Genomic DNA, 48,767 nt, shown 5'->3' on the forward strand with positions numbered 1-48,767 from the left:
GGGTGGGCGGCGCCGCGGCGACCTCGCGGGTCCGGTCCGACGACTTGGCCGGGGCCTGTTCTTCGGCCGGAGTCTCGTAAGGGGTTGGTCCGCCCCCCTCGTCGCGGGCCTCTCCTTTGCGGTGCACCTCAGCGAGGTCCGGCGAAATTTCGAGTCCCGTCACTCCCGCCGGACGAGGGGGAGGGGGAGGAAGGAGGTTGTCTCCCTCACGGCTTTCCTTGCGACCGGGGCTCGTTTCCGGCTCGGGGGAGGGGCTCCGCTGGTCCATGGGCGCGGCGGTCTGGCTCCTCTCCACGGCGGGCTGGGGCGCCATGACCGTGGGCCGGCGAAGACCCTCGTCCGAAGTGAAGGAGGAGCGGAAGGAGCGGACGAGGGTGACCCCCCCCAGGAGCGCGAGCAGGAGAACGGCGGCCATCGGAGCCGCCCAGGCCGCGCGGCGCCAGAGTCGTCCGGCGGCGGGCCGCGCTGAAGCGGAGAGGATCCTGCCGTGGAGATCCCCGGGAGGCTCGACGTCCCGGAAGGCGGCCAGGCCCCTGCGGGCGGCCTCCTCCCGATCCGCCGCCAGGGCGCAGGCGGGGCAGGCGGACCGGTGGGCCTCGGCCTCCTCGGTGAAGGGGAGGTCCCCGTCCAGGAGGTCGAGGAACTCTTCGCACGTCATGGCCAAACGCCCTCCAAGGTCTCGCGAAGGGCGCGTCGCGCCCTTGCCAGACGGGATTTCACGGTCCCCTCCGGAACCCCCAGAAGGGAGGAGAGCTCGCCGTAGTCGAGCTGTTCAACCTCCCTGAGGACGAGGATCTCCCGGTGTTCGGCGGAGATCTTCGATAGGGCCGCCTGAAGAGCCGCGTAGAGTTCGCCTCCCAAGACCCGCTCCGCGGGGTCGGGGGACGGGTCCTTGACGATCCGCAGGGGCCGCCCTTCGGCCTCATCGCCCGTCCGGTCGAGGCTCTCGGCGGGGCTTCTCCTTGCCGCGGCCGACCCGCGGGTTCTGCAGACGTTGAGGGCGATTCCGTACAGCCACGTCCGAAAAGCCGCCTCCCCCCGAAAGGAGCGAAGTCCCCTGAACGTCCGAATGAAGATTTCCTGGGTCGCATCCATGGCGTCCTCGGGGTGGCGGAGCATGCGGAGCGCGAGGCGGTACACCGTTCTCTCATGCCGCCGGACCAGGGACTCGAAGGCGGCTTCCTCGCCGGCCTGAAAACGGGCCACGTCGCATTCGTCCTCGCTTGCCCCGCAGGCCGCGCCCGCCAGGGAGGAATCCAATCCGTCCATGGGAAGAGGATAAACCCATTCGATGGACACGCGCACCCTCCAGGAGGATGAGACCCCGGAGGTGGAGATTGGTTCCCCGTCACGGGGAGTTCTTTCCGGGCGGGGTAAACGTCCAGGCTCGGAGGCAAACGGGAGGGAAGGTCAGGTGAGGGCCATGGACACCCCGGGGCGCAGGGCGGTCACAGGGCGCACGCCCAGTCCGTCCAGGTGCCGGGCCAGAGCCGCCTGGGCCGATGGCTCGCCGTGGACCAGAAAGACTCCCTTCAGGCGGCTCAAGTCCTGGGCCAGAACCCATTCTCCGATTTCGCGATAGTCGGCGTGGGCGGAAAAGGCGTTGAGGATCTTCACGCGGGCGCGGACGGGATGGCGCTCTCCGAAGATCCTGACCTCCGGTTTCTTGTCGGCGAGCGCCCTTCCCAGTGTGTTCTGCGCCATGAATCCGACGATGAGCACAGTGTTCCTGGGGTCCGACAGGCCGTGAAGGAGGTGGTGGAGGATGCGCCCCGCCTCGCACATGCCGGAGGTGGCGATAATGACGCACGGGCCCTTGCGGGAGTTGAGCGCCTTCGAGGCTTCCGCGTCGGCGATGTACTGCAAGGCGCTGAAGGAAAAGGGGCTCTCGTTTCGGTTCAGGAACTCGTCCACGGTCTCCCGGTCGTAGCACTCCGGATGGGCGCGGAAGATGGCCGTGGCGGAGACGGCCATGGGGCTGTCCACGAAGACCGGAACGGGCGGGATGCGCCCGGCGTCGTGGAGCCTGTGAAGGCAGTAAATGAGCTCCTGCGTGCGCTCCACGGCGAAGGCCGGAATCAGCACCCGCCCGCCGGCCTCCACCGTGTTCCGGACCACCTGGGCCAGCTCCTCCTCGGCGAACGCGATCTCGTCGTGGAGGCGGTCGCCGTAGGTACTCTCGCACACGAGGTAGTCGAGAGGGGGAAGGCCCTCCGGGTCCCGCAGAATGGGCAGGCCCTTTCGCCCCAGGTCACCCGTGAAGCCCACCGAAAGGCTCTTTCCGTCCGAATGAACCTCCAGGTGAACCAGAGAGGAGCCCAGGATGTGGCCGGCGTCGTACAGTGTGGCCATGATTCCGGGCGCGAGGGGGTAGGGTCGATGGTGCGCCACGGTCACGTACTGTCTGAGGGCGGCCTTTACATCCTCCTCGTCGTACAGGGGGGGGAAAACCCTGCGCCACGGCTGGGGATTCCGGCTCTGCTGCTTGTCCAGGAATCGAGCGTCGTAGGCCTGAATGCGCGCCGAGTCCATCAGGACCAGGCTCGCGATGTCCCGGGTGGCGGGCGTCGAGAGAATGTCCCCCGAGAAGCCCTCCTTCACGAGCAGTGGATACGTCCCGCAGTGGTCGAGATGCCCGTGGGTGTTGACGGACGCGGCCAGGGAGGAGGGCCGGAAAGGAAACCGGCGGTTCTTCTCGTACGCCTCTTCCCGTCTGCCCTGAAAGAGCCCGCAGTCCACGAGCACCCTGACTTGCTCCGTTTCCAGGACGTGGCGGCTGCCGGTGACCTCTTCCGCGGCTCCGTACGACGTGAGCGTGACCATGGTGCCTCCCCGGCCAGGGTAGACCACGGGGGCCTGGCGTTCAAACCGGGGGCTCCGGAAGGCCCCCCGGCCGGGGGAAAAGGGCTCCTGGACGGGGCCGGTGGTACCATGGGGCCAAGGGGGTAGGGAAATGCGCCATCTCAAGAGCGGCATCGCCTTCGCCTGGGTCCTTCTCCTCTTCGGCGCTCTGGCCGGATTGGAGACCCGCGAGAGGCCCGCGCGGCTTCGCATCTTGCATTTCAACGACTTCCACGGGCAGGTGGAACCGGTCGTCTCCAGAACGGGAGAGGAGTCCGGGGGACTCGCGCGGCTCATCGGTCTGGCGGACGCCCGCCGCGAGGCGGCCCGGGCGGAGGGGGTCGAAACCCGCCTGGTGTGCGCCGGCGACCTCTTCACGGGAACGGCCTTCTCGACGCTCTTCCAGGGGGATCCCGAATTCCAGGTTCTGCAGAAGGCGGGGCTGTCCGCCCTCACCTCCGGGAACCACGAGTGGGACTTCGGGGTGGGCACGCTGATGCGGCGCATCACCGGCTCGGGCATCCCCCTGCTCCTGTGCAATGTTTCCGCGGCCGAACCCTCCCACACCTTCTGGAAACCGTGGATGGTGGCCCGGGTGGGAGGGTTCGCCGTGGGTTTCACCGGAGTGACGACGCCCGAGACGCCGACGACGACGGCCCCCGGCAACACGGAGGGATTCGCGTTTTCGGACCCCGTTCCGGCCCTCTCGGCTCTCTGTGGTGAGAATCCCGGGCATTGGGATTTCCTGGTGGTTCTCTCTCACTGCGGGTTCGAGCAGGACAAGCGGATCGCCAAGGAGGTCAAAGGCGTGGGCCTGATCGTGGGGGGACACGACCACAAGGTCCTCGAGACCCCTCACGTGGAAAACGGGGTGCCCATCGTGCAGGCGGGGGACCGGGGACGGTTCCTCGGAGAGGTGGAAATCACCCTCTCGGGCGCGTCCGCGCCCGCCGTCACCGGCCGCCTTCTTCCGGTGACTTCCTCCACGGGGGAGAGCGGGGAGGCGGCGGCCCTCCTCCGGCCGTATCTCGAGAAGGAGGAGGCGGCCCTTGGGGCCGTCATCGGACGCCTGCCGGAGGCGCTCTCCGGGGACCGGGTCCTCCTGCGCACAGGGGAGGCGCCCCTCGGGGACTTCGTGGCGGACGCCATGAAGGAGGCGTCGAAAGCCGAGGCGGCCTTCATCAACGGAGGCGCCCTGCGGGCCGGGTTGCCCGCCGGCGGGGTGACCGGGCGGGACCTCTATGCGTGCCTGCCCTTCTTCGATTCGCTGACCACCGTTCTGCTCACGGGAGAGCAGATCCAGGCCCTTCTCGACCGGTGCGCGTCCATGCCCCGGGAAGACCCGCCGGGCGGTTTTCTCCAGGTCTCGGGCATCGAGGCCGTCTACGAGAAGGGCGGGGCGCGTTCCATCCGAATCGGAGGCGCGCCCCTTGACCCCGCAAGGGCGTACCGAGTGGCCTGCACCCAATTCCTCCTCTCCGGAGGGGACGGGCTCGCGGAGTTCAAGTCCGGCCTGGACGCGAGGGACTACGGCGTCAGCCTCCAGGAGATCCTTCGCAGGGAGCTGGCCCGCCCGGACCTCCGGATCCCGAAAGCGGGAGGGCGGATCGTCCGGGCAGGAGATTGAACGCAAAATAAAAGCTCGTCCGGAGATTCGTGCAGGCCCCCGAGCTGAATCGCCGTCCGCCGCAGGCGGATGGCGGCGTCCCGGCGCCTCTCCCGCCCAAAGCCAGGCGCACCCAGCGCTTGGGCGGCCTGCCCCGCCCTTCGAGACGCACAGATTCTCAAGGGGAGCCAAAAGAAAAGGGAGCGGGGATGCCCCCGCCCCTTTTTTCCTTCGAGGCGGCGCGAGGGTTACTTTTTCGCGTTCCCCTCTGCGTGAGCCTTGCGGATCTGCGCGGCCTCGGCCTTGATTTCCGCAAGATCCCGCTTCATCTCGGCCCAGCCGTACCAGTGCTGGTAGTCGGGGTTCATGTGGAAGGCGCCCTGGAAGGTCCGCATGCGGTGCTCCATGAGCATGACGTAGAGCTTCTGCTCGATGGGATGCTCCACCTCGTAGAAGCGCAGAACGTCGACGCTGAAGGGACGGTCCTTGGGTTCGGGCAGAATCCCGTCCCGGTACAGGCCGTACACCTCCTGGATGGCCTGGGCCATGAGCCGGTCCGCGGCCTTGATGATCTCGTCTCCCTTTTGCAGTTCCTCCCTGGCGAAGGTGGGTCCGTGGCATTTGGAGCACTGTCCGATCATCTGGTCCCTGCGGGCCTGCCATTCCTCCTTGGTCAGCCGCGCCACGTCGCCGGCCTTCACGAGTTCGAGGCGGGCCGTGGGCTGGCCGTTCTTGTCCAGCACGCCGAGCGCCTGGAGGATGACGGCTCGGTCGGCCATCCACTCGGGGTCGTCTTCGGGCAGGCGGACGGCCAGAAAGCCCCAGCTCGTCTTCACACCGTGGTCTCCAGAGGGCATGTGGCAGAAGGCGCACGTGGGTGTCCGCGGCGAGTCTGGGTAGGCCGTGGCGGCCTCCTTGTACCAGTCCTTGATGGGGACCTCCCAGTTGGTCTTGTGGGCGGTCTGCATGTAGAGGGCGCCATGTTTGCTCGTGGAGTACATCTCCCACTGGGGATGGTCGAAGCCCATGTGGCAGGTGGCGCAGGCCTCGGGACGGCGCGCCTCGGCCGCCGAGAACAAATGGCGGGTGTGGCAGGAGTCGCACTTGCCGCCGTCCAGGCCCACCCGGTGGCACCCCCCGCAGCCTTTCATGCCGTCCATGAGGGCGTGGGGCTGGTCCCCGGTCGTGGGCATGGCGTTCATGGCGACCCACGCCGCGGCGTGCTTGCTCTTCGCGAACTGCCCCGCCTGATCGGGATGGCACCGGGCGCAGGTCTTGGCGGAGACCGACCGGACGACGCCCTTCGCCTCGCAGGCGCCGGTCTTTGAGGCTGGATCTCCCGTCAGGTGGCACTCGGCGCACGTGACCTCCCCCGCCGCATGCTTGGAGAGCTTCCAGTCGCGAAGGGCGCTTCCCGTGATGCCTTTGGCGGTGTGGCATCCCACGCAGTCGGGCCCATCGGCGGCGGCCGTGGAGAACGCCGCGAAAAGCCCCAGCAGGACGGTGAAACGAAGCCATTTCTTCTTCATCGAAGCCTCCCTATGAACCCCAGCGGACGCCCTCCGCGCCCGCTTTCTCACGGTCTCGACGCGGCCAGCTCGGCGGCCTTGGCCTGGCCTTGCCGCGCGTAATCGATGGCCTCCCCGAGGATCCTGGCGGCCTCCTGAGGCGCGTGGAACCCCATGGAATTCTCGGAGGACACAAAGTCGATGCGCCACTGGGCCTTTCGCTGTAGATCGAGGACCGGGGCGAGGTCGGCGGGGGTGGCGCCCCCGGCCTGGGCGGCGCGGACGGCGTCCAATTGGTCCATCAAAGCCGACGCGGCCCGCTGGAGAAGCGCGTGGTTCCTTTCCTGGATCAGGTCCACCCGGGCTCGGATTTCCGCCTCCGGGTAGCGGTGACAGGGTTGGCAGGCCCGCGATATGGACTCGTCGTTGACGAGGGGGCTGCGCACCCAATGGTCCGAGATCTTGAGGGCCCCCTGACGGACGTAGGGCATGTGGCAGTCCGCGCAGGCGACGCCGGAGCGGGAGTGGATTCCCTGATTCCACATTTCGAACTCCGGGTGCTGGGCCTTGAGGGCCGGGGCTCCCGTCTCCGCGTGGGTCCAGTCCTTGTATCCGGCCTCGTCGTAGTAGGCCTCGATCTCCTCGACCCGGAGGCCCTTGTGCCAGGGGTAGGTGAGGGTCTTCCTCTCGCCCTTGAAGTAGTACTCCACATGGCACTGCCCGCAGACGTACGAGCGCATTTCCTGTCGTGTGGCATCCCGGTTGGGGTCGTAGTCCGCGATGCCCTGGGAGGCCTTCAGGGCCCGGATCCCGTTCAGGAACCCCGGGCGCGTGACGCGCAGTTCCATGCTCTTGGGGTCGTGACAGTCCACGCACGACACGGGGTGGCGAACCAGGGCCTTCCCCGATTCGTCCTTGAAATCGTGTGCTTGCTGGTAGGGCATGGCGCAGACCTCTTCGAAGCCCTTCATGACGTCCCCGTTCCCCACGTGGCGGTAGAGGGGGATGATGGAGGCATGGCAGTGGAGGCATGCTCCGGGCTGGGCCTTTTTGGTCACCCTCTCGGTGTGTTCCTGGTCGAAAAGCATGTAGGCGTGCCCTCTCCGATCGCGGTAGTCGATGGAGAAGGCGTATCCGTCGTACATGCGCTTGAGCCAGGGGTCGCGCTCCAGCTTTTGGGCCGGCATGGCCTCGCTCCCGCCGAACTTCGTCCGCGTGGCGTCCGCCGTCCGTTTGTAGGCATCGAACTGCCGGGGCCAGTTCATCCCCCAGGTCTCCGGATCGGTCGTTTCCTCCGAGACCTGGACGAGTTTGAGATACGGGTCCTTCGCCTCCTGCTTCCTCTCGAATATGTTCACGAGAAGGGCCGTGACGACCGCGCTCGCGACGGCTGCCGCCACGGCGACCGCCGTGAAGAGGGCCCATCTCCCCCCGGACTCCTTCCACCAACCCGTCCAACCCGGCGCCATCCTCCGCCTCCTTGGCCGGCCCCGGGCCTCTCCGGGACCTGGCGGCCCTTAGACTTTCCGAACGAGGCTGTCAACCGTTCTGGGTCTCCCGTTTCCCTCTTCCAGCGATCCCCCTCTTCAGCGTACCGGACCGTGGCCCACGTCGGCGTGGCAGTGGACACACCGCACGCCCCCCGCCCGGGCGGAAGCGCTCGCCACGAGATCGTGAACGAGTTCGCCGTGGCACCGCACGCAGTTCTCTTGAAGGATCCCGGCGTTCTTCTCCTTGATGCGGATGGGCTCGTGGAAGTCCTGGAGGGTGAATCCGCGGGAATGGTGATACCCGTTCTCCGCCTTGGCGAGGTATTTTTCCACAAAGCCGTGGGGCAGGTGGCAATCCACGCAGGCCGCCGCCCCGTGGTGTCCCGATTTCTGCCAGGAATCGAAGGAGTCGTTCATGATGTGGCAGTTCCGGCAGGCGGCCGGGTCCTGGCTGAAGTAGGAGAGGCCCTCGGCGTAGCCGAAGGTGAAGAATCCGACGCCCGCCGCGACGCCCACGAGCAGGGCCGCGACCCAGAGTGGGGACGGCAGGTTCGGAATGCCGCGGGTCATGGGGGCCTCCTTCGGCTAGTATGCGAGAGCCACCTGCACGTACGCCAGACGGCTGGGATCGGGCCCCCGGACGGCCTTCGCGAACTCGCCGGGATCGTACTGGGAGACGCCGGCGAGCCATTTCACCGAGGGCCGCGTCTTGAAGCCTCCCGAAACCGCGAGGTCCACCTCTCGACCCACGCGGCCGCCGGAACCGCCCGAAGGATCGCGTCCCATCAGGGCCCCTCCCGCGGAGGTCCAGGAGGCGGTGGGGGAGTCGAGGCGGAAGTCGTGGACCTCCACCTCAAGGCGCACCTTCTCCCGGATCAGGACCGAACCGAAGATCTTGACCTCGCGAAGGTTGCTCCAGTTGTGGTAGTCCATGAGGCCGTACTTGTTGTGATTGGTGGGGAAGAGGTTGTCGAAGGAGCCGGATCGGCCGTCCAAGGGGTCCTCGTCGCCGGAGGCGCGGTTCCATTCGGCCCCCAGGGCGACGCCGGCGTCCGAGGGAAGGGTCCAGGTCACCCGGAGCGACTGGGCATCCGCCCGGTGCCGGTCGGGGCCCCGCTCTCCCGTCTGCCACGCGGATTCGAGTGCGAGCTCCAGGCCCGCCCCAGGCGCCCAGAGAAGCCGGCCCCCGTAGGTCGGGATGCGGCTCCTGAACTCCCCCCCGAGCTCGCCGGGCGTGCGTCCCCCGTCCCGCTTGAGAAGCAAGTAGGCCTCCGCCTTCAGGTCCTTGCGGTCCTGGAGGAACCCGGCGTAGAGACCGGAGAGCGTCTGGTCCGGCGTGTCCCCGAGAAGAGGCCTTCGCCTGGCCCGTGCGAGAAACGCATCCAGAAAGACGCCGCTCGATTCGAAACGGACCTTGGCGGCGTCGAAGGAGCGCCCGACGTTCGACCATCCGAAGGCTCCCACGAGACGTTCCTCGCCGTAGGAGAGTTCCTGGCGGCCCAACCTGGTGGACAGGCCTTTCACGCCTCCGAGACCCCGAACCTCCACATAAGCCTGACGGAGATCGGAGTGCCGGCCGGCGATCTTGGCAGGGACGGCGTCGGCGCCCCAGTGACGGCTGTCCTGTCCCTCCGCAAAAATCCTCAAGGACGTGCCGAACCGAAGGTCCAGGCCGGCCCGAAAGCGGTTTCCCACAAAGGCGTTGCGGTCCTCCGCTTCCTTCTGGAAGTCCGCGTCCTCTCGGATCTCCCAACGGGCCCTTTCCTCCAGGAGGAGGGAGAGGGACCCCTCTCCGCCTTCCCAGAGTGGAAGGCCCTGGGCCTTTGCCGTGAGCGCGACCCACAACCAGATGGCTCCGACCCATCCCCTCCGTACCCATCCCATGGCATGCCTCCCTCGTCCAGCACGCCCGACCGGGGGCGGGCGCGATGCCGCCCTAGGATCGCAGGGTCGCCAGCGGCCTTTCCTTGACCAAGGTCAAAAGAAAGACGAACCGTCCGGCCGCCTGGACGGCGTGAACGAGCCCCTTGGGCATCACGTAGACCGAGCCGGGGGCCGCTTCGTGGTCTTCGTCACCGAGCCGCACGGTGGCCTTCCCCTCGACCACGTGGATCACCGCTTCGAAGGGGGCCGTGTGTTCCGAGAGGGTCTGTCCCTCCTCAAAACAAAAGAGCACCAGTTTGAGGGCCGGCGAGTCGTAGAGGGTCTTGCTGACGATCCCTCGCTCGGCGAACTGAATCTGCCGGGTCAGGTCCTGGGCGATGGGGGTCAGGGATTCGGTCATGGGGTCTCCACAAGAAAGAAGCAGGCCGGGGTCAGGTGGGGCCCCGGCCCGCTTCGGGGTTCAGTGGGCATGGACGGTCTTTTGGGCGTCTTCTGGGCGCTCCTTCAGGATTCCGGCCACGGCGAGGATCCCGCCGATGGCGAAGGGTACGGCGCCCGCGAGGAGCAGGGTCGCGTCTCCCGCGAGGCGGATCCACTCCGTGGTGTGAAAGAGCCCGGTCATCGTGAATTCCACGCTCCGGGCGTGGGCGTACCCGTTGAGCACCACGTCATAAAGCTGCAGAACGCCGGCGGGGAAGAGGTTCAGGACGATCATGAGGCCCAGCCCCGCGTTGAGTCCCCAGAACCCGGCGCGGATGAACTTCTCGGCGCGCCCCCAAGCCCCGTCGGAGGCAAGGGCCCTCAGGCAGTAAGCGAGGACCGCGAGGGCGAGCATCCCGAAGACCCCGAACATGGCGGCGTGTCCGTGGTTCGGCGTCAGGGTCGTGCCCATTTCGAAGTAGGAGACGATGGGCAGGTTGATGAGGAAACCGAAAACCCCCGCGCCGAGGAAGTTCCAGAATCCCACGGCTATGAGGAACATGACCGCCCATTTTTGCTTGAGAGCGAGGGGTTTCCCGCAGTCGGCGCAGGGCGCCTTTTGAAGTTTGAGGAAATCCCATGCGTCCAGCGTGAGGAGCGTGAGGGGTACCACCTCCAGGGCGGAAAAGCAGGCCCCGATGGCCATGGACGCGGCCTCCTGCCCCGTGAAGTACCAGTGGTGCGCCGTGCCCGCGATTCCGCCGGCGAGGTAGAGGATGGCGTCCAGGTAGATGACCCGGCTCGCCGTGACCGCTCGGACGAGTCCCATGTGGACGAACATGAGGGCGACGAGGACCGTGGCGAACAGCTCGAAGAAGCCCTCCACCCAGAGGTGGATGATCCAGAAACGCCAATTGTCGATCACCGCGAAGTTGGTTCGCGCGCCCCAAAGGAACGCCGGGAGGTAGAAGATCACCACGGCCACGGAAGCGAAGAGGAAAAGGCCCGCCAGCTCTCTTTTGCCCTCGTCGCGGAAGGCGGGAAGCAGCGCGCGGACCATGAGGAGGAGCCAGAAGACGAGCCCGGCGGCCAGGAGGATCTGCCAAAAGCGCCCCAGGTCCACGTACTCCGAGCCCTGGTGTCCGAACCAGAACCACACCTCCCCCAGCCGGTTGTTGATGCCCAGGTACTCCCCGAAGAGGCTTCCGAACACGACGACCGCCAGGGCGCCCAGGAGGGCGAGCGCTCCCCATTTCTGTCCCTTCGGCTCCTGGCCGCCGAGTAGGGGGGCGAGAAAGAGGCCGCCGCCCACCCAGGCCGTGGCGATCCAGAACACCGCGAGCTGGAGGTGCCACGTTCGGGCGAGGTTATAGGGGAGGAGGTTCGCGAGGCTGTACCCGTAGAAGCCCTCGGGCTCGACACGGTAGTGGGCGAGGGCCCCCCCCAGAAAGACCTGGAGGAGAAAGAGGAGAACGACCACGAGAAAGAAGAGGGCGGTGATCCGCTGGCTCGGCGTGAGGGCCGTCGCCTTGGGCAGGCTCAGGTGGGCGGGCCGTTCCCCCGCGTCGCCCTTCCACCCCAGGAAGTCGAACTTCCCGAAGACGAAGAGGACGGCTCCCAGGCCGCACAGGAGGAAAACGAGGCTCACGGCGCTCCAGAGGATGGCCTGGGGGGTTGGGGTGTTTCCGGCCAGGGGATCGTAGGGCCAGTTGTTCGTGTAGGAATAGGTACGCCCCGGCCGGCTGGCTCGTGTGGCCCAGGAGGACCAGGCCAGGAAGGCCGTGAGCGCTCTGGCCTCGTCGGCGCCCTTGAGGTAGGAGGCGGGCAGGCCCGGAGCGCCCTTGGCGAGGTAGTCCGCCCACTCGGACTGCTGGACGGCGAAGCTCCGTGCCTCCCCTGCGGTGTACAGAAGGACGCCCGTCGCGGCGTCGTAGCGGTTGGTCTTGAGGACGTCCTTTACCTCGGCGAGCACGGCACCTCTTTGGGTGTTATCCAGGGCCTTCGCGGCCATGTCGAACCGCGAGGCGGCCAGGGCGTCCCGGGTGATTTCCGCCTCGCGGCGGAGGTAGGCCGCCGAGTAGTCCGGTCCCAGGTAGGCTCCGTGACCCCAGAGCGATCCGTGTTCCATGAGGCCGTACTTGAAGAAGACCTCCTGGCCTTTCCCGACGTCTTCGGCCGTGTACAACACCGCGCCTTGTTCATCCACCACCCGGGAGGGGATCGGGGGGGCATTCCGATAGGTTTGAAACGTCAAGAATACGAGGATCGAGAAACCGAAAATCATGACGCCGAGGGCGGCTCTTCGCCACCAAGGCGACAGCCTGGCCGGGGTTCCGGGTTCGGACATGGTCACCTCCCAACGGAGTGGCTTGAAATCCGTGTCAGGTCTTTCTGAGTTGTACTCAAGGCGGTACGCCTCACGCCCGGCCTGGACAGCCGAAGCAGGAGGATGCTTCCGATGCCCGTGCGGGGTCGGGAGGGTACAAGGAGCCGAGCCTGTCCGCCAGGGCAAGGAGGCGTTGGTGCTCGCCCTCTGCCACGGCTTCACGCTCGAAAGTCCTGTAGGACTCGGCGAGCGAGTTGAGTTCGTGGAGGGGGAGGGCCTGGAGCGCCATGGGGTAGAGGATGTTGTCTTCCTTGAGGATGTGTGCCCGGAGGAGGGAGACGTACCGGCCCACGGCCTCCGCGACATCGCTCCGTTCCTCCTCCGCCAAGGGGCCCGAGCCATCTCCGGCGCGAACGAATGCGGCCACGCATGCGCGTCCCTCCACGTGTTCGGAAAGCATCACCGCGATGGGGCCGACTTCCGTGGGGAACCCTCCCTCGGCCATCTTCGCGAAAAGCCGATCCTCCTCCTTTCCGTGATGGCAGCGGTCCGCAAAGAGGCGAAAGAATTCCCCGAACCCTCGGACGGCCTCCCGCTCCTTCGGAGACGGGGAGCCAAGGGCCAGAGCGAAGGTCTCGAGGGATCCGAGGACCTTTTCGATGATTCGGTGTTCCTCCATCAATTCAGCGATGGCACGGTGCATGGGGACCTCCTGGGGTCCTGACAGGACCAATGGATGCGCGTATGCGTTGATGAGGAAAAAAAAGAGGGGGGGGAGGAAGGCGGGTGTTCATGGGCGGTTTGGATCGATGGATCCGGTCTGGGCGGCCTGGGCCGGACCATGGAGATCCGCGATCCTGGTGGCCTGCATCATGGCCAAGTAGGTGGATTGGATGCTCTCCCAGTAGGTATGCAATGGGCAGGGATTGTCCTTGTCGCATCGGGCCAGTCCGAACAGGCACTGGCCTTCGGCGCGGGGCCCGTCAAAGACCTCCAGCACCTCGAGGATGGGATGCCCTTCCGCGCCGGGGGCGAGGCGAAATCCGCCGCCCCACCCTTTCTGGGAGAGCACGAAGCCGCGCTTTCGCAGCTGATTGAGAATTTTCGAGAGGTAGTTGGCGGGGATGCCCGTATCCTGTGCAATGTGAACGCCTTGAACCCAGTCCCCCGGACGGGAGGCCAGGTGTCCGAGAATGCGCAATGCGTAGCGGGACGTCTGAGAGAGCATCTCACCACCTCACAGCATGAGTATATGCGGTGATGCCGAGAAAGTCAAGGGAGACTCGATCGTCCCTCGCGTGGAGTGGTCGTGACGACCGCCGCCATTCCGACGGACTCCTTCACCAGGGCTTCATTCCCGGCGGAGGGTCCTCGGGGGGACGGATCTGGTCCTGCATCTCCTTCGGCGGCGGCATGGGGAGCTGCTCGAGCAGGTCGGGAGGCTTGACGTGGGGCGGGGGGGGTTGGGGCGGCTCGTCGGGAGGAGGGGGCTCGTCGGGCCGGTTCCTCAAGATCCACTCGTAGAGGATCTTGGCCGGCTGGTGGCCTGGCTCGAGGGTGAGCAGGCCGCGCAAGGAGGCCAGGGCCCGGTCAGGAGAGCCCGAATCGCACAAGGCGAGGGCCAGGTTGTAGAGGGTCGGGACCTTGACCTCGGGATCCTCCGTCACCAGGGCCAGGGTCAGCGCGTCCGCGGCGCGTTGGGGATCCTTCTTGGCCAGAAGGCAGGTCCCCACGTTGAAGTTCAAGCGCGCCTTTTCGATGGGATCGTCGGAGGCCGCCAGCGCCTGCTGATACAGCTGGAGGGCCCGGTCTGGAGCGCCGGCGCGGTAAGCGGCCAGGGCTTCGGCCGCGGCGCTCCGGGGTGATTTCGACCAGGCGGGCGGGGCCGCCGTCAAGAGGCCCGCCCAGACAAGGAGCCCGATGGCCGGGGCGCGCCGAGAGGCGGTCTTCGCCGCCGAAGGAGCGCCGGGGGAAGGGAGACGCCTCCGCCCGGGGAGAACCAGCGCGGCCAGAAGGAGAACCAGCGCGGGCGCCGCGAACCACCGGTATTGCTCCTGACGGGTGGCCCGGCTCTTGGAAGCGTACTCCCGGCGCTTGAGGCGGCCCAGTTCCTCGAGGAGGGACGGGACGGCGCTCCCCCCGCTTCCGAGGGACCAATAGCGCCCGTCGGCCAGGGCCGCCATCTGCCGGAGTTCCCCTTCCTCGAGTCGGGAGACCGCGGCGTGGCCCGTGGCCGGATCCATCAGGGGCTCCCCGCGGGGTCCGGGCACGGGTCCGCCGGCCGGGGTCCCCACCCCGATACAGAAAAGCCGGATGCCGTTCCGAGCCAGATTGCGCGCCGCGTCGGCGGCGGCGGAACCCATGTCTTCGCCGTCGGAGAGCAAGAGCACCACGGCGTCGCGGTCCCGCTGGGCGGGAAAGAGCTTTTGAGCGGTGAGCAAGGCCCGCCCGACGTCGGTTCCCTGCGGGGGGATGAGCTGGGTGTCGGCGATGTCCAGGAGGAGGGCGACGGCCGCCGTGTCCTCCGTGATGGGGGAGAGGACGAGAGGCACCCCTCCGAAGGCCACCAGCCCCATCCGGTCCCCTTCGGTGGAGGAAAGAAAGGAGCGGACCTCCATGCGGGCCCGCTCGAGCCGGTTCGGCGCCACGTCCGATACGGCCATGCTGCGGCTGACGTCGAGCACGATGGCCACGTCGAGGCCGACCCTTCGGACGTTTTCGGCCACCTCCCCCCATTGGGGACGGGCGAAGGTGAGGAAGGTGAGTCCGATGGCCAGCCAGATCGCCGAACTCCGAACCGTGTCCCACTCCCCCGCCGGAAGCAGGGAGAGCCTGCGAACGTTGGCCGTTCCTCCCCACCGGGCGGCGCGGGAGGCTCGCCTCCACCGCGACAGGGCCGCCCCCAAGACCAGGAGGGGAAAGGCGGCCAGGAGGACCGCGCCCGCGGGATGGGCAAAGGGCGTCACGGCAGGCTCCTCCCCAGGGTCATCTCCCAGAGGGCGTAGGCCGCCAGGCAGAGCAGGGCGGCTCCCGCAGGGTAGAGAAAGAGGTCCTGGTAGGCGACGTACCCGGAGGATTGGGCCTTGGTGCGCTCGAGCCGGTCGATGGCCTCAAAGACCCTTTCCAGGGCCCGGCCGTCCGAGGCGTTGAAGTAGACGCCGTCGGTGGACTTGGCCAGGGCCTTCAGGACCTCCTCGTTAAACCCGATCCTCACGTATTGGTAGGACTTTTTCCCGCTTTCGCCGATCACCGGGTAGGGAACCACCCCCGAACTTCCGATTCCCACGGCGTACACCCGGATCCGATGGGAAGCCAGCATCTGGGCCGCCTGCAAGGGGTCGAATTGGCCGCGGTTGTTCTCTCCGTCGGTCAGCAGGATCACCACGCGGCTCTTCTCCGGGGCGTCCAGGAGCCGCTTGCCGGAAGCCACGAGGGCGTCCCCGATGGCCGTTCCGTCGATCTCGGTGCGGGTCACGGCGCGCAGCTCCTGAACGAGCGTCAGAAGGGTCTTGTGGTCGAGGGTGAGGGGGCATCGTAGGAAGGGCATGGCGGCGAAGGAGACCAACCCCATGCGGTCCTCGCGCCTGCGCCGGACGAAATCGGCGACGACCGTCCGGGCCACGTCGATCCGGTTGTTGGGCTGGAAGTCCTCCGCGACCATGCTGCCCGAAACGTCGATGCAGAGAAGGATGGCCACCCCCTCCGTGGACACCGTCGTGCGGGAGGACTTGAGGGAGGGCCTGGACAGCGCCAGGGACAAGAAGGCGAAGCCCGCCAGGAGCAGTCCGATGGAAATCCACGGGAACGCCGTTCCCCGTCCCGCCAGGGCTTCGATCTGGAGGGCGGGCGGAAACGGGAGGGCCCTGCGAAACCGGCGGAGGAGGAAGCCCCGGTAAGCGACCAATGGGGGCACGAGCAGGAGGGCCCAGAGCCAGGCGGGATCCCGGAAGACGATCTGGCTCATGCGGCCTCCCGGGTCCCCGGCGGGGCCTTCGGGGGAGTCTGGGCGAGCGCCTGCAGGGCGGTTCTTCTCGCCGCGTCTTCCTCCGCGCCGCCCGGAAGATGGCGCGCGAAGAGGACCAGGTCGCAAAGTTCCAGAACCGACGCGTAGGCGCGTCCCGCATCGGGAGGGAGTTCGGCGAGATCGGCCAGCCCTTTCCGAACCTCGATTCCGGTCCATTCGAGGAAGGGCCTATCGAAACGCCACTCCAGAAGGGCCCGGAGGATCATGGAGAGGGTTTCGTAACGGAGGCCCGGATCGAGGCACTCGGCGAACACGCGCTCCACTTCCCTGCGCGCCCAGAGCGGGGGGTCCGTTTCCCGTAACGTCGGCTTCGGCGGGGGGGAGGCCGAGCGGGTCCTGGCCTTCCGCAGGCCCAGGGCGAGGGCCGGGATCCCCAGGACGAGCGCCGCGGCGAGGAGAATCCACCCCCAGGGAAGGCCACGGGGCAGGGGGAGCGGCCCCAGCTGGGGAGGGCGCGGAGCGTCCCCGGAGGGCAGGAGCGGCTCCAGGTGGAGAGGAGGAGGGGCAAGGACCCGATCGTGAAGGCCCGCGCGGTCGCGCACGGCGATGCGCGCGGCCGGAAAACCCACGTCGCCGGTGGCGAAAACCTGCACCGTCACGGCGAGCCGGAGTTCCCCTGGAAAAGAAGGCGGCGGCGTCTTGGCCAGGGAGACCACCCTTCCGGGTCCCCAGTCGGCCCCGGGAACGAGGTCGCCTTCGATGAAGAAGTCGGGGGAGGTCACGGGAAGGGCCGCCTCCAGCACGAGGAGATCGCCCAGGCGCGCCGGATCTTGGAGGATCCAGCGTCCCTTGAGGGATGAGGGGGCGGCGGTACCCGGCGGTGGCGCCCCCAGAACGGACAGGGAAAAGGAAAACAGGATGGTCAGAAGGCCGCCAACTCGCTTCACGCCGCGCGCCTCCTGGCCCTCTGCCTCAGGAGGGCGACGAGGGGAGGGACGACGTCCGCGGCCGTACTGAAGGTGACGGCGTCCACCCCGGCCCGGTAAAAGGCCTCCGCGAGCTGGCGCCGCTGCCTGAGCCGAGCGGCATGAAAGCGCTTCCTGAGCGCGGCGGAGTCCGTCCGGACCCACCCGTGGCGTCCGGTTTCGGGGTCCGCCCATTCCAACCACCCCGAGGCGGGCAGCTTGATTTCGGCGGGGTCCTCCACGCAGAGCGCGATGAGGTCGTGACGGCGCGCCATGACGGACAGGCCCCGACCCAGCGCGCCCAAGAAATCCGAGCAGAGGAACACCGTGGCCCGTCTGGGAAGCAGTCGGTTCAGGGCGGAGAGGGCCTCTCCGAAATCCGTGCCCCGGCCGGCGGGGTCGAAGTACATGATCTCGCGGACGAGCCGGAGCACGTGCTCGACTCCCTTTCGGGGTGGGAGGAAGAGTTCCACCCGGTCCGAAAAGAGGAGGAGCCCCACGCGGTCCTGGCTCCGGATGGCCGAGAAGGCAAGCAGGGCGCAGACCTCGGCCAACACCTCGCTCTTGAGCCGGCCCGCCGTGCCGAACCGGAGGCTCGGGCTCACGTCCACCGCAAAGACCAGGGTCCGCTGGCGCTCTTCGTGGAATTCCTTCACGTGGAGTTCGCCGGTACGTGAGGTCACGTTCCAGTCGATGGTCCGGAAGTCGTCGCCCGGTTGATAGAGGCGAACGTCCCTGAACTCCACCCCCTGGCCCTTGAACAAGGAGTGGTACTCGCCCGCCAGGACCTCGTTCACGGCCTTGCGGGTCCGGATCTCGATGAGGCGGACCTTCTTGAGGATCTCCTGGATGTCTAGCATGGCGGGAGACCCCGGAGCGCCCTCATGGCACCTCCACGCCCTCGAAGATGCGGGACAGGAGGCTCTCCGGCGTGACGGATTCGGCCTCGGCCTCGTAGGTGAGGATCAGGCGGTGCCTCAGGACGTCCATCCCGACGGCCTTGACGTCCTCGGGCGTCACGTAGGCCCTTCCGCGGAGAAAGGCGTGGACCTTGGCGGCGAGCGTGAGAAAGAGGGCCGCTCTGGGAGACGCGCCGTACCGGACGTACCCTTCGGCGGAGATGCGGAAGCGGCTGGGAGTGCGGGTAGCCTGGACGAGGCGCACCACGTAATCCTTGATGCGCCCGTCCACGTACAGGGAATCGGCCACCTGCCGGGCGCGAAGGACATCCTCCACGGATAGGACCGGCTTGACGGCCGGGGGCTCGGCGGTGGCCATCCGGTCGATGATCTGGCGCTCCTCCTCGGGCGAGGGATAGGTGAGGACGACCTTCATGAGGAAGCGATCCACCTGCGCTTCGGGAAGGGGATAGGTGCCTTCCTGTTCGATGGGGTTCTGGGTGGCCATGACAAAGAACGGTTCGGGCAGGACGTGGGTGGTCCCGCCGAGCGTGACCTGCCTCTCCTGCATGCATTCCAGCAGGGCCGACTGGACCTTGGCGGGAGCGCGGTTGATCTCGTCGGCCAGGAGGATCTGCGTGAAAATGGGCCCTTTCTTGGGCTCGAACACCCCCTCCTTGGGATTGTACACGAGGGTGCCGACGAGGTCGGCGGGTAGGAGGTCGGGGGTGAACTGGACCCGCTGGAAGGACGCCGAGACGGCGCCGGCCAGGCTCTTGACGGCCAGGGTCTTGGCGAGGCCGGGGACCCCCTCCACGAGGACGTGGCCCCGGGCCAGGAGGGCGATCACGAGGCGATCCAGAAGGGCCTGTTGCCCCACGATGACGTTGCGAACCTCGCTGATGAGGCGCGCCACGGTGGGCGCTTCGCTGTCGACCCTTCTCTGCACCTCCTTGACCTGAGCGTCCATTCTTGACCTCCCCCGGGATTGTAGGCGGGACGGACCGGGAGACGCAAGGCGCCGAAGGGGCGGAACGAAACCACGTGCGGTGCGGCGGGCCCCGGGCGCGGGTCCCGCAGGCGACCCGGCGGGTTCGCACAAACGCGAGGGTCACCGCGGGGGTCTCTCGACCGCAGGCTGGCGGATGCCCTTGGTGAATCGGAAGGCGGTGCCCGATCCACGTTCCCCTGGCTCGCTGTCGTCGTGCGGCTCCTCCTCCCGCATTGAAAGTGAGTACGCGGTTCCCAGTTCTTTCGTGTGATATAGGTCACTGGCAGGTACCGTGTTCAAGGACTAAATTGAATGGTAGTTTCCGCCTTCTCGGAAGCCGAGAATTCTGAAAGGCTTCGTTGAAAGAAGGGGGAGGGGTGAAAGACATGAACGCGGTTGCCGGTGTTCGCCGCACCATTGCGGTTCTGGGCGCAGCCTTTGCCTTATGCGCGGCCTCCCGAGCCCAGGTGCCCGGGGAGGCTTGGGAACGCATCGCCGTATTGGGCCACGACGTGAAGTGCCTGGCCTTCAGCCCCGATTACGCCAACGATCGGACGATCTTCGCCGGCACGGGCGGAATGGGGGTCTGGCGCTCCCAGGACGGGGGAGACACGTGGGTGAGGAACGGAACCGTGTACCTCGCCACGTCCATCGTGACCGATTTGGCGATTTCCCCAAACTACCCTAACGACCCCACCCTTTACGCCATCACGGAATCAGGCAATGTCTTCGTCAGCACGAACGCCGACCTGTCGACATGGTCCTTCACCATCTCCCTTCCAGCCCCTGGGCTGGACGCCCGGGGAACCAGCCTCGGCATCAGCCCCGATTATGCCTCCGACGGCACGGTCTTCGCCGGGTACGACGGGGACGGACTGTATATCACGAGAAACCGAGGATCCAGCTGGACCCAGGACACAGGGAGCCTCTCCCGCCTGATTCGATTGCTCGACATCGCCGTGGACCCCAATTTCGCCACCACCGACGAGGTGATCCTGGGCGGGGTCAGCCAGGACGGGTGCCTCTACCGTTGGGCCTCGGGGGTCTGGACCAAGATCAATGGAAGTCTGGGTGACGGGGACGGGGACACGATCACGACCGTTCGCTATGAGGGCAACGGGCGGATCTGGGTCGGCACCAAGAACAACGGGGCGTGGCATCGGCTGGGTTGGAGTTCGGGGTGGGCGGCCTGCTGGGACGGGGTCAATACAAACGACAAGCCGGCGGTCCTCAGCCTGGACCGGGTCGGCGGTTCGGCCCCAAAGTTCATGGAGGGCAGGGGCGACTCCCTATTTCAATCCTCGGATGCGAGCGGGTACGGGACCTCCTGCTCGCTCTACGATTCGGCCCATCCGGTTCAGGTCTGCCGCTTCGAGCCCGGATGGAACGGGACCACCTCGTGCACCGTCTTCATCGGCACGCCCCATGGTCTGCTTCGCAAATCCTGCGCCTCGAGCCCCGTCAAGACCACGACGGACCGCATCGACGGATGGGCGGTGGCCAGAGCACCGGGGGGCACGGCCCATTTCATGGGCTCCAAGGGCCAGGGGCTCTTCAAGCACGTGGCCGGAACCAACATGGTCCGCTACAACAACTTTCCCAACAAGCAGATCCCCGAGATCACCGCCATCTGCCTGGATCCCCTCTACGACGAGGTGGAGGGGTACTCGGACGGAGACTGCGTGCAGGACCGCTCGGTCCTCTTCGTGGCGGCCAATTTCACGCGGGCGCCCTGGGACAACGGGGTGTACAAATCCTCCGATTTCGGAAACACGTGGACGAAATTGGCAACGGGTTGGCCCACCTCGGCGATCACGCTCTATGATCTCGCCATCTCCCCGAATTACAGGGAAGGAGGACCCGATACCACGCTCTATGCCGCCACCTCCATCGGAGTCTACCGGTGGAACGGGCCAAGCACGGGATGGAGCTACCAATGGCGCCCTCTCACGGTCACGCCCGTCTATCGGGTCGCGGTGCCGCCCCTGTATAACCGCTACGGGGCTTCGGGTTACGCCTACCACGGCGTCTTCGCCAGCACCGACAACGGCGCGGGAGACAACGAGATCTGGTTCTCCGACGACGACGGAGTGACCTGGGAACAGGTCGGCTATCCCGGCACGACCCGCGGCCGGGTGACGGGCTTCGCCTTCGACGGGAACTTCGGGGGATCGGGTTCTCCGTCCACTCTGGTGGTGTCGGCCGTCCCCACGGACCCCGTGCATATGGGGGGGGTCTTCACGTCGAACCGATCCGGCGGCGGTTGGGGGGTATGGTCCTCCATCACGCCGGGCTCCGGCAGCTCCAGCGTCGTCTGGGATGTTTCCACGGAGCCGACCTACCTTCCCACGGACCTGAGCCGCCGCCATCTGGGCTGCGCCACCAACGGCGGTGTCTACTTCTCCGATGACGCCGGCGCCTCCTGGAGCCGAAGAATCTCCTCGGGAGGTTTTTCGGTCCAGTACGATCGGTCCGACTCGGCGGGCCAGAACGTGGTGGTCGGCCTCCAAACCCTCGGGGCGCGCCTGACCGATGACGGCGCGTCCAGCTTCACGGCCTTCACGGGCTACCACTACCTCCCCGACGACGTGTGGGCTACGGTGGCCCATGACCGGGACCCCAACGTCCTCTTCTCCTCCTCCCCCTCCATGGGCGTCTTCGTGAGCGAGGACAAGGGCATCTCCTACCGGCCCTGGAACCGGCGGCCTCCGGGGACCACCGCGGGGCCCTGCGTCCTGCGTTCTGGGCTGGGACTGGCCATGCTCACGGACCGGCGCAACGGGACGGGTCTCGACATCGTCTGGGCGGGGACCGTATCAGAGGGCATCAAGGCCCGGTACATCTACTACGACAGCACGACGGGAAAGATCGACCTGGAGACGGAGAACGGCACGGCGCCCAACGGTTGGCGTCACAACACGTGGTACAGCGACAGCAGCCAGATCACGGGGAGGTGGGAGCGCATCGAGGTGGTTCCCGGAACGGCGGACGAGTATCCCGTTTGGGCCTCCAGCCAGACGGGCGCCTCGGCGGCCCAGGGCATGGCGGCCCTCCCCGCGGGCCCGTGGTGGAGCCAGTGGCGGGCCCAGAACACGGGCCTGCCCTCCCTCGAGACCCGCGGCATGCGCCAGGGATACGGCGAACCCGACCCCATCCCCCTTCTCGACGGACAGACGGTGGGAGGGGAGGTGGCCTACACCCGGTGGGACTACTACTCCATCAATGTCCCTTCGGGCGCGGACGACCTTGGCATCTTTCTCAACGATCTGGACGACGGGGGGCCCCAGGACCCGGACCTCTACGTGCGGTTCGGAGGCCTGCCCACCACCAACACCTGGGACTTCCGGCCGTACGTCAACGGCGACGAGAGCGTCTGCGTGACCGATTTCACCCTCGTGGATGAAGACTTCAATGGAGCGTGGGGCACCTACGGGAGCAATCCGCCCCCGGGATGGACCATCCTCGACGGAGGTGACGAGGCGACGCCGACCTGGAATGCCAACGACTGGCACAAGTACTACAGGGCGGACGGGTACGGATACGCGGCCCGCGTCTACTGGAGTCCCCTGGAGCACCAGGACGAGGAACTCATTACGCCTCCGTTCGACATCCCCTCGACCGCGGGGGCCGTGAATCTGGAATTCGACCATTTCTTCAACCACTGGGACACGGCGTCGTACGAAACCTGCACCGTGAGGTACCGCTCGGACCAGCACCCCTCCTGGATCACCCTGGCCACGTACACCAACGACACGCCCGACATGGATCACGTAACCCTCTCCCTCCTGGCCTACAAGGGAGACACGAGCGCCCAGATCGGCTTTCGCTACTACGCATACGACGGGTACTTCTGGCAGGTGGACAACGTTCGCGTCAGCGGGACCCACCTGAAGACGGGTACCTGGTACCTGGGCGTGCGGGGCTACTCTTCGGGCACGAGCCCCTACGAACTCACGGCCACCCTGAACGCCGGGTGCACGGCGGCGCCCGAAGGGGCGGCGCCACAGGGGGTGGGGAAGGCCCCATCTCAGGCCGTTTCCCCGGAAGGAGGCGTGGATCCCAAGGCGCCGACGGGCAGAGTCATCTGGGGGACAGTCAATGGCCCCTCAGGCGGAGTGTACGTGGGCACGGGCGACCCCTCCGGCACCGTCACCTGGGAGGCCCGGAACGGGGTGCCCCCCAACAATCTGACCAACCTGTCCGCCCAGACCGTCTACCAGCTCACGGACCTGACCCTCATCGCGGGGTGCGCCGGCGACGTTTTCTACTCCCCCTCGCCCGACGAGGGCCTCACCACATGGGTCAACGCCACCTCCCAGATGGCCTCCCCGGGCTCCAACGACTTCCGGGATCTCCTGGAGGCCTCCAACGGCGATGCCCTCGTGGCGGCCCACGGCGTGGGCACGGGCACCAGCGCGGGAGGAGTCTGGCTCAGCGGGGACAAGGGGGCCCACTGGATGCGGCTGAGCCAGGGCTTCGACGCCGACAAACAGCTCCTGACGGACCTCATGGCCGATTCGGGGACTCCGCCCCAGTATTACAGCTCCACAGACGGGACGGGGGTGTACTCCCGCACCATCACGGCCCAGCCCTATCCCACCCTAACCGACGTCACTCCCGCCTCGGGAAGCCCCGACGGGGGGACGGAGGTCACGATCACAGGAACCGGCTTCTCCACCGAGTGTCCGACGGGCACGGCCTCGGACTGCCCCGATTCCACGCCGGTGGTCCTCTTCGGGGATACGGAGGTCTCGGCCACTTACGTGAGCGCCACGGAACTGCGGGCCGTGGCACCCGCCCACGCCGCGGGCGCCGTGACGGTCCGGGTGCGGAACCCCGACACGCGCCGCTCGGTGTCCGGCAGGGCCTTCACTTACGCCTGTGAGGCGCCTTCCGGAATGGCCAACAACACGGCGGTGGACGTAAACGCCTACGCCGACACGGGTGTGCGCGTCTCCTGGACCGATCCGGCGGCCTGGAACGACGGCGGATCGGGAACCCGGAGCTTCGCTGTGTACCGGAACGGGGCCCTCCTCCAGGGAGGGCTTTCGTCGGGCACCCATGAATGCACGGACCTGACGGGGATGAACGGGGTATCCTACAGTTACACCGTTCGAGCTTCCAACGGATGCGGACTCTCGATCGCCACCGCCGGGGCCGCTGCGGCGGACCAGTTCCTGGTCCCCGAGGAGGTCCCGGACACCTCCTTCCTGTGGGCCGCGGGAACTTCAGACACCCTGACTTGGAGCGCCGCCACGGGGGCGACCTCCTACCGGGTTTACCGGGGCGACGGGGCCGACGTGGGGGACCTTCCCACCGGCGCCTCGGCCTGCCTCGCTTACGAAGGGACGGAGACCACCACCGGCGCGCTCATTCTCGCCGAACCTCCCGCCGGGCAGTTCTACTGGTACCTCGTCGTCGGCGTCAACGGAGCGGGGGAGGGAAGCGCAGGCATGTCGAGGACGATCGTCTCGTCGGGGGCCTGTGCCTCACCGTGAGGTGATCGGCCCTCCAGAAGGCTATCGGAATCGGCTTCAGCGGGGATCCTCGATCCCCAAGCGCGCCGCCATAGTCTTCACCTCTGGAAACCGAAGAAGGGCCTCCCAAGCCCAGGTCGGGTTGCGGTCGCGGAAGAAGGCGAGCCTCTGGCGGACAAGCCGCTCCCAATATGGGCGAGGAGCCAATGATCCTTCGGCGAAGAGAAGGCCCAGCAGGCGCAGTCCGTGGACGCCCCCCGCGCAGCGCCAAAGCTTGTTGCCTAAATGCTTCTTCTCGCGTTGCTTCCACCTGCTTCCGCCGACCTTTCGGAGAAGAAGCGAGGCCATCTCCCCCTCAAAGTGGTGCCAGGGGTGGAGGCGAATCAACGTGCGTTGAAGACAGGGACGGCCGGGGTATGCCTCGAGGTGCTCCAAGCAGCTTTCGGCCAAGAAGAGAACCGATTCAAGGGAATCGGTTCCTGGAGGGAAAGCAGCGAAAAGATCATCGGGACTGCCCTCCTCCTTCGAAGCCCAAGACTGGAGTGCGGAGAAGAGCCTAGCCCAAGATTCGTCACAGGAGGCGATCTGGGGGAGATGGTCGTGGGGAAGACCGTCCACGAAGGTCCCCCAAAGTTCGGGACTCCGGAGCTGCCTGCAGTATCGCGCATAGGACCATGCGGAGGATGCGGCATCCCTCAATTGGGACAGCTCACAGAAAAGCGCAACCGCCTCCCGCGAGGAGACCGCGAGGCGGTTTCCGTCTCCATCCAGAAGGGCCAGGTACGCCCTTCGCTGAAGGGCGTGCGCCAAGTCGATCCTTTGCCCTTGGGCCTGGGCCAGAGCGGAACAAGTCTCGATGTGGGCACTGGCCTGGCGCGTTTCCCCCATGGCCAAAAGGCTGGATACGAGGTTCAACCGTGCGCCCATTTGGTGGGCCCTTTGGGCGAAAAGGTCCGCCCGGTTGATTGCCCTGCGTGCCCACCAGGCGCCTTTTACGAACTCGCCGGTCTCCCCGAGGAGAGCCGAGAGGTTGTTGGCTGCCTGGGTCTCTCGGTGAGCGAAGCCCGTGCGCCGGAGAAGGTTCGCAGCCTTTCTCAGCTGTGTTTCTCCCTTTTTCGGATCTCCTCCAAACCAAAGTGCGTTTCCCAGATTCATGAGCGAAATCCCCTTGAGAAGGACCATGCCGGGGACGTCGGGAGATGCGAGGACGGAATGTAGTTCTCTGGTGGCCTCGTCGATTCTTCCCGTTGGCCCGTAAACCCTGCCCACGAGGTTGAGCCGTGCCTTGGCCTCCAGGAGGACATTGCCGCATGCCTGGGCCAGGCGAATCCCTTCGAGAAGGTGGGCTTCCGCCTCGTCGGGGTCCTGGATGGCCATGTAGTTGCGGAGGCGCGCCCGGTGGGGGAGGGGGAGTTTCGGATCGAGGCGCTCCAGCGCAGCGAGAACGGGTCGAGCATCGGCCCACCGTCCGAGGCTTTCGCAGGCGTCCATGAAGCGGAAGGCGTCCTCGACGTCTTCGGGCTCGGGGCTCAGAGAGGCACAGACTCGTTCGAGGTGCTGGAAGGCGCTGACGTTGTCGGCCCGTTCGTAGGCGTCGCGGCCGGCGAGGCGGTCGTAGCGGCGGGCCTGGGCCTCCTCTCCGGCGGCCCGGAAGTGGCGGGCGAGGACGGGCCAGAGCTTGGGGGTTGTGTTCCCCTCGGCCTCGAGCGTGTGGGCGAGGCGGGCGTGGATTTCTCGCTTGACCTCGAAGGGAGCCGCTTCATAGACGGCGTCGCGGAGCATGGTATCGGCGAAGCGGACGTAGGGCCTTTCGCCCCACGTGTCGGTCAGGAGCAACCGGGAGCCCTGGAGGGCATCGAGGAGACCGGCGAGTGTCGAAGAGTCCAACCCCGCGGCCTCCTTGAGGAGGTTCACGGAAACCGAATCCCCCAAGACGGAGGCCTGCTGGAGAAGCTTCTTCTCCTCGGGCCTCAAGAGGTCAACGGGGGCGAGGTAGAGGCCCTCCAGGGTGTCGGGGAAGCGCGTCTTGAAGAGGCGGTCGCCGTCGATCCGGGCACCGTAGTCGCCGCGCTGGACGAGACCCTCCGCCTCCAGGGCGGTGAGGAGAGCGCCGACCACCGCAGGGTTGCCGCGGGAGCGGGCGACGAACCACCGGGCCACCGGCTTCTCCGGCGGGATCAGTCCGTGGAGGTCGGTGAGGAGCCTCAGGATCCCCCTTTCCGACAGGGGAGGAAGGTCCAGCACCTCGGCCCCCGGAAGGGCGTTTTCCGCCTCCGGAAAGCCCGGACGCAGCGAGGCGGCCACCCGGAAAAGGGAATGGGCTCCGGCATCGCTGAGCGAGGCCAGCAGGTCCCGGGAGAGGGGGTCGGCGAAGTGGAGGTTGTCGAGGAGAACAGCCCATCCGCGACAGCGCTCGAAGATCGCCTTGATGAGGGCGGCGGTCAGTTCCTTGCGCTCGCCGGGTCCCAGGGGCTCCGTGGCGGAACTTTCCACGGCAGAAAGGTCCAGGAGGGGGCGCAGGAGGGGAGCGAAGGGACGAAGGGTCGGCGGCAGGGCGTGGGCCAGCGCAATCTCGATCTCGGCGGGGGCGCTGCCGTGCCTCACCCCCAGGGCGGCCCGGAGGGGACCGCGCCAGGCGGCGTAGGCCTTTCCCCGACTGTGGGGCCCGAGGGGCACCCGGACGCAGGTCCGCCCCTTCTCTTTCACGAGCGCGAGGGCCCATTCGAGCAGCGCCGTCTTGCCGAGACCGGCATCGGCGCGGAGAAGGAGGGGAGGGCCCTCGCCCTTAAGGAGGTGGCGGAGGAGCTTTTTCTGGATCTCGCCCCGCTCCAGTAGCCGGCCGCCTTCGAGGAGGGTCTCTTCCCGTTCTCCTTCGGGCTCGAAGACGGGAACGGGGTCCTTGAGGCCCTTCAGGCGGACCGGCGGGAGGGGACGGAAGTCGAAGGATCGGACAGCCCGGGCCGTCGCCTCGTCGCAGCGAATCTGCCCCGGCCCGGCCTGCTGCATCAGCCGGGCGGCAAGGTTGATGCCGTTGCCCATGGCCGTGTACTCTCTGCGGTGCGGGGCTCCAAGGGGCCCGGCGAAGAGGGGGGCGGAGGTGAGGCCGATGCGCAGGATGACGCCGGGGGGCAGTCGGGAGGAGTGCATGAGGTGCAGCGCCGCCCGGACGGCCATTTCTTCCTTGTTTTCGAGCGCCCGCGGGCTCCCGAAGAGGAGGAGGGCCTTGGCGCCCTTGTCCCCCATGTCCATCTTGTTCAAGTACCCGCCGTGTTGCAGGGCGGCAACGGCAAAGGTCCCGTAGAGCGCATCGAGGGCGCAGTGGAGGCTTGGGACGCGGGGTCCGCCACCTTCCTCCACGGCCTGGTAAGGCAGTCCGTCGAAGCGCACGAAGAGGACGGCCGTTCCCCTGTGCTCCCCGAGAACCGTTTCGTCTGCGAATTCGTGCAGCACGCGGGGAACCACCTTCTCGAGCACGGTGCCCGGGGGGGGAGGGGCGTGGCCTGCGCGCCGAGGCGGTTTTGTTGGGCTTCCGAAGAGAAGCCTCCGGTCCCCCCGAGCGAGAACCCGAAGACCAGCAGGAGAAGCGCCCTTCACTGACGCGTCGAGGACGATCTGCCCAGGAAGCGCCTGGTGCTCGGCTGCGGTGGCACCGTCCAGCGGAGGCCCCGCGGCGTAGAAGTCGAACCCGGCGGCTTCTCCGCCCACGATTCCGAGGAGCACCGGCCCCGCCGCGGCGCCGATTTTCATGGACAGCGAATAGACGCCGGCGCGCGTGGGCACCTGCTTGAAGGCGCTCATGGCCTCCATCATCCGGGAGGCGGCGCGGAGGGCCGGCCCGGGGGCCTCTCCCGGGAAAAGGAGCGTCATGGAGTCCCCGCCGAAACGAAGGACATCGCCGCCCTCTTCGTCCGCGATGGCGATCATGCGCGTGAAGTAGGCGTTCAGGATCCGGGTAAGTTCCTCGGCGCCCTCCCGGCCGAGGACCGAAAGGGCCTCCGTCAGGGGCGTGAAACCCGCCACGTCCGTGAAAAGGACCGTTCCCCGTTGGATGCGATACCGGGGCCCGCCGCCAGATAGGCCCGCGGCAAGGCCGTTGAAACTCCAGGGAAGGAATACAGATAGGTCCGCCATACTCGTGCGCCCGGCCCATGATAGCACCGGCGGTTTTTCCTACGGACCGGCAGGGTGTACACTCTCGCGGGAGGAGAACGTGGACATCCCGATCCAGGTCCCGCTGGCGGCGCAGGCCCAGGAGCCGCCCGCGGATACCGAAAAGGCGCCCCGCTTCCGCATCCCGGTCTTCGAGGGGCCCCTGGACCTGCTCCTGTACCTCATTCACAAGAACGAGATCGACATTTACGACATCCCCATCGTGGAGATCACCGCGCAGTACGAGGACTACTTGAGCGCCATGAGGGAGCTGGACCTCGACGTGGCGGCCGACTTCATCCTCATGGCGGCCACCCTCATCCACATCAAGAGCCGGATGCTGCTTCCCGCGCCGAAGGAGGAGGGGGGCGAACCGGCCGAGGACCCGCGGCTTCCCCTCGTGGAACAACTCCTCGAATACCAGCGCTTCAAGGAGGTGGCCCGCCTTCTCACCGAGCGGGAGGAGGTCGCCACGGCGCAGTATGTTCGGGCCGCTGGCCTGGGAGAGGCGGGCGACGGGACCGAGACGGGGCTGGAGGTGGACCTCTACGACCTCGTGGAGGCCCTGCAGTCCGTTCTCAAGCGCGTGGCGGACCGCAGGGAGCGAATCGTCTTCGTGCCCGAGATCAGCCTCGCCAGCCGCATCAACGAGGTCTTGGAGCGGCTGGAGGCTCACGGCTCCCTTCTCTTCGTGGAACTCTTCGACGAGGGGATGACCCGCGCCCACGTTGTCGTGACCTTCCTGGCCATCCTCGAGCTGGCCAAGCAGCGCGTCGTCCGCCTCTTTCAGGAAGGGCCCTTCCACCCCATCCGGGTGGTTCTCAACGCATAGGCCGCTCAGGCCTTGGGCAGCGTGAGGGTCAGGGTCAGTGCTGGGCCCTCTCCGGCGTCGGCTCGAAGGTCTCCTCCGGCTGAGACGGCCACGTACAGCGCGGCGGCGAGCCCCAAGCCCCGCTGTTCGAGCTGAGGTTGGCAAAGGGCCCCCGGTTCCGGGTAGAAACGGTCGAGGATCTTGGTGAGGGGCGGCGCATCCTCCTTGAGAGAAGGGAGGGTGAGCCGGAGGGCGGCAAACTTTCCGGTTTCGAGGGTGTCCCAGGCAATTGAAACCGAGGGAGCCGCCAGATCCAGGGCGTTTTCGAAGAGGCTGTCGAGAAGATAAGCAAGAGCGGGGCCCGGCACGGCGACCAAGAGTTCCTTGGATTCCGCGGCCTCTCGAGTGAAGCGCCGGCCATTCCGATCCGCGCCTCCTTCCGAGTCCGAGAGGGTGCGCTTCCAGGCGTCCGACAGAGAAAGGACCTCCGGGGGCTCACGCTGGAGGGTGCGGATCAGGCGCGTAAAGGTGAGGAGGCGCTCCACCATCTCCGACAGGAGGGCGAGGTTTCGCTGGATCGTGCGCAGGGGCTTCTCCTGCTCGGCGGCCAGCGGCCCATAGCGGCCCTTCAGAAGAAGCTCCGAGAAGCCCTGCATCACCACCGGCGGAGTCACGAGGTCGTGAGCCAGGGAGGAGAGGAGCCGGTCCTGGAGAAGGGACATCTTCCTGAGGCGCTCGTTGGCTTGGCGCACCTCGCCGAGCAGACCGGCCTGGCCGCGGTAGAGGCGGGCTTCCTCGGTCACGTCTCGGAAGACGCCCTCGTAGCCCGCGAACCGTCCCTCCGCGTCGTCCAGGCGGCGAATGCTCGATTGGACCACGATTTCCGACCCGTCGGCCTTGCGGGCCGTTGTGGAAAAGGAGGCGAAGCCCTCGGATTCCACCTGGCGCCGGATTTGCTCGTGGTCGTAATGGACCGAATCGAAGTCCCGGGTCCGGAACTCGGCCTGGATGGCCTCGGGCGTGACTCCGAAGCAGGCGGCGCCGCAGGCGTTGATGCAATGGATCCGCCCCTCGAGGTCGCTTCGGTAGAACCCGATTCCCAACAGGTCCAGGATCTCCAGAAGCGTCTCGGGGGGAGGCGGAGGAAAGAAGCGGCTCTGGCCCATGGAGCGTCTCGCCCTCCCTTTGGCAGTGTACACCCGCCCGGGGCGGGGATGAACCCCTGGTCCGCTCAACCTTGACGGCGCTTGTTTTCAAAGGCTATCCTTCAGCTTATGAGGTTCGGGCGAGACTGGCAGGATTGGAGGCTTTGGAGGGGGCTCGAGTACGTCGGGGGCCTCTCGAAGCTCGCCAAGGACGCGGCCCACTCCCTGGCCACCCAGAGGTGGGAAGGCGCCCAGATCGTGTATCAGATGGACGTCCTCGGGGTCCAGTCCTTTTCCATCGTGCTCATCACCGCCACGTTCATGGGGATGGTCCTGGCGATCCAGACCGCCTACGCCCTCGACGCCTTTGGAGCCAAGCTCTACGTCGGCGAGGTCGTGGCCATTTCCATGACCCGGGAACTCGCGCCCGTCATCATTTCCCTCATGGTGGGCGGTCGGGTGGGAGCCGGGATCACGGCGGAAATCGGCGCCATGAAGGTGACCGAGCAGATCGATGCGCTGAGGGCCATGGGTGCGAATCCCGTCCGCAAACTCGTCGTCCCCCGGCTGGTGGCCGTGGTGTTCTTCCTCCCCCTGCTCGTTCTGCTGGCGGACGCCCTGGGGATCCTCGGGGGGTACATCATTTCCACCTTTGAATTGCAGATCTCCGGGCGGTTCTACTTTTCCCACGCCTTCCGCATGCTCAAATTCACGGACGTGCTGTCGGGGTTGGGGAAAACGGTTTTCTTCGCCACGGCGATCACACTCATCGGATGCCACAACGGGATGACGGCGGGCGGGGGCGCGGACGGCGTCGGGCGGGCGACGACATTTACTGTGGTCCTCTCCTCCATCGTGATCCTGATTTCGAACTTCTTCCTCACCAAGCTCTTCCTGGCGCTCTGACATGGAACCCTTCCTGGAGTTCAGGAACGTGGAGAAGGCCTTCGGAGAGAACCGGGTTCTCCGCGGCCTGGACCTGACCGTGGGGAAAGGGGAATCCCTGGTGATCCTGGGAGGCAGCGGAACCGGCAAGTCGGTCCTGCTGAAGATCGCCATCGGTCTGCTTCCAGCGGATTCGGGCCGCGTGTTCGTGGAGGGGGAGGACGTCACGGACTTGAGCGAATCCGAGTGGATGAGCGTGCGCCGGAAGGTGTCCTACATGTTCCAGTGGGGAGCCCTGTTCGATTCCATGAACGTCTTCGACAACGTCGCCTTCCCGCTTCGGGAAGCGCGGATTTACGACGAAGGCGAGGTCCGCAGGAGGGTATCGGAAAAGCTCGGCCTCGTCGGGCTTTCGCGGGTGGAGGACGTGTTCCCGTCGGACCTGTCGGGCGGGATGCGCAAGCGCGTCGCGCTGGCGAGGTCCATCGTCACAGAGCCGGCCTGCATCCTCTACGACGAACCCACCTCGGGCCTGGATCCCATCACCGCCGACACCATCAACAAGTTGATCCGGAGGATGCAGGAGGTCCTCGGCGTCACCTCCGTGATCGTCACCCACGATATCGCGAGCATGTTCAAGGTGGCCGACCGCGTGGCCTTCCTCTACGAGGGCGTCATGGCCTACGTGGGACGTCCCGAGGACGCCAAGTCCTTCGGACACCCTGTCCTAACGGGCTTTATCGAGGGGAGGAGCCCCGATGAATCCGAAACCTGAGTGGCGCGCCGTCCGAATCGGCCTGCTGGTGGCCCTCGGCTTGCTGGTGGCGGCCGTGGGGATCGTGGGCATCACGAGCAAGAACAGGCTGTTCGAGCGAAAGGTCGAGTACTACAGCATCTTCCCGGACGCGGCGGGCTTGAAGGAAGGGAACGGCGTTTGGTACCAGGGGGTAGAGGTGGGCTTCATCACGGGGATCCGCTTCACGGCCGATCCGGACGTCCAGCAGGTGGAGGTCCGGTACAAGGTCACGGCCGCCCTCATGCCTCGGATCCGCACCGGAACGAGGGCCTCCATCAAGACCCTCGGCCTGTTGGGAGACAAATACCTGGCGCTGGAAACGCCTTCCCACAACGAAAACGAGCCCATCATCCTTCCAGGCCAGCAAATCGCCGCGAACCGCCAGATCAATCTGGCGACGCTGGGCCGGGACGCCCAGGACCTGATGGAGAACACCCTGGAGCTTTCCAAGAACGTCAATCAATTGGTGGGCCTTCTGGTGATGGGGGAGGGGGCTCTCCCTCGGCTTCTGAACGACAAGGAGGTGGGGGAGAAACTCGTCCAGAACCTCGTGGACATGAGCCGGAACCTGGAAAGGGTGTCGGGAGACCTGGCCCGGGGAGAGAACCTCGCCGGCAAAATCCTAGCCGACGAAGCCTACGGAAAGCAGGTCTCCGAGGACATGGCGCAAGCGGTACGCCGAACCAACGAGATTCTGAAGGGCATTCAGGACGGGAAGGGGGCGGCGGGCGCGCTCTTGGGCGGGAGCGGGGACGGCGAGCGGATGGTGGCGGATCTCGCAGCCGCCTCCTCCACGCTCGCACGGATCGCGGCCGCCGTGGAGACGCCCGGCACCGTGGGGAACAAGATCCTCCTGGACGAAGCGTACGGGAGGGAGCTTGCCGAGAACCTGCTTTCCATCAGTCGGTCCGTGGATTCCATCCTCAAGAAGGTGGACCGGGGGGAGGGCACCCTGGGGGCGCTCATCAACGACCGCCAGGTCTACGATTCCATGGTCGTTCTCGCGGAGGGCATGAAGAGGAGCACGCTCGTGAGCTGGTATTTGAGGAAGACGGGGGAGCAGGGAGTCAAGGACCTGGAGAAGAAACGGGCCGAGGGCAAGAAGCCATGAACGTTCTGGTCACGGGCGCCGCTGGGTTCATCGGCTCCCACCTCTCCGAGGCCCTTCTCGCGGCCGGCCATGCGGTTACGGGCGTGGACAATTTTGACCCGTATTACGACAGGGCCGTCAAGGAGAGAAACCTGAAGGGGAGCCTCCTCCAGCCGGGCTTCCGCTTCGTCGAACTGGACCTGAAGGACGCCCCCGCCGTCCGGGCCCTCATGGCCCAGGGCTGGGACCGCGTGGTTCACCTCGCCGGAAGGGGGGGGGTGCGGCGGTCGATCCTGGAACCACAGGCCTACCTCGAGAACAACCTCGTGGCCACGGGCAACATCCTGGAGGCCATGCGGGAAACGGGGCTGGACCGCCTCGTTTTCGCCTCCACCTCGAGCGTGTACGGCAACCGAAGCCCGATCCCTTTCCGGGAGGACGCTCGGGCCGACTGGCCCATCTCGCCCTACTCCGCATCGAAGAAGGCCTGCGAAGTCCTGGCCTACGCCTACCACCACCTGCACGCCCTCCACGTCTACGTCCTCAGGTTCTTCACCGTGTACGGCCCGCGCCAGCGGCCCGACATGGCCATCCACAAGTTCGTGAGGGCCGTCACCCGCGGGGAGGCCATCGAGCGTTTCGGGGACGGCTCCACGGAGAGGGACTATACTTACGTCGACGACATCGTGGCCGCGGTGGTCAGAGCGGTCGAGCGGGTCGAAGGGTATGAGATCATCAACATCGGGGGTGCCCAGACGACGTCTCTTTCCCGCCTGATTGAACTGATCGAGGACGGTACGGGAGAGACGGCCCGCATCGTCGAAAAACCCCTGCCGCCTGGAGACGTGGTGCGCACCTATGCCGACACGTCCAAGGCCGGGCGGCTCTTGGACTTCAAGGCGGAGGTCCCCGTCGAAGAGGGGCTCCGCCGCTTCATCCGCTGGTACCGCGAGGAGCCATTGCCATGAATGTAACGGTCATCGGTACGGGCTACGTGGGGCTCGTGACGGGCGCTTGCCTGGCCCACTTCGGATTGGACGTGACCTGCGCCGACCTCGACGCCGGGAAGATCCAGAAGCTCCGCCAGGGACTGATCCCCATCTATGAGCCGGGTCTGGAGGAAGTGGTCTCGCGCAACGTCCAGGCGGGCCGCCTCCGCTTCACGGAGGATGTGGCCGCGGCGATTCCCGACGCGGAAGTTGTGTTCCTCGCCGTGGGCACGCCGCCGCTGCCGGACGGGAGCGCCGACATGCGGTATGTCTTCGGCGCCGTACAGACCATTTCGGAGGGCCACCGGCGCTACCAGGTCATTGTCACAAAGAGCACCGTTCCCGTGGGCACGGGCGCGAAGATCGAAGCGCTGATGGCGGAGCGCCACCCGAGGGACAGCTTCTCGGTGGTCTCGAACCCCGAGTTCCTCCGGGAGGGCTCCGCGGTGGCCGACTTCATGAGGCCCGAGCGCATCGTCGTGGGATGCGACGATCCCAAGGCGCTCGAAATCATGCGCCGGCTGTACAAGCCCCAGACGGACCAGAGCATCCAGATGCTCACGACGAACCGGGTCACGGCCGAACTCATCAAGTATGCCAGCAACGCTTTCCTGGCCGTGAAAATCTCCTTCATCAACGAGGTCTCGCGGCTCTGCGAGGAGGTGGGGGCCGACGTGATGGACGTGGCCCGGGGAATGGGGATGGATTCCCGCATCGGTCCGCGCTTTCTCCACCCGGGGCCCGGCTACGGCGGCTCCTGCTTCCCGAAAGACACGAGGGCGCTTCTCGACGTGGCCCGGGCGAGAAAGGTGGGACTGCGGGTCGTGGATGCGGCCGTGGCCGCCAACGAGGACCAGATCCAGCGCGCCCTGAACAAGATTCAAAAGGCTTTCGGCATCATAGCGGGGGCGCGCGTGGCGCTCCTCGGCCTCGCGTTCAAGAGCGACACCGACGACATCCGCGAATCTCCCGCCATGAAGATCGCCGGGGCCCTGCTCGATGCCGGGGCCGTCGTTCGAGCCTTTGATCCGGCGGCCGCCGAGAACGCCGCCGCCGTCCTTCCGGCGCTGGCTTTCGCCAAGGACCCCTACGACGCCGCCGCAGGATCGGACGGCGTCGTGGTCGCCACCGAGTGGAACGAATTCAAGAGGCTCGATCTGCAACGGTTAAAGGCGAGTCTGAAAACGCCGCTCATCGTGGACCTGCGGAACCTCTACGATCCAAGGGAAATTCGTGAAGCCGGGTTCACCTACGTCTCCGTGGGCCGCCCCTGAGCCGGTCTCCCGCCGGTCCGGGTGTGACCTCCACGGCCGGCTGCCCGTGGCGTTCCGCCGGGAGCGGCGCCCGGGGTCCGCGTCGCCTTCGGGGAAGGTCGTCGGTCGCTCCCCCCGCCGGTGCGGGGTAGACCCTTGAGCGGGAAGATCACGCGAGGCTCCTCGGAACTCTGGAGGATCCCTAGCCCCCTGTGGAAGCGCATCGATCCGGCGCGGCTTCTTTTGGGGGATTGGTGGAAGGAGGTGGATCACCCCGTCGCATGGGATGAACTCCTGCCCGGGGGGGCCATGCACCTGGACGTGGGGTTCGGGGGAGGGGAGTTCCTGCTTGGCATGGCAAGACTCCACCCGGATCGCCGGTTCGTGGGAGTGGAGCGTTTCGCGGAGGGCCACAGGAACCTGGTGAAAAACGTCCTCCGAATGGGTCTGGAAAACGTCGTGTCCGCCGTGGGCGATGCCCACGTGGTCGTTGGGATCTGCTTCGCCGACGGAAGCCTGGATGGGGTGACGCTCAACTTTTCCGACCCGTGGCCCAAGGCCCGCCACGCTTCGAGGCGCTTGTTCACGGAAGAGTTCCTGGGGCTTGCGGCCCGTAAACTCCGGCCGGGTGGACGTCTTTGCCTTGCCACCGACGACGCCGCCTACGCGGAGCAGGCGCTCGGGGATCTTGCCAAAGTCCCCCTCCTGGCCTCTACCCATCCGGAAGTGCGCTGGATGGATGTCTCGCCCTATCCCCTGCGAACCCGCTATGAAGAGAAGTGGATTCGAGAGGGCCGCCCGTTGCACTATTTTGTTTATGGGAGAAGGTGATCCATGCCCCACGCCAAGTTCGTTGGGGAAATCCGGCTGCCTGACGTTTGGAAGAGCCCGCCCTCCCTGTGTTTTTCCGTTCCCGAAGAGGACCTCCACGTCAAGTTTGTGGAGGCGTTTCTGGGAGGTGGGGAAAGGAGTCTCCTCCTTCGGTACGTGGTGGCGGAGGGTCGCCTGACCCAGACCGTCGGGTACCTCCTCGCCGTCGCCGACGACGGGTGGATCCTGAAGTTGGACACAGCGTGTCCGACCCTTCGGTCCCCAGGCGTCAAGCTTCTTCTCGCGACGGTGGCGGCCTGGCTGGAGCGGAGGGGTCTGGACGTCCAGTCCACCACCGTGGAGGCCTTCCGGGTCCGGGGGGCCTTCTACGCGGAGCACTCGGAGGAAGGCGGAACGATCTAGCCTCCTTGCCCCGGGAAAGGGTGGATCAGAGCGCCGTGTCCTCGACGGTATGGCGCCGGATCTTGGCCCGGTAGAGGCAGGCGTCGATCTTCCGGATCACGTCCTCCACGTGGACGCCCTCGGTCTCCCCGGAAGACCATAGAGCCCCGATGCTGACGGACGTGCGGATCTGACTCCCCGATTCGAAGAGAACCAGGCGGTCCACGGCCTCCAGGATCCGCTCCGCCACGGAGCGGGTCACGGCGCGGTCCGCGCCCTTGAGGAGGATCGCGAACTCGTCTCCGCCGTAGCGGCACGGGATGTCACCGGCTCGGCACTGGTGCTGGATATTCGTGCCCAAGACCTGGAGGTACCGGTCCCCCGTGATGTGGCCGTACCGGTCGTTGACGGACTTGAAATCGTCGCAGTCCAGAAACAGGAGCCCGAACGGCTCCCGCCTGGCCAGGCACGCGGCGAGGCTCTCCTCGAAAAAGCTCTTGTTGAAGAGGCGGGTCAGGCCATCCTGGGTGGCCCTCTTGTACAGTCTGGCTCCTACGACGGCGGCGGACAATTGCTGGACAAAGGCCAGGAACAGCTCCCGGTGAAAGGGCTTGTACACGCGCGGAGCGTCGCGCTGAACCGAGAAAACGCCGATGCACCGGGCGTTGTCCAGCAGGGGCGCCATGAACACGCTTCGAATCCGCTGGGTTTGGGAACCTTCCCTGTGGGTGATGCGCATCCACTGCTTCTCGCCGAGAAGGTCATCGATGAATAGGGGTTCGGCGGTCTGGATGACGCGGCCGGTCAGCCCTCGATCCAGGTCCGCGTCGCCCAGGGACAACTCGCGCCCGTGGTCCACGGCTCGCGCGAACTGGACGCGCCCGCTCCGTTCGTCCAGAAGCGCCAGAAAAAAAGTGTCCGCGCCGAACAGCTCCAGACACACGCGCTTGACCACCTCCATCACCTGCGGGAGGTTCAGGGTCGTGTGGAGATCGGCGGTGTACGTGTTGAGCCTGCGGACGAGATCGAACTGGGTCAGCAGGTTCTTGGTCTGGACCGAGAGCCTGTTGAGCACGACGACCAGAACCACGAGCACGGGGAGCAAGAGGAGAACCACCTCGGAGGCGTCGGCCTGGGAGAGGAGGGCGAATCCGGCCCCGGAAAGGACCGAAATGGCGTGGATGGCCCCGTCCAGGAACGCCTCCCTGGGGAGCTGACGGAGGCTTCGGAGGCCCGCACGGGCGAAATCCATGGGGAGAAACAGGAGATTGTTGAGAAAGGTGAAGGCCAGCCAGAAGGCGCACAGGCCCAGCATCTGGTTCCGCCAGGTGGCCGCAAAAAACCCGTCCGCTCCGACGAACGCGTCCATGGCGATGCCGGCGCCCCAGAGGGATAGGCCGAGCACGAACGTGTTCGTCCACTTCCGAAAGGCCACGTCCAGTCTCACGGGCTCCTCGGACGAAGCCATGGCGTGCACGATCAGGATGCACGAGGCGATGAGGATGCTCAGAAGCGCGGTGGGGAAGCCGTAGCACAAGAGGGCGTACAGGTAGATCGAAAGCTCGAGGGAAAGGGTGTAGTTCTCGAAGATCCGCAGGCCCAGCGTGCTCGCACCCCCGGCGAGGGCTCCGAGAAGCAGGAGCGGGCCCCAAGGCAGGGTGGAGGCCTCGTGAACGGCGATGGCCCCGGAGAGGAGCAGGGCGGCCCACCCGTACAGAAAATACAGCCGGCGGACGCCGGGCGGCCCCTGGGACGCCTGGGTGAATTCCTTCCACGCGGAGACCAATCTCTCGGTCATCGGGAGTCCGCCTGCACGACCTGGATCAACGCGTCAACTACGTCCCGATGATAGATCCTTCCGGCGCCGCTGACCAGTTCCGCCAGGGCGGTGACCTTTGCCTTGGGCTCCTTGTAGCGGCGGTTGGGGGTCACGGAGGCCTCGTAGGCGTCGCAGACCGCGATGACGGCGGCCATGTCCGAGGGAGGCCGGCCCTCTGGGTATCCCGACCCGTCCATGGCCTCGTGATGCTGTTCCACGACCTCGGCCACGTCAGGCATTCCGATGGCCCGCAAGAGGTCTCCCCCGTGGCGGGCATGTTCTCGAAGAATGTCCATTTCCTTTGGCGTGAGGGGGGCGATCTTGTTCAGGAGGGACCAGGGAATCCGCAGCTTCCCGATGTCGTGGAGAAGACCGGCCTCCTGAAGTACGTCCATCGGGACGCTCCACCCTCCCCCGTTGCAGAGCCGCTCGGCCAATCTCCCCGCGAGGAGGCTCACGCCCCTCGCGTGGGACCTCCCCGTGTACCAGTCCTTCTCCTCGAGAAGCCGAACGAGATCGCGGATCAGGTCCTCCCGCGTGGAGGCGCCCGCGCCGTGGAGGCCGCGGAGGACAAGGAGGGCCTGCTCCAGGACGAACTGCTCCTCCGCGGGGTAACACTGGCCGACGCTTTCGCGCACGGCCTTGCGGATCCAGTGGTACGCCCCATCCCAATCCCCCTCCCGGCTGAACGCGACGGACATGAGCCGGCTTTGGGAGGCCTGAAGAGAAAAGCGGTAGGGACCCGAGGCCTGAGGATCGAAGTAGAGCTGGGTCAAGATCTCGCGGGCCTGCGCGAACCTGTCCTCGAGGATCGCCAGCTCCGCCGTGTCCTGGAGGTAAAGCTGCCGGAAACCGAGGTCCAGGGGATAGGTCTCCATTTCCTCCAGGGCGGAGCGGGCGGCGGCGACGACGGAGGCCTTTTCCCGGCCCTCCGATGCGAACCCCCTTCGGAGCAGGACATCGATCCGATTGAGGCGCTCCTGGCCGAGAAAGTCGGATCGCCCCAGCCCGGCCCACTTCTGGAGTTCCTCCTCCGGAAGGGTCTGGGCCATGGCTTCGGCATCGAGGAACGAAGCCTGGGCGGAGTCGAAATCGCCCGCGCAGGTGTGGATGATCCCCTCGGTGTTGATGAGGTTCGCGAGGGCGGCGGAGGGGCGTCCGCGGGCCGCGGCGCGGCCCTCCCGGCAGTACTCCAGGGCCTCGTCGAAATGGTAGAAATTGCGGGCCGAAGCGGCCACGGCGGTTGTGGACCGCAGGTACCGATCCGTCTCGCCCGCCTCGAACAGGACGGGGCGCCACTGTTTGGCGAGGCTGTAACGGTCGATGTCGGCCCCCTTCGCGAAGAGAAGCCTCCAGAGGGGCCCCAGCACCTCGTCCCACTGGTCCGCGGGGGGGCGCTGGGAGGCCGGCAGGGTGGCGACGAGGCCCAGGATATTCTGAAGGTGGGCGATGATCCGGGCGTGCTCGTCCAGGGACTCGGCCGATGCCTGGGGGAGCGGCGGGCGTCTGCGAATCTCGCGGACGGCCTCGGAGATCATCTGGAATTCGGCCCCCCAGGTCTTCGCCAACGGCGACCTCCGCCAACGGTTCCGCTATTGTACGGCTCGCGGCGATCCCGCGCCACGGGCGGGCGCTCCTCCTCCCCCGTCGAGGCCCGGCGCGGGGAGGCGGTGGTCCAGCCCGTAGGCCAGTTCGGCCCCCAGCAGGACGATGCACCAGGTGTAGTAGATCCATAGAAGGCCGATGGGGACGAACGCCAGGGATCCGTAAAGCCGCCCCACCACCGAGCCCTTGAAGACGTGGATGGCGTAGAGGCTGAGTCCCACCTTCGCCGCCTCCCACAGAAGACCGGCGATGGCCGAGGCCACGAGGGCGGGTATCCCGCCCACGGGGGCCCGTGGAAGTACGGCGTAGAGGAAGAAGAGGCCCGACACCGTGACGAGGTAGGGCAGGGCGAGGCGCGTGAAACCCGAAAGGGGATCTCCGAGGCGGCCGAAAAGGGAGAAGGACAGTCCGGCGGCGGCGGAGAGTACGAGGAGCCCGATCCAGAGGAGGAGTATCTTGACGAGGGAGGCGCGGGACCGGCTCGGCGCGTGCAGAATGAACCTCAGGTTTCTCTGGACGGTTGCCATCAGCGAGGTCCCCGCCAGGAGGAGCAGGGCAAGGGCCACGATTCCCGAAGCCCCGCTGCCCAGCGCGCCGAGGTTGGCCCTCAAGGACGAGACGATTTCGAGGGCCACGCCCTGGGCAGAGGGCGTGACCAGCTGCTCCACGAGGACTCTCTCCATCCGGTCCAGTTCCCCCGAAAGGAGGGAGGTGCGGCTCGCGATGTACAGAAACAGGCCGGCGACCGGGAAGAGGCTAATGAGCGTGAAGAAGGAAAGCGCCGCGCTGCGCGACAGGACCTGGTCCTCCCGGGCTTTCCGCGCCACGAATCCGGCGAGGGCGACGGAGCCCGCCGCGGCGGATCGAAGGGCTCCCCAGGTTTGAGCCCGTCGTTCGTGCAGTCTTTGTAAAAGGCCCTTCCAGGTATGCCTCACTGCCTCTGACCGCAAAAGGGGCACTGGACGGCCCTGCGGGGGAGGGGCCGCCGGCAGTGAAAGCAAAAAGCCTCGCGGGGCGCATCGCGGGCCGCGATCCGCTCGCGGATCTCCTTCAGCTCTCTCTCTTTTCGGGGAGACAGGCGAAGGTGCTTGAGATCCGTCAGGAGGTCGTCCGCGGAACGGTACCTCTGGGAGAGGTCCCTGGCCATGGCCCGCGCCACGACATCGGAAAAGGCCTTGCTGACCTGGCGGTTCTTGAGATTAGGCGGCGTGAACCGACCCGCGGCCACGAGTTCCTCGATCTTCGCCGGGTTGATATCGAAAAAGGGCAGGACGCCGGTGACCATCTCGTAGAGCATGACCCCGATGGAGTAGACGTCGGAGGCAAAGGTGGCGCGTCCCTGGAAGTGCTCGGGCGCCATGTACGGCGGAGACCCGATTCGGGTGGACGCGTAGGGATCCCGCTCCAACAGGCGGGAGATGGAGAAGTCCACCACCTTGGCCGTGCCGTCCCGGGTGAGGAGAACGTTGGAGGGACGCAGGTCTCGGTGGAGGAGGTTCCTCGAGTGGGCGTAGCGGACGGCATCCGTGATCTGGATGGCCCAGGTGAGGGCCTGGGGCTCCTCGATGCGGGCCTCGCGGGTCAGCTTCTCGGCGAGGGATTCGCCCTCCACGTACTCCATCACGATGTAAAAGACGCTGGTTTCCGGGTCGCGGTCCGCCGTCAGGACGGAGACAATGTGGGGATGACTCAAGGGCGCCATGAGGCGCGCCTCGGCGGCGATCTCCTCCTCGGCCAGGTTCTGCCGGTGGGGGATCTTGAGGGCGACCATTTTTCCGATGACCGTGTCTTCGGCCAGGTAAACGGCGCCGAAGCCCCCGTTTCCCAGGGGCTTTTCTACCCGGTACTTCCCCACGCGCTGGTCTTTTAGGAACATGCCCTCCCCGCTGAAGCCAGTATACTACGCCGGCCCGCACGGCGGACCAGGGGGGCGGGGGACTTGCACGAGGGTGGCGTCCGGTTCAAAATCTCTTCTTTCGGCTTCCGGAGGTGTGCATGCCAATCGTCCGTACCGCCGCCGCGGTTCTCCTCCTCAGCGTTTTACTCGGCGCCCACGCGCAGGTTCCTCCTCCTCTGGTCAGGGCCATTCCGCAGGTGCGGGATGCGGGCGCCGGAGCCGCGGGGGATTCGGCTATCTGGCCCGGATTCTCTTTCACGCAGGTCTGCATACTCGTCTTTGACCCCGCTTCCAAGTCGGCGCTTCTGTTCCACGTGGATCCCCTGCCGCAGGAATTCCAGCCGGCGGACCCGTCGGCTCCTGGCGTGGGATTCGGTCCCATCCCCTCGGGTGAGCCTCCGAGGGAGGGCACGGGTCCGGTGGCGGGCCGCCTGGGCCAATGGGTCTCCGCCGACCGCCTCCCCCCGGCGCCAGGACCGGCCGCGACGGAGTTTTTATACTCCCGGGCGTTCCAGGTCTTCGAGGCCTACCGGGGCTTCCCCCAGCCCGTGGGCATACCCGAAACGGAGTTCCCTCTGTACGACGCCGAATTCAACGCCCTGTCCAGGGCCGAGGGCGCCATTCTGCTGCGGGCGCTCGGCGCTCAAAAGATCGACCTTCCCGGGCTGGTGGCCGCCTTTCTCTCCCTGCGCGAGCGCCGCCAGTCGGTCCTTTCCGAAGCCGCCCGCGCCTACGAGTGGCGCACCGAGGCGGACGAGGGCCTCGCCGCCTATGCGGGCTATGTGGCCAGGAGCCGGACGGACGCGGCCGGGGCGGCCGCGGACCTGGGCAGGCGGCTCGGGGACGGAGGCCGGGAGGGAGCCGGAATCACGGGTGCCCGCTTCGCCGCGACGGGTTGCGCTCTGGCTCTGATCCTCGACCGGATCGGGGTGAACTGGAAGGCGGAATTCGAAAAGACCTCCCGCGAATCCCTGCGCCCGACCCTGGCCATGGTCTCCGCTGCGGCGACGCCCGCCGACTTGGGCTTTGCGAACCTCGCCGACCTCCGCCGGGAGGAGGGGGAGGCGTTGGCGCGGTCCCAGGCCGAGCGCGAGGCCAGGGAGCGGGCCGTCACTCAGGCGGATGGGCTCGTGGTGCGGATCAACCTCGAGGCGGCCCTCGCGAATCCCCAGGTCCGATGGAGCAACCGATACGCGCCGAACGGGATCCTGAAGTTGGACCGCACGCGGGAGATCCGCGAAAAGTATTACAGCCTGGTGGGAGAGGGACACTTCGAGTTCGCCTCCTCCCGCCCCATCCTGATCGAGACCCGAAAGGGCATGACGGCGGGGTTCGCCGCCGGCGAGGTCCCCTACATGACCCTCGACGGCCAGCCTCTTTCGCTGTCGGCGGGGCAGGTCCTGGAAGGATCGTTGGAGATCCGGGGCAACCAGCTGACCCTCAAGGTGGACAGGGCGCGCCTGACCTACTCCCCCAAGACCCTCGTCGTGGAGCCCCTCCTCCCCTGAGGAATCCGCTGGAGGGGTTAATCGAGACCTTCGCACGTCCCGGGCCCTCGGTCCGGGACGCGCCGTTTGGAGAGGGAAGTCCGGGCAAGGGCGCGCTTCAAAAGGGAGGGCCGCACGGCTCGAACCGTGATGAGGCGTGGCGCCGGCTCGTCTTCGTCGAAGAGCGCATAGGCGGGAGTAGAGGTGAGCCAGGAGGACGGATTCAGGAAGAGGACGCCCTCTGTCCGTTCCACCTCTCTTCGGTGGGTGTGTCCCGCGACCACAAAGGAAGCACCCAGCTCGATCCCCCGGGCCACGGCGGCCTCCTTGACCCTCCGGGCCGCCCGTTCGAAGACGTAGCTCGAGCGCTGGACCCACTGGATCGCGGTCTTCCGAGGCACGTCGAACCAGATGGCGAACCCGTAGAAGAGGTCGCGAAGGCTCCGGACCTTCCGCGCGGATTTCTGGAAGGTATCGAATTGATCCCCGTGGACGACGTACACCTTTCCCCCTTTGTAATCGAAGAGGAACTCCTCGTAAACCCGGACCCCGAGCAGGTGCCCCAGAAGCCCAGCCGACCCGTCGTGGTTTCCCCGGATCCAGACGACCTCCCGGTCCTTTCCCAGGTCGCGGAGGAGTTCCAGGATTTTCCAGTGGTTCCTGTTGAGCCTCCGGAAGTTGAGGTCGTCGAAGATGTCCCCGTTGAGAACCAGCCGGTCCCACCGGGCCGATGCGAGAACGCGGAGAAGACAGCCGCAGCGGCAGAGCTTGGAGCCCAGATGCACGTCGCCCAGAACGATCGTCCGCATGGATGGCGCTCCTGAGGGATCCCGGAGCGATGATAGCACCTGCCGCACGCAGGGCGACTCCTTCCGGGGTTGCCAAGTGGGTAACGCCGTCCAATAATGGCTCCTTCCGGAGGAGGGGAGCATGCCGGTGAAAGTGACCTGGGTCGAAAAGAGCGCCTTTGCGGCGCGGTCCGAGTCGAACCACTGGATCATGATGGACAGCACCTTCAACGGTGGGGACGGAGCCGCGCCGTCACCCATCGAATACGTCCTCATGGGGCTCGGTGGGTGCTCTGGAATCGACCTCGTGTCCATTCTCCAGAAGATGCGGCAGGACGTCCGCGGAATCGAGATGGAAATCTCCGGCGAGCGGGCGGCCGAGAACCCGAGGGTCTACGTGAAAGTCCACGCCAAGTACACGGTCAGAGGGAAGAACCTCAACCCCGCCCGCGTCAAGGCCGCCGTCGAACTGTCGGACGAAGAATACTGCTCCATCGGGGCCATGCTGCGGAAAACGGCCGAGTACACCTACGAGGTGGAGGTCATCGAGGAGACCTGATCCCGGGCGCCCCCGCCGATCGGCAGGGGGCGGGAGGTGTTCATGAACCTGTCCAGGCGCGCGCTGACCGTCCAGGAATCTCCCATCCGAAAGCTCGCCCCGCTCATGCTCGAGGCTAAGCGGCGAGGCGTGAGGATCCATCACCTCAACATCGGCCAGCCCGACATCGCCACCCCGGAAGCCTATTTGGAAGCGGTGGCGGACTTTCGCAACCGAGAGAAGGTGCTGAGTTACGGGCCCAGCGACGGGCTTCCGGAACTGCGTCAGGCCATCGCCGACTACTTCCGACGGTTTTCCATCGAACTCGAGGCCAGGGACGTCATGATCACCACCGGGGGAAGCGAGGCGGCCCTGTTCGCCCTGAACCTGGTGGGAGACTTCGGCGATGAGGTTATCCTGCCCCAACCCTTCTATACCAACTACAACGGTTTCGCCGCCATGGCCGGGATCCGGCTCGTGCCGGTTACGGCGCGGGCGGAGGATGGTTTCCGGCTCCCGCCGCGGGAGATCATAGAACGCGCCATCACCCCCCGAACCCGGGCCATCCTCGTCTGCTCGCCCAACAATCCGACGGGGACGATACTCACCCGCGAGGAGCTGGAGATCCTGGCCGAGGTCGCCGTACGCCACGACCTGTTCCTCATCGGGGACGAAGTGTACAAGGAGTTCACCTACGAGGGGGCGGTCCATCACAGCCTTCTCGAACTGCCCTCCGTGAGAGAGCGAGTCATCGTGATCGATTCGGTGTCCAAGCGCTTTTCGGCCTGCGGCGCCCGGGTGGGGGCGCTCATCAGCCGCAACCGGAAGATCATGGAATCGGCCCTCAAGTTCGGGCAGGCCCGGCTCTGCCCTCCCACTATCGAGCAGGTGGGCTCCATCGCCGCGTATCGCATGAACCCGTCCTATTTCGACCCCATCCGGGCCGAATACCAAACCCGCAGGGACGTGCTTCTCAAGGGCCTGACGATGCACCCGGACGTCATCCTCCGGAAGCCGCAGGGGGCCTTTTACATGATCGTGAAACTGCCCCTGAACGACACGGACCACTTCGCGCGGTGGCTTCTCTCGGACTGGCAGATCGACGGGGAAACTGTTATGGTGGCGCCCGGCGACGGGTTCTACGCCACCCCCGGACTCGGGCAAAACGAGATCCGGGTGGCCTACGTGCTCGAAGCGGCCAAGTTGGAGCGCGCGGCCCGCATCCTCGTGGAAGGGATGGAGCGGTTCCGGACGATGAAGGGAAACGGCGAGGCCTCCGCCGCGGGGGCCTGATGGCGCGCGGATTGGGTTGGCCCGGGCCTCCCGGGGCGCCCATCCGGGTATCCGCGCAGGTGCCGCGCGGAGGGCCAGAAGGCGCCGCATGGGCGGTCGTGCGGCGCCGGGCCGAATGGGCGATTCCCGGGCTCCAGATCCATGAAGAGCCCTGCGATCCGCCTTGCCGTTTCAATCTGAGCGTGGTAAGGCCTTCGGCGGGCGCCATCGTTTGGGACATGATCCCGGATCAGAACGCCGAGGCCCCATTTCTCGGGCTGCTGGAAAGCCTGGCGCGGGGGTCGCGCCCCGTGGGTCCGGACACCCTTTCGGCCCTTGAAAACCTGGTCGAGTTGCCCGCCGTGACGGTCTATGGGGCGCGATGGTGCAGTGCGAGCGCAGGCGTGATGGCGCTCGCCTGTTCCCTGGCCGCGGCGGACCCGCGTCTCTCTCTTCACCTCGTGGATGCGGAAGCGGTTCCGGAAGAAGCCTTGCCGCCTGCTCTGTCCGCGGTCCCCTGGACGGTCATCGGATCCGGCGAGACGCGCCTCTTCGGTAGCTTGAAGGAGGAGGAAGCGCTGGCGGCCATACGAGCCGCAGCGGAGGGAAATGGGGGGCGCCACACCCTGGCCCATCTGCTCCGCCGCAAGAAAAGGGAGGAGGCGGGGCTGCTCTTGGCGGCCGGGATTCTCTCGCCAAGGGACGCCGGGTGGCTCGCCTCCCGCGCTCCCGATCTGGGCGTGCGGCTGGCGGCCACTCTCCTCCTCTCGGAACTGGCGAGCCGCGACCGGGCCCTCGCCGGGGAGTCGGTTCCTCCGTTGTTGGAGGGCCTCAGGTCGACGGAGGCCAGGATCCGAGGTGACTCGGCCTTTGCCCTGGGGGAGGTGGGCGACCCGGAGGCTCTGCACGCCCTCGAAGAGGCCCTGGGCGACGGGGACGAGGAGGTCCGGGAGGCGGCCTCCGAGGCCCTCCAGAAAATCAGGGAACGTCTGGCCCTTGGAGGCTGAGCGGCCTCCTCACCGGGTAAAGGCGAAGGGCTCGGAAGTCCCTCCGTCCGGGTTCACTACCAGAATGGAGACGGACCGTCCCTTGGGCAGTAGGGCCTTGAGGTCCTTCCCTCCCGTCAAGATCAATTTCTCGGCGCTCTTGAAGTTCGTTCCCGGTGAGGGGACACCGTCGAGGAGGACCGAGGCGCCCGTTTGGAAGTCCCTGCCGGCAAGCCGTAGCCTGAACGGATTCGTGAGGATCTTGGCGGATTCAATGACAGGGGGTATGGGAACGCCGACGTAGACCGGGGCGGAGGCGATCGCCGTGCGGGCCTGGGCGTCGGTCACCGTCACCAGGCAGTCGAAGGCGCCGCTCTGAACGAAGGTGTGGACCGGGTCTTCGAGGGTTGAAGTGGACCCGTCGCCGAAGTCCCAGGAGAAGACGTAGGGGGCCGTCCCTCCCTTGGGCGTGGAGGCGAACTGAACCGTCAGGGGTTCGGGGCCCTGGCGGGGATTGGGGGAGGCCGTTACGCTCAGGGCGGCGGTGACCCTCACCTGTCCGGTCTTGGCACAGGTGATTCCCGCGGCATCGGTGACCGTCAGCCGCCAGGTGAAGTTCCCGCCGCTCTTGTAGGTGTGGGTCGGGTTTCGGAGGGTCGACCGCGCTCCGTCTCCGAAGGACCAGTTCCAGGCGTACCCAGGGGATCCGCCCGAGGCTTCCGCCGTGAAGGCGACGGCAAGGGGCGCGGTCCCGCTCGAGTGGGACGCGGTGGCGGCGCAGGTCAGGACCGGGGGAACCTGGGCGTCCCAGTCGATGGCGAAGTCCCCCCCCGTGGAGACCTGAAAGAGCGTGAAGGCCCCCTGGGAAAGGTTCTTGATGGGGAAGGACGGATTCACGGGGCTGCAGCAGTTCGGATCGGCGCAGGTGTCCACGGAGGCGTTGCCCAGCGCCTGTGCGTCGCTGGCCACGTAGAAGTCGAGGTCGCCGCTTCGGACGGGCGTGGTGGAGAGGAAGGCCGTCACGTCCACCCTGGGGTCCGGGCCTCCGCGGGTTTCGGCGTGGACGTTCAGAAGCTTGTTGGTGCGCAGCATGACTGGGCCGTTCCCGCCGGTACCGCAGACCGCCGAGGGGGGCCGGTTGAGCACCGTGCCGCCGAAGGCAACCTGCAGGGCGGCTCCCTGGAAATAGAGGGTGAAGGGCGGCTGGGTCGTGAACAGGAGGAGATGGCCCGCGCTCAGGTAAAAGTCCGCGCCGGAGACATGGCCGGCGCCGTCCGTCATGATCGCGGCGCCTTGACCGGCCACCACCTTGATCCAGAGACCGTCGGGAGCGGGGTTCGCCCCGGCCTCAAAGGTCACGGAATCGCCTCCGTACAATATTCCGCCCCCTCCGGACCGGCCGCCGTGATAGGTCGCCGCCTCGGCGTTCGGGCCCGGCATGGCGGACAGGAGCATGACAAGACCGATCCAGACGATGCCTCGCGGGGAGGGTTTCATGGGAACCTCCTGCCGACATTATAGCGGCCCCCCCCGCCAGGGGAATCCCCCGACTTGCCTCAGCTAATTTCTTTCCGAAATGGATTCGTTGCCTCACCTAAGAATCTTGCCGAAAGGAAGTAAACAAGTGGAGGGGCGCCGCCCCCGCAAGGAGGGGTGCTCCAGGATGAGGCTGAC

The 48,767-nt window shown here is 66.7% G+C and carries 38 protein-coding genes; 14 read left to right on the top strand and 24 right to left on the bottom strand.

The window, feature by feature from the left end; all coding sequences use genetic code 11:
• The 3 genes from AB1824_04485 to AB1824_04495 form a co-directional block, all read right to left on the bottom strand.
• Positions 1-658 (bottom strand): hypothetical protein (locus tag AB1824_04485; GenBank protein ID MEW5764213.1); only part of this gene is annotated, 658 nt, incomplete at its 3' end.
• A complete protein-coding gene (locus AB1824_04490; protein ID MEW5764214.1) occupies positions 655-1,299 on the bottom strand; it encodes a sigma-70 family RNA polymerase sigma factor in 645 nt (214 codons plus the stop codon). The genes AB1824_04485 and AB1824_04490, both read right to left, overlap by 4 nt.
• A gap of 111 nt (positions 1,300-1,410) precedes the next feature.
• Positions 1,411-2,823 carry an MBL fold metallo-hydrolase gene (locus AB1824_04495; protein ID MEW5764215.1) on the bottom strand — a complete coding sequence of 471 codons (1,413 nt, stop codon included), beginning with the start codon at positions 2,821-2,823 and terminating at the stop codon, positions 1,411-1,413.
• A 130-nt stretch (positions 2,824-2,953) separates the two neighbouring features.
• Here AB1824_04495 and AB1824_04500 point away from each other — a divergent pair, with 130 nt between their 5' ends.
• Complete coding sequence (locus AB1824_04500) at positions 2,954-4,468, top strand: bifunctional UDP-sugar hydrolase/5'-nucleotidase (protein MEW5764216.1); 1,515 nt, start codon at positions 2,954-2,956, stop codon at positions 4,466-4,468.
• Between the two features lie 227 nt (positions 4,469-4,695).
• Here AB1824_04500 and AB1824_04505 read toward each other — a convergent pair whose 3' ends face one another.
• The 13 genes from AB1824_04505 to AB1824_04565 form a co-directional block, all read right to left on the bottom strand.
• Complete coding sequence (locus AB1824_04505; GenBank protein ID MEW5764217.1) at positions 4,696-5,976, bottom strand: multiheme c-type cytochrome; 1,281 nt, start codon at positions 5,974-5,976, stop codon at positions 4,696-4,698.
• A 47-nt stretch (positions 5,977-6,023) separates the two neighbouring features.
• Positions 6,024-7,424 carry an ammonia-forming cytochrome c nitrite reductase subunit c552 gene (locus AB1824_04510; protein ID MEW5764218.1) on the bottom strand — a complete coding sequence of 467 codons (1,401 nt, stop codon included), beginning with the start codon at positions 7,422-7,424 and terminating at the stop codon, positions 6,024-6,026.
• A gap of 117 nt (positions 7,425-7,541) precedes the next feature.
• Positions 7,542-8,015, bottom strand: a complete 474-nt coding sequence (nrfH, locus tag AB1824_04515) for a cytochrome c nitrite reductase small subunit (protein MEW5764219.1) — start codon at positions 8,013-8,015, stop codon at positions 7,542-7,544.
• Between the two features lie 15 nt (positions 8,016-8,030).
• The gene (locus tag AB1824_04520) at positions 8,031-9,329 is read right to left on the bottom strand and encodes an alginate export family protein (GenBank protein MEW5764220.1); all 1,299 of its coding nucleotides are present in this window, start codon (positions 9,327-9,329) and stop codon (positions 8,031-8,033) included.
• A 52-nt stretch (positions 9,330-9,381) separates the two neighbouring features.
• Positions 9,382-9,729, bottom strand: coding sequence for a cupin domain-containing protein (locus tag AB1824_04525; GenBank protein MEW5764221.1), 348 nt, complete (start codon positions 9,727-9,729; stop codon positions 9,382-9,384).
• A 60-nt stretch (positions 9,730-9,789) separates the two neighbouring features.
• On the bottom strand, positions 9,790-12,096 hold the full coding sequence (locus AB1824_04530) for a nitric-oxide reductase large subunit (GenBank protein ID MEW5764222.1): 2,307 nt from the start codon (positions 12,094-12,096) through the stop codon (positions 9,790-9,792).
• Between the two features lie 70 nt (positions 12,097-12,166).
• Positions 12,167-12,778, bottom strand: a complete 612-nt coding sequence (locus AB1824_04535; protein ID MEW5764223.1) for a hemerythrin domain-containing protein — start codon at positions 12,776-12,778, stop codon at positions 12,167-12,169.
• An 87-nt stretch (positions 12,779-12,865) separates the two neighbouring features.
• A complete protein-coding gene (locus AB1824_04540) occupies positions 12,866-13,303 on the bottom strand; it encodes an Rrf2 family transcriptional regulator (protein ID MEW5764224.1) in 438 nt (145 codons plus the stop codon).
• 112 nt (positions 13,304-13,415) lie between these two features.
• Complete coding sequence (locus AB1824_04545) at positions 13,416-15,041, bottom strand: VWA domain-containing protein (protein ID MEW5764225.1); 1,626 nt, start codon at positions 15,039-15,041, stop codon at positions 13,416-13,418.
• Positions 15,038-16,039: a VWA domain-containing protein gene (locus AB1824_04550; protein MEW5764226.1), complete on the bottom strand. Its 1,002-nt coding sequence runs from the start codon at positions 16,037-16,039 to the stop codon at positions 15,038-15,040. Before AB1824_04550 ends, AB1824_04545 begins: the two co-directional genes overlap by 4 nt.
• Positions 16,036-16,986, bottom strand: coding sequence for a hypothetical protein (locus AB1824_04555; protein ID MEW5764227.1), 951 nt, complete (start codon positions 16,984-16,986; stop codon positions 16,036-16,038). Before AB1824_04555 ends, AB1824_04550 begins: the two co-directional genes overlap by 4 nt.
• Positions 16,983-17,864 carry a DUF58 domain-containing protein gene (locus AB1824_04560; protein MEW5764228.1) on the bottom strand — a complete coding sequence of 294 codons (882 nt, stop codon included), beginning with the start codon at positions 17,862-17,864 and terminating at the stop codon, positions 16,983-16,985. Before AB1824_04560 ends, AB1824_04555 begins: the two co-directional genes overlap by 4 nt.
• Positions 17,865-17,886: 22 nt before the next feature.
• The gene (locus tag AB1824_04565) at positions 17,887-18,873 is read right to left on the bottom strand and encodes a MoxR family ATPase (GenBank protein ID MEW5764229.1); all 987 of its coding nucleotides are present in this window, start codon (positions 18,871-18,873) and stop codon (positions 17,887-17,889) included.
• Between the two features lie 407 nt (positions 18,874-19,280).
• On the opposite strand from AB1824_04565, the gene AB1824_04570 reads away from it, so the two are divergent.
• Positions 19,281-24,392 (top strand): IPT/TIG domain-containing protein, encoded by a 5,112-nt coding sequence (locus tag AB1824_04570; GenBank protein ID MEW5764230.1) that lies wholly within the window; start codon positions 19,281-19,283, stop codon positions 24,390-24,392.
• Positions 24,393-24,428: 36 nt separating this feature from the next.
• Here AB1824_04570 and AB1824_04575 read toward each other — a convergent pair whose 3' ends face one another.
• A complete protein-coding gene (locus AB1824_04575; protein ID MEW5764231.1) occupies positions 24,429-28,502 on the bottom strand; it encodes an adenylate/guanylate cyclase domain-containing protein in 4,074 nt (1,357 codons plus the stop codon).
• A gap of 79 nt (positions 28,503-28,581) precedes the next feature.
• Here AB1824_04575 and AB1824_04580 point away from each other — a divergent pair, with 79 nt between their 5' ends.
• Positions 28,582-29,352 carry a segregation/condensation protein A gene (locus AB1824_04580; GenBank protein MEW5764232.1) on the top strand — a complete coding sequence of 257 codons (771 nt, stop codon included), beginning with the start codon at positions 28,582-28,584 and terminating at the stop codon, positions 29,350-29,352.
• Between the two features lie 5 nt (positions 29,353-29,357).
• Here the strand turns inward: AB1824_04580 and AB1824_04585 are convergent, their stop codons facing one another.
• Entirely contained in the window at positions 29,358-30,497 is a 1,140-nt protein-coding gene (locus AB1824_04585) for a histidine kinase dimerization/phospho-acceptor domain-containing protein (protein ID MEW5764233.1), read from the bottom strand.
• A gap of 108 nt (positions 30,498-30,605) precedes the next feature.
• Between AB1824_04585 and AB1824_04590 the strand changes: the two genes are divergently transcribed.
• The 7 genes from AB1824_04590 (at position 30,606) to AB1824_04620 (ending at position 36,722) form a co-directional block, all read left to right on the top strand.
• Positions 30,606-31,382, top strand: coding sequence for an ABC transporter permease (locus AB1824_04590; GenBank protein MEW5764234.1), 777 nt, complete (start codon positions 30,606-30,608; stop codon positions 31,380-31,382).
• A 1-nt stretch (position 31,383) separates the two neighbouring features.
• A complete protein-coding gene (locus AB1824_04595) occupies positions 31,384-32,136 on the top strand; it encodes an ABC transporter ATP-binding protein (GenBank protein MEW5764235.1) in 753 nt (250 codons plus the stop codon).
• Positions 32,120-33,268 (top strand): MlaD family protein, encoded by a 1,149-nt coding sequence (locus tag AB1824_04600; GenBank protein ID MEW5764236.1) that lies wholly within the window; start codon positions 32,120-32,122, stop codon positions 33,266-33,268. The genes AB1824_04595 and AB1824_04600 overlap by 17 nt, the downstream gene beginning before the upstream one ends.
• A complete protein-coding gene (locus AB1824_04605; GenBank protein ID MEW5764237.1) occupies positions 33,265-34,215 on the top strand; it encodes an NAD-dependent epimerase/dehydratase family protein in 951 nt (316 codons plus the stop codon). The genes AB1824_04600 and AB1824_04605 overlap by 4 nt, the downstream gene beginning before the upstream one ends.
• Complete coding sequence (locus AB1824_04610; protein ID MEW5764238.1) at positions 34,212-35,510, top strand: UDP-glucose/GDP-mannose dehydrogenase family protein; 1,299 nt, start codon at positions 34,212-34,214, stop codon at positions 35,508-35,510. The genes AB1824_04605 and AB1824_04610 overlap by 4 nt, the downstream gene beginning before the upstream one ends.
• Before the next feature lie 135 nt (positions 35,511-35,645).
• Entirely contained in the window at positions 35,646-36,320 is a 675-nt protein-coding gene (trmB, locus tag AB1824_04615) for a tRNA (guanosine(46)-N7)-methyltransferase TrmB (protein ID MEW5764239.1), read from the top strand.
• A 3-nt stretch (positions 36,321-36,323) separates the two neighbouring features.
• Positions 36,324-36,722 (top strand): hypothetical protein, encoded by a 399-nt coding sequence (locus AB1824_04620; protein ID MEW5764240.1) that lies wholly within the window; start codon positions 36,324-36,326, stop codon positions 36,720-36,722.
• A 25-nt stretch (positions 36,723-36,747) separates the two neighbouring features.
• Here the strand turns inward: AB1824_04620 and AB1824_04625 are convergent, their stop codons facing one another.
• From AB1824_04625 to AB1824_04640, 4 genes are all read right to left on the bottom strand, one after another.
• Positions 36,748-38,499, bottom strand: coding sequence for a sensor domain-containing diguanylate cyclase (locus AB1824_04625; GenBank protein ID MEW5764241.1), 1,752 nt, complete (start codon positions 38,497-38,499; stop codon positions 36,748-36,750).
• Positions 38,496-40,088: an HD domain-containing phosphohydrolase gene (locus AB1824_04630; GenBank protein ID MEW5764242.1), complete on the bottom strand. Its 1,593-nt coding sequence runs from the start codon at positions 40,086-40,088 to the stop codon at positions 38,496-38,498. Before AB1824_04630 ends, AB1824_04625 begins: the two co-directional genes overlap by 4 nt.
• 24 nt (positions 40,089-40,112) lie before the next feature.
• Positions 40,113-40,952: a YihY/virulence factor BrkB family protein gene (locus AB1824_04635; protein ID MEW5764243.1), complete on the bottom strand. Its 840-nt coding sequence runs from the start codon at positions 40,950-40,952 to the stop codon at positions 40,113-40,115.
• A gap of 104 nt (positions 40,953-41,056) precedes the next feature.
• The gene (locus AB1824_04640) at positions 41,057-42,001 is read right to left on the bottom strand and encodes a serine/threonine-protein kinase (GenBank protein ID MEW5764244.1); all 945 of its coding nucleotides are present in this window, start codon (positions 41,999-42,001) and stop codon (positions 41,057-41,059) included.
• Between the two features lie 119 nt (positions 42,002-42,120).
• Between AB1824_04640 and AB1824_04645 the strand changes: the two genes are divergently transcribed.
• The gene (locus tag AB1824_04645) at positions 42,121-43,530 is read left to right on the top strand and encodes a hypothetical protein (GenBank protein MEW5764245.1); all 1,410 of its coding nucleotides are present in this window, start codon (positions 42,121-42,123) and stop codon (positions 43,528-43,530) included.
• Between the two features lie 17 nt (positions 43,531-43,547).
• On the opposite strand, the gene AB1824_04650 is transcribed toward AB1824_04645, so the two are convergent.
• Complete coding sequence (locus AB1824_04650; GenBank protein ID MEW5764246.1) at positions 43,548-44,318, bottom strand: UDP-2,3-diacylglucosamine diphosphatase; 771 nt, start codon at positions 44,316-44,318, stop codon at positions 43,548-43,550.
• 121 nt (positions 44,319-44,439) lie between these two features.
• Between AB1824_04650 and AB1824_04655 the strand changes: the two genes are divergently transcribed.
• From AB1824_04655 to AB1824_04665, 3 genes are read left to right on the top strand one after another with little or no spacing between them, the layout of a single operon-like run.
• Entirely contained in the window at positions 44,440-44,856 is a 417-nt protein-coding gene (locus AB1824_04655) for an OsmC family protein (GenBank protein ID MEW5764247.1), read from the top strand.
• Positions 44,857-44,898: 42 nt separating this feature from the next.
• Positions 44,899-46,128: a pyridoxal phosphate-dependent aminotransferase gene (locus AB1824_04660; GenBank protein ID MEW5764248.1), complete on the top strand. Its 1,230-nt coding sequence runs from the start codon at positions 44,899-44,901 to the stop codon at positions 46,126-46,128.
• Positions 46,128-47,114 carry a HEAT repeat domain-containing protein gene (locus tag AB1824_04665; protein ID MEW5764249.1) on the top strand — a complete coding sequence of 329 codons (987 nt, stop codon included), beginning with the start codon at positions 46,128-46,130 and terminating at the stop codon, positions 47,112-47,114. Before AB1824_04660 ends, AB1824_04665 begins: the two co-directional genes overlap by 1 nt.
• A 9-nt stretch (positions 47,115-47,123) precedes the next feature.
• On the opposite strand, the gene AB1824_04670 is transcribed toward AB1824_04665, so the two are convergent.
• Entirely contained in the window at positions 47,124-48,590 is a 1,467-nt protein-coding gene (locus tag AB1824_04670) for a PKD domain-containing protein (GenBank protein MEW5764250.1), read from the bottom strand.
• Between the last annotated feature and the right edge of the window lie 177 nt (positions 48,591-48,767).

This window comes from Acidobacteriota bacterium, from assembly GCA_040752915.1.
In the GTDB taxonomy this organism is placed as follows: domain Bacteria; phylum Acidobacteriota; class UBA4820; order UBA4820; family DSQY01; genus JBFLVU01.

What these genes read in the sequence shown, in the direction of transcription:
- AB1824_04495 (MEW5764215.1), bottom strand. Translation starts at nt 2,823, where the DNA reads ATGGTCACGCTCACGTCGTACGGAGCCGCGGAAGAGGTCACCGGCAGC.
- AB1824_04500 (MEW5764216.1), top strand. Translation starts at nt 2,954, where the DNA reads ATGCGCCATCTCAAGAGCGGCATCGCCTTCGCCTGGGTCCTTCTCCTC.
- AB1824_04505 (MEW5764217.1), bottom strand. Translation starts at nt 5,976, where the DNA reads ATGAAGAAGAAATGGCTTCGTTTCACCGTCCTGCTGGGGCTTTTCGCG.
- AB1824_04510 (MEW5764218.1), bottom strand. Translation starts at nt 7,424, where the DNA reads ATGGCGCCGGGTTGGACGGGTTGGTGGAAGGAGTCCGGGGGGAGATGG.
- nrfH (MEW5764219.1), bottom strand. Translation starts at nt 8,015, where the DNA reads ATGACCCGCGGCATTCCGAACCTGCCGTCCCCACTCTGGGTCGCGGCC.
- AB1824_04520 (MEW5764220.1), bottom strand. Translation starts at nt 9,329, where the DNA reads ATGGGATGGGTACGGAGGGGATGGGTCGGAGCCATCTGGTTGTGGGTC.
- AB1824_04525 (MEW5764221.1), bottom strand. Translation starts at nt 9,729, where the DNA reads ATGACCGAATCCCTGACCCCCATCGCCCAGGACCTGACCCGGCAGATT.
- AB1824_04530 (MEW5764222.1), bottom strand. Translation starts at nt 12,096, where the DNA reads ATGTCCGAACCCGGAACCCCGGCCAGGCTGTCGCCTTGGTGGCGAAGA.
- AB1824_04535 (MEW5764223.1), bottom strand. Translation starts at nt 12,778, where the DNA reads ATGCACCGTGCCATCGCTGAATTGATGGAGGAACACCGAATCATCGAA.
- AB1824_04540 (MEW5764224.1), bottom strand. Translation starts at nt 13,303, where the DNA reads ATGCTCTCTCAGACGTCCCGCTACGCATTGCGCATTCTCGGACACCTG.
- AB1824_04550 (MEW5764226.1), bottom strand. Translation starts at nt 16,039, where the DNA reads ATGAGCCAGATCGTCTTCCGGGATCCCGCCTGGCTCTGGGCCCTCCTG.
- AB1824_04560 (MEW5764228.1), bottom strand. Translation starts at nt 17,864, where the DNA reads ATGCTAGACATCCAGGAGATCCTCAAGAAGGTCCGCCTCATCGAGATC.
- AB1824_04565 (MEW5764229.1), bottom strand. Translation starts at nt 18,873, where the DNA reads ATGGACGCTCAGGTCAAGGAGGTGCAGAGAAGGGTCGACAGCGAAGCG.
- AB1824_04570 (MEW5764230.1), top strand. Translation starts at nt 19,281, where the DNA reads ATGAACGCGGTTGCCGGTGTTCGCCGCACCATTGCGGTTCTGGGCGCA.
- AB1824_04575 (MEW5764231.1), bottom strand. Translation starts at nt 28,502, where the DNA reads ATGGCGGACCTATCTGTATTCCTTCCCTGGAGTTTCAACGGCCTTGCC.
- AB1824_04585 (MEW5764233.1), bottom strand. Translation starts at nt 30,497, where the DNA reads ATGGGCCAGAGCCGCTTCTTTCCTCCGCCTCCCCCCGAGACGCTTCTG.
- AB1824_04590 (MEW5764234.1), top strand. Translation starts at nt 30,606, where the DNA reads ATGAGGTTCGGGCGAGACTGGCAGGATTGGAGGCTTTGGAGGGGGCTC.
- AB1824_04595 (MEW5764235.1), top strand. Translation starts at nt 31,384, where the DNA reads ATGGAACCCTTCCTGGAGTTCAGGAACGTGGAGAAGGCCTTCGGAGAG.
- AB1824_04600 (MEW5764236.1), top strand. Translation starts at nt 32,120, where the DNA reads ATGAATCCGAAACCTGAGTGGCGCGCCGTCCGAATCGGCCTGCTGGTG.
- AB1824_04605 (MEW5764237.1), top strand. Translation starts at nt 33,265, where the DNA reads ATGAACGTTCTGGTCACGGGCGCCGCTGGGTTCATCGGCTCCCACCTC.
- AB1824_04610 (MEW5764238.1), top strand. Translation starts at nt 34,212, where the DNA reads ATGAATGTAACGGTCATCGGTACGGGCTACGTGGGGCTCGTGACGGGC.
- AB1824_04620 (MEW5764240.1), top strand. Translation starts at nt 36,324, where the DNA reads ATGCCCCACGCCAAGTTCGTTGGGGAAATCCGGCTGCCTGACGTTTGG.
- AB1824_04625 (MEW5764241.1), bottom strand. Translation starts at nt 38,499, where the DNA reads ATGACCGAGAGATTGGTCTCCGCGTGGAAGGAATTCACCCAGGCGTCC.
- AB1824_04640 (MEW5764244.1), bottom strand. Translation starts at nt 42,001, where the DNA reads ATGTTCCTAAAAGACCAGCGCGTGGGGAAGTACCGGGTAGAAAAGCCC.
- AB1824_04645 (MEW5764245.1), top strand. Translation starts at nt 42,121, where the DNA reads ATGCCAATCGTCCGTACCGCCGCCGCGGTTCTCCTCCTCAGCGTTTTA.
- AB1824_04650 (MEW5764246.1), bottom strand. Translation starts at nt 44,318, where the DNA reads ATGCGGACGATCGTTCTGGGCGACGTGCATCTGGGCTCCAAGCTCTGC.
- AB1824_04655 (MEW5764247.1), top strand. Translation starts at nt 44,440, where the DNA reads ATGCCGGTGAAAGTGACCTGGGTCGAAAAGAGCGCCTTTGCGGCGCGG.
- AB1824_04660 (MEW5764248.1), top strand. Translation starts at nt 44,899, where the DNA reads ATGAACCTGTCCAGGCGCGCGCTGACCGTCCAGGAATCTCCCATCCGA.
- AB1824_04665 (MEW5764249.1), top strand. Translation starts at nt 46,128, where the DNA reads ATGGCGCGCGGATTGGGTTGGCCCGGGCCTCCCGGGGCGCCCATCCGG.
- AB1824_04670 (MEW5764250.1), bottom strand. Translation starts at nt 48,590, where the DNA reads ATGAAACCCTCCCCGCGAGGCATCGTCTGGATCGGTCTTGTCATGCTC.